This is a genomic window from Myxococcus dinghuensis (genome assembly GCF_024198235.1).
GTDB lineage: Bacteria > Myxococcota > Myxococcia > Myxococcales > Myxococcaceae > Myxococcus > Myxococcus dinghuensis.
The window spans coordinates 55,266-112,936 of record NZ_JAKCFB010000015.1 but is presented as its reverse complement, the minus strand read 5'-3'; the positions used below and the strand labels follow the sequence as shown (position 1 = coordinate 112,936).

Sequence of the window (57,671 nt, the reverse complement as noted above, 5' to 3'; positions counted from 1 at the left end):
GTCTTCTCGGCGTCGAGCACCTTGAAGACCTGCTGCTTGTACGTCTCCGCGTTGGCCTTCACCTCGTCGCGGGTGAGGGCGGGGCGCGTGGCGTTGCGGCCGGTGGGGTCGCCGATGAGCGCGGTGAAGTCGCCGATGAGGAACACCACCGTGTGGCCGAAGTCCTGGAAGCGCCGCATGCGGGTGAGCAGCAGCGAGTGCCCCAGGTGCAGGTCCGGACGGCTCGGGTCGAACCCCGCCTTGATGACCAGGGGCTTGCCCGAGTCATACGAGTACTGGAGCTTCTTCTTCAGGTCCTCGGGGGAGTGGAGGTCCACCGTTCCCCGGGAGACTTCCTCGAACTGCTCTTCAGGGGTCGCCTTGCGCAGCGCATCCGGATTCATGGCCGGCGGACCTTAGCCGAAAGCGACCCGGGACACCGGCACTTCGACACGGAGTTTCAGGTGCCCGGCAGGTGCACGCGCACCCGTTCGATTCCGCGCGCCCGGCCCGTGGTGTCGTCGATGTCCGCCACGATGCCCTGTAGGTAGACGAGCTTCTCCGCGACCTCGTAGGGGGCGTGCTTCTGGCCCAGGAAGCGGGCCAGGGACGTCTCCTTCTTCATCCCGATGACCGAGTCGAGCGGGCCGCACATGCCCACGTCGGTGATGAAGGCCGTCCCACCCGGGAGCACCCGCTCGTCCGCCGTCTGCACGTGCGTGTGCGTGCCCACCACCACGGACACGCGGCCGTCCAGGTGCACGCCCATGGCGTTCTTCTCGCTGGAGGCCTCGCAGTGCATGTCCACCAGGATGCACGGCGTGCGCGCCTTGAGCTCCGCGAGCAGCCCCTCCACGACCTCGAAGGGGTTCTCGTGGGTGCGCATGAAGACGCGGCCCTCCAGGTTGATGACCCCCAGCGCGCGGCCATCCGGCAGCGTGACGAGGCCGTGGCCCCGTCCGGGTGTCCCCTTGGGATAGTTCGCCGGACGCAGCAGCTTGTCCGGGTGCGCCGTTATCCAGGGGAGGATGGCCTTCTTGGACCAGAAGTGGTTGCCGCTGGTGAGCAGGTCGACGCCGCTGGAGAGCAGGAAGTCGACTGTCTCCGGGACCATCCCCGCGCCCTGGTCGCTGTTCTCCGCGTTGGCGACCGTCACGTCGATGCCATGGGTGGCCTTCAGACGTGGCAGGAGGGCCCGGACAGCCTGCAGCCCCGGTCGACCCACCACGTCTCCCATGAAGAGCAGCTTCACGTATCCAGGAAGTCCGGCTCGCGGAACAGGCCGCGGCAGGACTCGGACTCCGTCACGATGAGGTCCATGTCCACGTCGTCGGCGTTGGTGGGCAGCACCTCCACGAGCTGGTCGCTGAAGGCCAGGCCCACCCGGCGGCTGCGCGGACTGGCCGCGCGCAGCGTGGCGTCGTAGTAGCCACCCCCACGCCCCAGCCGCTTGCCGTCCCGCGTGAAGCCCAGGCCCGGAACGACGAACAGGTCGATCTGGTCCACCGGGATGAGGTCCGAGGAGTTGGTCGGCTCGCGCACGCCCAACCGCCCCGGCTCCAGCTCCAACTCCGACTTGATGGCCCGGAAGGAGAGGATCCTCCCGTGCACGTGGGACAGCGGGTAGCAGACGATCTTCTCGTCCTGCAACGCCGCGATCAGGATGTCCCGCGTCGGTACCTCGCCCCGGATGGGGGCATAGAGGGCCACCGTCCTCGCCTTCTGATAGTACTGCGTCGCCAGGAACCGAGACTGCACCTTGAGACCCCGCGTGTCGATGAGGTCCGGCGTCATCGCCTTGCGGCGCGCCGTCAGCTCATCCCGCAGCGTCTGCTTCCTCGCCGCCGCCGCCTCTTCCACCACCGTCTCGCTCACCGCCGCCGCTCCGCAGAAAAAGTCCCCCGCCGCATGGCCGTGTGCCCAGCGTCCATTGAACCCTCAAAAGCCAGGTGGGGACCGAAGTCATGCCGCCGCAGGCTTCCCTCATCCCCCGTGAGAGGGGAGGGCTTGCACATGGCGACCGAAACGGACCCCGGAATGGACGTATCGGTTCGAATTTCTGCTGGGCATCACGCGCCCCGCAGGGGACAGCCCTTGAAACAAAGCTACAGTGCTACCAAGTCCTCGAATTGACTGCGAAAACTCGCGACCACCTTCTGAAATGATAAGGATGGGAGGCAGCGGGGTCAAGGCATCCTCGCGCGTTTACAAGGCAGCCTTGCCCCTTCTATGATGGGAGCCCCCACCCCGCACATGTCGCCCTCGCTTCCAAACAAGGGTCTCGTGACGGCTCTTTCCGTCATCTCCGGCCTCGCGTGGGCGGGACCGAAGCTGTCTGGTTCCTACGCGATGGATGCGTACGGCCAGGTCGAGTTCCGCATGGACGGAGAACGCCTGGTCGGCACCTCGTCGGGCAGCGGAGGCGAGTGCAAGTTCGCCCCGGGCACGGAGGTCATCACGGGTGAGTTCCAGGGCAACGTCCTGGTGGGCAAGGTCCGGCTGTGCCTGGAGGGCGGCGCCGAGTGCGCGGGGACGCAGGATGTCCCGGTGATGGCGTTCTACAACCCCCAGTCCACGACCCTCAGCGCGCTGTTCCGGCTGGGCGCGGGTTGCCGCTCCAAGGCGCTGATCAGACCGGAGCAGGGCAACACGCAGCAGAACGGAACGCAGCTGGTGCTGCGGCGCACGGGCGGCCCCGTGGAGTCGGAGGAGGAGCCGCCTTCGCCCAAGGGAGGCTCCGGGAGCGGGGGCCAGAGCGCGTCCGAGGCGGCGGCTGTTCCCTCCGCGACGGGGGCGTTGCAGGTCGCGGCGGCGCGGCCGCGCGCGCAGGATGGCCGCTCGCCCGTCGACGAGGGCCAGCACCTGCTGGCCAACAACAAGCACCAGTTGGCCAAGACGCAGTTCGAGGCCGCGCTCCGGCAGGACCCGCGCAACGTGGACGCGCTGCTGGGGCTGGTCGCGTGCGAGCTGAACCAGGGCAACGCGTCCAAGGCCGAGGAGCACCTGGAGCGCCTCAAGGGCGTGACGGCGCGCCCGGACGTGTTCTTGTGGCAGGCGCGCACGCAGGCCCAGTTGGGCAATTCGCAGCGCTCCGTCGAGCTGGTGCGCAAGGCCCTGGCGCTGGGCTGGAACCCGTCGGCCCCGCCGCGGCCCTGGGAGCAGCAGATGGTGAAGGAGCTGAGCGGCGAAATCGAGCTGGCGCGGTCGGCGAAAGGCCGGAAGCGGCCCCCCCAGGGGTCCGGAAGCACGAGCCCGTGACCCAGACGCCCCCGGTCGCCCGGCCCCAGCGGGTCTTCGGCCAGTACGAAGTCCTCTCCGTGCTCGGCAAGGGCGGCATGGCGGAGGTGTACCGGGCCCGCGTGCTGTCGGGGCCCCGGGAGGGGTGGACGGTCGCGCTCAAGCGCCTCTTGCCCGCGCTCACGGCGGACGCGGAGTCGGTGTCGCTCTTCGCGCGCGAGGCGCAGCTCTCCAAGCAGCTGCACCACCCCAACATCGTGACGGTGCTCGATGCCGGGGAGCTGGAGGGCATCTACTTCATCGTCATGGACCTGGTGGACGGGCGGGACCTGGGGCAGATCCTCCGGCGCTGCAAGGTCCGTGGCATCCCGCTCCCGCTCGACTTCGCGGTGTACCTGGGCAAGGTGCTGCTGGAGGCGCTGGCCTACGCGCACACCGCCACGGGGCCGCAGGGCGAGCCGCTGGGCATCGTCCACTGCGACGTGTCCCCCTCGAACCTCTTCATCTCCCGCGTGGGGGAGATCAAGCTGGGCGACTTCGGCGTCTCGCGCGTGCTGGTGGACGGCAAGCTCCAGGAGGGCGAGGTGCTGGGCAAGCCCTACTACCTGTCCCCCGAGTCGCTGCGCGGCGAGGTGACCCCGGAGGCGGACCTGTGGGCGGCGACGGTGGTGCTCTACGAGCTGTTGACGCTGGAGCGGCCCTTCACCGGTTCCACGCCGGACGAGGTGTTCCAGGCCATCCGCTCGCGCAGCTACCGCCCGTTGCGGGAGCTGCGTCCGGACGTGCCCGCCGCGCTGGAGGACGTCATCCGCCGCGCCTTCTCCGAACGGCCCGAGGACCGCTTCCCCTCGGCCGAGTCCTTCGCCCAGGCGCTCGCGCCCCACTATGACGAGCGGGTGGGCACGCCGCTGGCCATCGCCGCGGTGGTGCGTGGCCTGTTCGGCGCCAGTGACGACGCGCCGTCGACGCCCCAGGGCGGCGTGCCCCCGGGCTCTTCTCGCGCCAGCTAGGCCAGCGGCCCCCTGGTGGGCCGGTCGCCCTGGCACGACGATGCGCTGCCGACGCGCGCGACGATGGCGATCCTCTTCCGAGCGGATGTGTTCACGCGAGCGGAGGAGCGAGATGGCGACCGAGCCGAAGAAGCCGCCGACCCCACGGGAGCAGGCCCCGGAGCGGAAGACGCGCGAGGACCTGCCCGAGCGGCTCCCGCCCAAGCCGGACGAGGCGCGGGAGGATGGGATGCCTGGCTACGGCCAGCCGGACGAGGAGGTCCGCGAGAAGTCACTCCCCGACCAGGGCTGGTAGGGGCCCGGGAGTGCTCGGGGTGATCTTCACGGAGGACTGCTCCAGGCCATAGGGCGCCAGGCGGTTGCGCCACACGGTGAAGTCACCCTCCGCGAGGATGCCGAAGCAACTGAACTTGCCGTCGGGCCCCTCGTAGCGGTTGCGGTCCATCTGCAGTCCGGGGCGGTACTGGGGTCGTCCCAGCTTCACGAAGAAGTTGATGTTCCGCAGCGTATTGTCGAACACGGACAGGCCCGTGACGATGAGCGGCTCGTCCGCCGCCAGGCGCAGGCCCTCGCCCACCGTGCGCTCGATGGTGTTGCCCAGCACGCGCACCTTGTTGGCCTTGACGATCCGGATGCCCTGGCCGTTGCCCCGGTTGGCGAAGTTGAAGATGTCGGTGACGGTGTTGTTGCTCAGCGTCACGTTCACGGGGTTGTCCACCGCAGACGTCCCGCCGATGGAGATGCCGCGCCCGGCGACGGAGATGCGGTTGGCGACGATCTGGATGTTGGTGGCGTCCTCGTGGACGAGCACCGCCTCCGCCGCCGAGGAGTTCGCCTGCCAGGGGAAGCTCTCGAGGTTGGGGAAGCTGTAGATGGTGTTCGTGTTGACGCTGATGTTGTCGCACGCCTTGATGTCGATGCCGTTCTCGCCGCAGTCGTGGAGCTGGTTGCGCTCGACGTAGAGCCCCGAGGGCCGGTTGCCCGCGTCGGGCTGGCACTGCACGGCGTCTCCCGACGCGTCGTGGATGTCGTTCTCCAGCACGAAGACCTCCCGCGTGGTCCCCTTCACCGCGACGCCGTGGGAGTCCGTGCCCGTCTTGGAGAAGTCGTAGATGGCGTTGCCCTGGACGAGCACCGTCTCCGCGTTGCTGGCGATGACGCCGCCACCGGCACGCCCGCCGTGCAGCCGTGAGTCGAGGATCTGCGAGCAGAAGGTCGCGTTCTGGAAGAGCACGGCGAAGGAGGGGCGCTCCTGGACGTCCACCTCGAGGGACTGGACGATCCAGTAGGGCTGGCTCACCATCACCAGGCTGCCGACGTTGGTCGCCGTGGGGACGATGCGGGGTTTGTTCGTCGTGTCGCCGCGCAGGATGATGGGCGCGCTCAAGGTGCCGGAGCGGGCGCCCTTCTCCGGGGTGATGGCGATCTGCTCGGCGTACGTGCCCGAGCGGACCTGGATGAGGTCCCCGGGAAACGAGGCCCTCACCGCGGCGGAGATGGTGGGGTAGGGGTTGTCGCTCGAGCCCAGGGGCTTGCTGGGGTCCCGGGGGCCCGTGTTCGCCACGTACCGCGTGGCCCCCACCGGCGGCGTCTGGCTGGAGGGACAGGTCGCCTGGAACCGCAGCGCGGCCTCGTTCGCGGCGACCACGGGCGGCTCCACCTCGCCCGCGTCCCCACCATTCCCCGTGTCGCCCTCGTCTCGGTCTCCTGGCGCGTCCGCGGGGCCCTCGTCCTCCAGGCTCATGGCCCCGACGCCGCGCCGGATGGACTGCTCCTCGGGGATGCGCGGTGCCTCCGGCGCCGGCTCCATTCCAGGGCCACATGCGAGCGCGAGTCCCCATATCAGCGCCGCGAAGCGTCCACGCCGATGCCCCAGCCTCATCCCTTCGTTGCGCATGCCGTCCCCTCTTTGATTCCGACCGCGGCGGACATGGTTTCCACCGGACCAGCCATCATCAACCGCTATGCCACCGAAGGACGGCGAGGCATTCACCGGTAGATGCTCGCGCCGTGTCGCGCGCCACGGGCGTCAAGGGGGCCCCGTCGTACGTGGCGCGTTGCGAGCGCGCGACGCCGGGGCCGGTGGGGCGCACCTGTCCCGCACGTGCTTCGCGGACCGCGAAGGGCCACGTGAAGAATGGACGGCCCACGCCCGCCTGGCGTCGCGACGCGCTCAGCCCGCCAGCGCGCGGACGGTGGGCACGTGGCGGCGCAGGGCCTCGACGACGCGCTCCACGTCCGTGGCGGACGTCGAGGGCCCCAGGCTGAAGCGCAGGCTCGCGCGCGCCTGGGGCGCGGTGAGGCCCATGGCCCGCAGGACATGCGAGGGCGTCAGCGTCCCGGAGGCGCACGCGGCCCCGGTCGACACGCAGATGCCTTCCAGGTCGAGCGCCATGAGCAGCGCCTCGCCCTCGACGCCCTCGAAGCGCAGGTTGCTGGTGTTGGGGACCCGCGGGGCGCCCGCGCCGTTCACCCCCACGTCGGGCACGGCCGCGAGGACCTCGCGCTCGAAGGTGTCGCGCAGCGCGCCCACGCGCGCGGCCGTCGCCTCCTGTTCACGCGTCGCCAGCTCCAGGGCCAGGGCCAGCGCCTCCGCGTAGGGGACGTTCTGCGTCCCGCCCCGGCGGCCGCCCTCCTGGTGGCCCGGCGTCAGCGCGCGCACGTCCACGTCCTTGCGCACCATCAGCACGCCCACCCCCGCGGGGCCGCCGAACTTGTGCGCGGACAGGGAGAGCAGGTCCGCGTCCACCTCGCGCAGCGACAGGGGCACCTTGCCCGCGGCCTGCACCGCGTCCGTGTGGAACAGCACTCCGCGCTCGCGGCACGCCCACGCCACCTCGCGCGCTGGCTGCACCACGCCGGTCTCGTTGTTGGCCCACATCAGCGAGCACAGCGCCGTGTCGGGTGTCAGCGCGGAGAGCACGTCCTCCACGCGCACCCGCCCGTCCGGGCCCGGCGAGACGCGCGCCACCTCCGCGCCCGCGGCCTCCAACTGCGCCACCGCGCCGAGCAGGGCGGGGTGCTCCACCGTGGAGGTGACCACGCGACGGCGCTCCGGACGCGGGCGCGCGTGCCACGCGCCGATCAGCGCCAGCGCGTCCGCCTCGCTGCCGGACGCGGTGAAGGTGACCTCCTTGGGTTCGCAGCCCAGCACCCGGGCCACGCGCGCGCGCGCCTGGTCCAGGCGCATGCGGGCCTCGCGGCCCGCCTGATGGACGCTGGAGGCGTTGCCGTGGCCGCCCTGGGTGAAGGCGTGCGCGAGCAGCTCCGCCACCTCGGCGCGCACGGGCGCGGCGGCGTTGTGGTCCCAGTAGATCACGAGTCCTGCGCGGACAGCAGCGACACGGGGCGCTCGTCCGCCACGCCGAAGGCCTCGAGGAAGCGGCCCACCAGCTCGCGCTTGAGCGCCTTGCGCTGCGCGGCCTTGCCGGACAGCGGGAGCCGGGCGCCCGCCATGCTGCCGTGGCCGCCGGAGGAGCCGCCGTAGTCCTCGAAGATCTCCCGGATGAGGCGCCCGGCGTTCATCCGCCGGTCCTTCACGCGCAGGCTGAAGTAGAGCTGGTTGCGGTACGTGCCGAAGGCCAGCGACCACTTGGTGCCTTCCAGGAACATGAGCCGCTCGGCGACCTCCGCGACCATGTCCGGCGAGTACACCTCCTCCAGGTCCGTGACGATGGCGACGCCGTACACCTTCGCCCGCTCGTAGGCCGTGTGGTAGAGCTGGAAGTAGCGTGCCGGCAGCTCCGGGTGTTCGATCTGCGCGAGCATCGACTTGTCGATGCGCGGGAACAGCCACAGGTAGCTGTCGATGTCCGTCTGCGTCGTCTCTCGGCCCAGGTCCCGCGTGTCCGCCTTGATGCCGTAGAAGAGGCCGGTGGCCACCTCCACGGAGGGCTCCACGCGCGCGGCGCGCAGGTACTCCACCAGCATGGTGGACGTGGCGCCGAAGTCGCCGCCCACGTCCGCGAAGGGCGAGGCCAGGCTCTCCTCGCGCAGCGGGTGGTGGTCCACGACGATGTGGGCCTCCATCCGGGCCGGCAGCGAGTGGTTGCCCACCTTGGGCTGGGTGTCGACCAGACCGAACAGGTCGTACTCGTCGAAGTCGATCTGCGAGATGTGCGAGACAGGCAGCCGCAGCACCTTCACGAAGGCGATGTTCTCCGCCCGTCCGATGATGCCGCCGTACCCGACGTGCGCCTCCACGTCCGCCCGGCGCTCCAGCAGGTGGGCGAGCGCGACGGCGGCCGCCAGCGAGTCGGGGTCCGGGTTGTCGTGGGTGAGGATGAGCGCCTTCCGGTGGCCCTTGGCCACACGCAGGAGCCGCTCCAGCTTGTCACGGGCCGGCAGCAGGGCCAGGCGTGGTGGCGGGGGCTCCGTCAGCTCGCCACCGGTGCTTCCCGGGCCACGGCGGCTGTTGAAGGACTGTGTCGCGGGCATGGATGCTCAGTTCTACTTCCTCCGGCCGCCGGATTCGAGAAGCCGGATGTTCTCCCCCCAACATCGGGGGTGCGGTGTCACCCGCACGCCAATGTTGCGAACGCGCCTCGCGGCCTTCACGGCGCGCCGGAAGGCCGTGTGCCCGGACGCCTCCCTGCTCGCGAGGCACCGGGCCTAGTTGTTGATGGCCTTGTACTTGCGCCCCAGGTCCCTGAAGTACTTGACGCCGTTGTCCAGCGAGTTCTCCATGGCGTCCATCAGCACCGTGCGGAACTGCGCCACCGGGCCCCGGAAGGACTCGTAGTAGCGCTGCCGGTCGATGGAGTGGATGACGGCGGGCATGTAGCCGTTGCGCAGCAGGATGAGGTTGCTGCACATGCGCCCCACCTTCCCGCTGTGCTCCGTGAAGGGGAAGATCTGCAGGAAGCTGTGCTGGACGGTGGCGGCCTGCTTGATGGGGTGGAACTCGCGGAACTCGGCGCTGGCCGTGTAGTCCACCAGCTTCTCCAGCGCGGGCTGGATCTTCGCGGGCTGGTGGATGTCGTGGAAGTAGGTGCGGTGCAGGGGCATGTCCTTGCGCAGCCCCGAGCGCTCCCGCTCCTTCGCCAGCTCCTTCTCCGTGCGCTCCCGCCGCTCCATGCGCGCGCGCTCCGCCAGCGCCTCCGGCGTGTTCCCGAGGAACAGGTCGTGCATCCGCTTGATGGTGGTCAGCGTGATCTGCGCCTGCTTCTTGGCGCCGATGGCCTCCTCGCGGATGAAGTCGCAGACCGCCTTGTGGTTGCGGACCTCCAGCACCACCGGGATCATGGACGCCTCGGCGCTGGTGCGCCCCGGGTACAGCGCGGCCATCAGCTCCTGGTGGGTGTAGACCACGCCCTCCAACGCGGCGTCGTGGTAGATCCACGACATCTCGAACCGCTCGAGGAACTCACGCGCCGGCTGCTTGTCCTTGTAGATGTCGAGGTACTCGCGCAGCGCCTCGTTCTTCTCGTCGATGTCCTGGTAGCGTTCCTTCACGGACTGCGGCTCCTTCTTGCGCCGGGCCACCCCAAGGGGTCGCCGAGGCGTGCGGCCGAGCGATTCAACGGCGTGCGGATTCTAGAAATTCCGCACGGTTGTAACAACGAAATCCATTACAGATTGACGAGGAATACCTCGCACGCCTGGTCCAGCAGGTCCTTGGAGAGGGCCGGCGGGATTTGACGGTAGCGAGCCGCGTCCCTGATGAGTCCCACCAAGTCTCGGGGATGGCAGGCCCGAAGTTGCATGCTCCGCGGCTTGTAATAGTGCTCGAACAGGTACGTGACGGCCTGGTCCACGTAGGGGATGCCCGCCGCCTCGCACACCCGACGGAAGATCTCCCGGTAGGACTCGTCGTCCGGGTTGCCGACCTCGATCTTGTACTTGATGCGGCGCAGGAACGCCTCGTCCACCAATTCCTTGGGATCCAGGTTGGTCGAGAAGACCAGGAGCTGATCGAAGGGAATCTCGAACTTCTTGCCGGTGTGGAGGGTGAGGAAGTCGACGCGCTTCTCGAGGGGGACGATCCACCGGTTGAGCAGGTCGGTGGGGTGGACCTTCTGGCGGCCGAAGTCGTCGATGAGGAGCATGCCGCCGTTGGCCTTCACCTGGAACGGGGCCTCGTAGAAGCGGGTGCTCTCCGAATAGATGAGGTCGAGCGTCTCCAGCGTGAGCTCGCCGCCGACGACGACGGCGGGGCGGCGGCAGAGCATCCACCGGTTGTCCATCTCGAACGTCTGGCGGCGGCCGTTGGCGTCGCGGCCCATCTCCAGGGGGACGGGGGTGTGGATGAGGTGGTCGTGGACCTGGATGATCTGGTTGCCGATCTCCAGGCAGTGGGGGACGTACACCTCGCCGCCGAACATGTGCGAGACGGCCTCGGCGAGGCTCGTCTTGCCGTTGCCCGGGGGGCCGTAGAGGAACAGGGAGCGGCCGGAGTTCACGGCCGGGCCCAGCTTGTCCATCAGCTCCGCGGGGACGGTGAGGTGGCTGAGCGCCATCACCAGCTCCTCCTGGCTGACGACGGGCGTCTCCTCCGTCTGGCTGGAGATGAGGGCGTTGTACTGCTCGATGGGCACCGGCGCCGGGCCCACGTAGGTCGTGCGGGTGAGGGCGTCACGCGCGTACTCGCGGCCCTTCTCCGTGAGGATGAACTCCACGGAGGCGCGGCCGAAGCCCTTGCCGCCGCGCAGGTCCACCAGCTTCTCCGTGGTGAGGAAGTCCACCACGCGCTCGATGACCCCGGGCCAGGGCAGCCGCATCTCGTCCGCGATGCCCATGCCCGTGCCGGTCCCCGCGTAGTACAGGTACTTCAGCGCGATGTCCGCGAGGAGGCCCATCTTGAGCCCCGTCTCCTCCACCGACTTCGGCTCCGCGGGAGCGATGTCGAGGATGGACGGGTTCTCGAGCTTGAACGGGTTGTCGTCGTACGCGTAACCGGCGGGAGCCATCGGGGCCTCGTTCTAGCCCAATCCCGTGATTCGCGGGCAGGCGACGCGCAGCACGGGGCCGGGGCGGGTCGCGAGGACACCTCCCCGGCCTGGCTGCCGGACGGACGGGCGGGGGACGGGGACGACCCCTTCCCCCGGGAGGGTGGGCTTCGGGTCAGACGTAGGTGAGCCACTCCGCGTAGCGGGGCTCCTGGCCCCGGACGACGCGGAAGTAGGTCTCCTGCACGAACTGGCCGATGGGGCCGGGCTTGCCGGTGCCGACGGTGCGGTTGTCGACCTCGCGCACGGGGGTGATCTCCGCCGCGGTGCCGGTGAAGAAGACCTCGTTGCAGATGTAGAGCGCGTCGCGGGTGAAGGTGACCTCGTCCACGGCGCGGCCGCTGTCGCGCAGCAGCTTGAGCACGGTGTCGCGGGTGATGCCGTCGAGGATGGGCGAGGACAGCGGGGGCGTCTTGATGATGCCCTTCTTGTTCACCATGAAGATGTTCTCGCCGGACGCCTCCGCCACGAAGCCGCTGATGTCCAGGAGGATGGCCTCGTCGTAGCCGGCCATCACCGCCTCGCGCTTGGCGAGGATGGAGTTGACGTACTGGCCGGAGATCTTCCCGCGCACCATGTTCACGTTGACGTGCATGCGGGTGAAGGAGCTCACCTTGGCGCGGATGCCCTCGCGGATGCCCTTGTCGCCCAGGTACGCGCCCCAGTCCCAGGCGGTGACGGCCACGCGCGTGGGGTTCACCGCGCCCAGGCCCATGGCGCCGTCACCCATGAAGGCCACCGGGCGCAGGTAGGCCCCGTTGGCGAACAGGTCCTTCTGCTTGCGCAGCAGCTCCAGGCACGCCTCCACCAGCTCGTCCTCGGAGAACGGCATGTGCAGCAGGCAGATGTGCGCCGAGTCCAGGAGCCGTCGGATGTGCTCCCGCAGTCGGAAGACGGCGAGCCTCCCGTCGTGCGTGCGATAGGCGCGGATGCCCTCGAAGACGCCCAGGCCATAGTGCAGCGCGTGCGTCATCACGTGCACGTGGCCCTCGTCCCATTTCACCAGTTTGCCGTCGAGCCAGATCTGATCCGCACGCAACACGTTTGACGAGGTCGAGCTCATTCGAGGTCCTTCGAGGGGAAATGGGGTGGGACTGCCTCGGGACTTCTAGCCAGATGAAGCTATGAGGTCAAAGCGTGAACGCGGGTTCGCGTTCGTTCTTCACAGCACGTGTGGCAGGGGAGTGAGCATGCGGCACACGAGCGGCATGTCCTCGGCCATGGCCTTGCGCCCGAAGTGGAGGGCCTTGGAGGCGAGCTCGACGGAGGGGACGACCTCGAGGGGCGAGAGGGTGCGGGAGAAGCGTTTGACGAGGTGCGCGTAGGGGAGGTTGGGGGCCACGGTCATCGCGGCGAGCCGCTGGAGGGGGAGCCAGAAGGGCGTGGCCAGGCGCGGCGCGAAGCCGTCGAGCGCGAGGATGAAGGTGTTGCGCGTGCCGATGCGGCCCTTGGCCACGGCCTTCCACGCGGCCTTGGCGGGGAGGTTGTCGACGAGGCCCCCGTCGATGAAGCGCGAGACGCCGTGGTGGGCCATCAGCCCGTCGAGCAGCGCGTGCATGCGGGGGTCCTCGCGCAGCACGTCGTAGTGGATGACGCCGGGCAGGGCGGAGGAGAAGCCCGCGGCGTCGAGCGCGTCGAACTCCGAGGTGGCGTCGTCGGCGCCCAGGTGGAGGCGCACGGTGATTTCGGGGCGGGTGAACAGCTCCGCGATGCTGGCCATCGCGCCCTGGATGCGGCTGGCGACGCCCACGGGGTTGAGCAGCGCCAGGGGGCTGCCGCCGAGCAGCCGCTCGTAGTACTCCAGCGGGCGGGGGAGCATGCCCCGGCGGATGGCGCCCACGGAGATGAGGGTGGGCACGGGCAGGTCCTTGAGGCGCATGCCGCTGCCCTCGGGCCCCGCGTCGAAGAAGCGCCCCAGGCCCGCGCGCAGGAACAGGCGCAGCGCGGCGGGCAGCCCGTAGCGGCTCTCCGTGGAGATGAACCGGAAGAGCTTCCGGAACGACAGGCCCCGGACGATGTTGATCATCTCCGTGGCGTCGAAGCGCGCCATGCGCGAGCGCAGCAGGCCGAGGATGGCGCCCATGGACGCCCCCGCGAGCAGCTTCGGCTGGAGGCCGTGCTCGGCCAGCAGGTTCATCACGCCCAGGTAGACGAACGCGGTGCCGCCCCCGCCGCCGGCGACCACCACCAGCTCCTTGTGGCGCAGCTCCCGGTCCAACGCCTCCGGAGGGATGCGGCCCCGCAGGCGCGCGAGGACGCCGTCGCGGGCGCGCGCGGCGTGCTCGCGCAGGTCGCGCACGTGGGGGACGAGCCGGTCCCGGGTGGGGACGCGGGGGCCGCGCAGCACGGGGGACAGCCTGCGCTCGACCTCCTCGCGGAAGGGCGTCAAGAGCGCGCCCACGCCGACATCTCGCTCGCCGTGAGGGACCTTGTAGAGGCGGGCGAGCGACAACGCCGTGCGCAGCGTGGCCTCCTCGCGCGCGTCGAGCAGCCCCGGCTCCGCCAGGACCGCGCGCACGAGCGCCAGCTCCATCTCCTCGAGCGGGCGGGTGATCTGGAAACGTTCCTTCAGGAGCACGCGGCCGCCGAGTATAGCGCGGCCGGCCCCCCGGCGACGGCGGGGAGGCCTCCGGTGGGGCGCGGCCTCACGCCTGGGCGATCTGCGGCAGGTTGGCCCGGGCCTTCTCGATGTCGCCCTCGTACTTCAGGACGAGGTTGAGCGTGGAGGCGACCACGTCGGAGGTGAGCTGCTCGGCGTTGAGCAGCACCAGGCTCTGCGCCCAGTCTAGCGTCTCGCTGATGGAGGGGGCCTTCTTGAGGTCGAGGGCGCGGATGGCGGCCACCGCCTCCACCACCTGCTCGGCCAGCACCTGCGGCACCTGGGGCAGGCGGGAGCGGACGATGCGCAGCTCGCGCTCGCGGTCCGGGAAGTCGATGTGCAGGTGCAGGCAGCGGCGCTTGAGCGCGTCCGACAGCTCGCGGGCGTTGTTGGACGTCAGCAGCACGCGCGGGATGTGCCTGGCCCGGAAGGTGCCCAGCTCCGGAATCGTGACGGCGTTGTCGCTGAGGACCTCCAGCAGGAAGGCCTCGAACTCCGGGTCCGCCTTGTCGATTTCATCCACCAGCAGCAGGGCGGGGCGCTCGGACAACTGCGCGCGCAGGATGGGGCGCGGCAACAGGAAGCGCTCGGAGAAGAACACCGCGTCGCCCGAGGCCAGCCGGTCCGCCGCGTCCGAAAGCGACGTCGTGCCCTGCACCATCTCGCCGATCTTGTCCTTGAGCAGTTGGGTGTAGAGCAGTTGCTTGGCGTACTCCCACTCGTACAGGGCCTTGGCCTCGTCCAGGCCCTCGTAGCACTGCAGCCGGATGAGCTCGCGCCCCAGCGCCGAGGCCATGGCCCGCGCCAGCTCCGTCTTGCCCACGCCCGCCGGCCCCTCCACCAGGATGGGCTTGTCCATCCGGTCCGCCAGGTAGGCCGCCGTGGCGATCTCCGGAGAAGGCAGGTATCCCACCTGCTCCAGGTGCTGCTCCGCGTCCGCCACGCTGCGGAAGGCGCGAACCTCTGCTGTCGAAGGGGTGCTCACGGGGCGGAACTTAACCGAGGGCCTCCCCTCGGACTGCGGCAAAAATGCCAGGGTTCACCTGTCAGGCGGGCCGCACGCCTGCGTCGCTGGCCCGCAACCCCTCGGAACTTGAGGCGGAATTTATTTCCGAATCCCGGGCATACGTCGTGCATCTCAATGCCCGTCACTCACGAAGGAAAGCAGCGAGGTTCGCGGTCATGATGTGGGCGTGGTTGAGGATGGTGTTGGTGGTGGCGGTGGTCCTCCTCCCGGGAGGCTTTCCCCTGCTCCTGGGCTACGTCGCCGTGCGGACGCTGGTGAACCGCTGGCGGACGGCCCAGGAGGCGGCGCACCTGGCGGGGCAGGAGGCCTCGCTGCGGGACGTGCTCTCCACGCTGCACTTCAAGGAGCTGGTGCGCGACGCGCGCGCCGCCCTCTGAGTTCCACCCCGGTAGGGCATGAATGTCGCGGTCGAGCCCACGGGCTCCCGTGACGTCGCCCCACCCACCCCGACGGAGTTCCGACACACCCGCCGGCTTCCCGACCCGGCCCACCGGCTGGAGCGCGGACACGCTCGGAGGGTGGGCACGGGGTCAGGCGCCGCGGGGGCTACTTGTCGAGCTCGTCCACCAGGGCCGTCCAGTCGTCGTCCTCCTTCGCAGCGGCGGCGGGGAGCTGGACGACCATGGTCCGGTCGGTGGGCTCGGACTCCTCGCCCAGGCCCACGGGGGCGGGAGCGGGGGCGGCCTTTGCGGCCTTGGCGGCGGGAGCCGGCCTGGCGGCCTTGGGGGCGGCCTTGGCGGCGGGGGCCGGCGCGGCCACGGCGGCCGGGGGGATGGTCTGGTTGAGCTGGGTGCGGATGGCCAGGTCGTCGTCGTCCGCGGGCGCGGCCTTGGCGGCCTTCGCGGCGACGGGGGCGGGCGTGGCGGGGGCCTTGCTCTTGAAGCGCGCCAGCTCCAGCTCGGCGACCTTGAGTGCCTTGCTCTTCTCCTGCACGGACTGCTGCAGGCGGGCGACCTCCTGGGCCTTGATGGCGTCGCGGCGCTCCAGCTCCGCCTTCTGCTTGGCGGAGAGGTCCTCAAGCTCCTTGCTCTGGCGGGCCTCCAGGTCCTTGCGCTCCTTCTGGGCCGTGGCGAGCCGGGCGGCGGCCTCGTTGGCCTTGCCCTCGGCGGCGGCGACCTTCGCGTTCAGCTCCTTCTCCGCGCGGGCCTTGGCGCCCTGGGCGTTCTCCAGCGCGAGCTCCAGGTCCTGCGCCTTCTTCGCCCGGGCGGCGACCTGTCCCTGCAGGTCCTTGGCCTTGGCGTCGGCGTCGGCGGCGTTCTTCTGGGCCTCCTGGGTGAGCTGGGCGATGCGCTGCTCGGCCTTGGCGAGCTTCGCGGCCAGTTCGTCCGCCGCGCGCTTGGCGTCCGCGCGCTCCTGGGCCGCCGCCTGGGTCTGCTGCTGGAGGCGGGCCTCGGACTGCTGGAGCTGGCTGGCCACGCCGTCGCGCTCCTGGCCGAGCTTCTGGTGGGCGGCGTTCGCGGCGCGCAACTGCTCGTCGCGCTCGCCCAGGGCCTTCTTCGCCAGCTCGAACTGGTTGTTGAGGCCGGCCATCTGCTGGCCCAGGCCGTCCGCGTGGCGCTTGGCGTCGGCGGCCTGCGTCTGGAGCTTCGTCTCCAGGGCCTTGAGCTGCTCGGTGCGGGTGGCGACCTCGCGGTTGAGCACCTCGGCCTGACGCATCTTCTCCTGCGTCACCTGGGTGAGCTTGCGCAGCGTGTCCGACAGCTCCTTGCCCTTGGTGGCCAGGTCGTTCGAGAGCAGCTCCTCGCGGCGCTGGGACTCCTCGGTGAGGGTGTCCAGGCGCTCCTTGAGGGTGGCGCGCGCGTCCTCCACCTGCGCGAGCTGCGAGGTCAGGTGGGTGACCTCGGCGACCTTCGCGCCCAGCTCGTGCTTGGTGATGGTGAGCTGTTCGCCCAGGTCCTCGACCTGGTTGCGCGTGTCGTTGAGCGCGGCCTCGAGGCTCGCCTGGTTCGCGGCGGCCTGCTGCCGGGTGGCGGCGTGGCCCTGCTGTTCGCGGGCCAGGTGGTCGCGGGTCGCGGCCAGCGCCTCCTGGGTCTGCATCAGCGTCTGGCTGGTGGCCTCCAGCTCCGAGCGCAGCCCGTCGCGCTCACCCGTGAGCGATTCGATCTGCGCGCTCGTCTCGGCCGCCAGCTTCTCGTGCGCGGCCCGCTCGGCCTCGTAGTTGCCCAGCGTCTCCGACAGCTCGCCGCGCAACTGGCCGATCTGCCCGGTGAGGTCCTGCTCCAGGGCGTCCTTCGCCTGGGACAGGGCGTGCAGCTCGGCGGTGCGCTGGTCGCGCTCGTCCGTGGTGCGCGCGAGCGCGTCGCTCGTGTCCTGGAGTCGGGCGCGGGTGTCGTCCAGGTCCGCCTGGAGCGCGTCGCGCTGGGCGGTGGTGGTGCCGAGCTGGTCGCGCGTCTCCTCGAGGGTGTCCTGGGTCTGCGCGAGCGTCTGGCTGGTGGCCTCCAGCTCCCCGCGCGTCTCCGCCAGCGAGCCCTCGGTCTGCGCCAGGCGCGCCTGGGTGTCGGCGAGGGTGGCCTCGGTGCGGCCCAGCGTGTCCTGCGTCTGGGCGAGGGTCTGGCTGGTGGCCTCCAGCTCGCCGCGCGTGGTGGACAGCGCCTCTTCCGTCTGCGCGAGCCGCGCCTGGGTGTCGGCGAGGGTGGCCTCGGTGCGGCCCAGCGTGTCCTGGGTCTGCGCGAGGGTCTGGCTGGTGGCCTCCAGCTCGCCGCGCGTGGTGGACAGCGCCTCTTCCGTCTGGGCCAGGCGCGCCTGCGTGTCGGTCAGCGTCTGGCTGGTGGCCTCGAGCTCGCCGCGCGTCTCGGAGAGCGACTCCTCCGTCCTGGCGAGCAGGCCCTGCGTCTCCGAGAGCTGCTGCTCGGTGCGCGACAGGGTGTCCTGGGTCTGCGCGAGCGTCTGGCTGGTGGCCTCCAGGTCTCCGCTGAGCTCGGAGATGCGCTGGTCTCGCGTCGCGACGTCGCCCTGGAGTCCCTCGATGGTGGCGTCGCGCTGGGCGACGGTGTCCTCGAGGTCCGTCACCCGGCCCTGGAGCTGCTCGCCGAGCCGCTGCGCCTCCTCCAACTGCTGCGTGAGGGCCTGGATCTGCCCGGTGAGGTCCGCCTCCTGCTCGGCCTTGGCCGCGCGGAGCTCCTCCAACTGCTGCGTGAGCTCCTGCTCCAGCGCGTCCTTGGCGATCTGCAGCGCCTGGAGCCGGCCGGTGAGGTCCTCCTCGAGGTCATTCTTGGCCTCGGTGAGGGCCTGGAGTTCGCCGGTCAGCTCGGCCTCGCGGTCCGCCAGATGCGTCTTGACGGCCTCGACCTCACCCTCCAGCTCGCCGATGCGCTCGAGCTGCTGCTGGATGGTGGAGTTGAGCTCGGCCTCGGAGTGCTCGTTCCGGGCGATGGTCTCCGACAGCTCGCGGTCGAGCGTGGAGATCTTCGCGTCGCGGTCCTCGACGCGCTGGTTGAGCTCCGCCTCCTGGGCGTCCTTGTCCAGCCGGAGCTGATCCCGCTCGCTGGTGGTGCGCGCGAGGTCGGATTCCAGGTCCGCCACCTGCTGGCCGAGGCGGGCCTCCATCGCGTCGCGTTCGGCGCTCAGCCGGGTGATCTCCGCGTCCGCGCGCGTGCCGTGCTCCTCGGCGGCGGCGGCCCGGGTCTCCAGGCCGCGCACGGTGGTGTCGCGCTCCTGCTCGGTCTGCTGCAGCCGCTCCTGGAGGGCCTGGATCTCCCCGTCCAGTTCGGCGTAGCGCTGGTCGCGCTCGCTGACGGTGCGGCCCAGCTCCGCCTCGAAGTCGTCGCCGCGCTTGCCCAGCCGCGCGCTCTCCGTCTCCTGGGCGCGCAGGGCGTCCTGGAGCTTCTGCTCCTTGACCTCGAACTCGAGCGTCACGACGCCGAGGTGCTTCTCCAGCTTGTCGTGCTCGTTGCGCAGGGTGTCCAGGTCCGCGCCGCGGCGGGCCAGCTCGTCCTCGCGGTTGTGGACCTCCTTGCGCAGGAGGTTGATGTCCTTCTCCTTGGAGGCGACGACCTCGATGAGGTCCTTCTCCGCCGAGAACTTCTGGAGGAGGAGGTCGTCCACGGTGGCGCCGTGCTCGCGCTCCTTCTGGAGCATGGCCTGCTGGGCCTCGTTGAAGCGGCGCAGCAGGTCATCCACCTGCATCTTCAGGCCCTGCAGCTCCACGTCCTTCTCGTGGAGGCGGTCCTCTCCGGACAGCAGCTCGCGCTCGCGGACGCTCCAGATCTCCGACAGGCGGGCGAGCTGTGCCTCGCGCGTCTTCAGCTCGTCGCGGAGGATCTGGATCTTCCCCTCCGGCGTGCCCATCAGCTCGCGGCGCGGGGGCGGGCGCTTGAGCTGGCGCGATTCGGCGAGCAGCTCCGCCTTGCGGTCGGCGATGGACTGGAAGGCGCGGTCGAGGAAGGCGCGGTCCTCTTCCGTCATCGCGCTGCGGCGCTCGCGCTTGGGGAGCTTGGGCGGCCCTCCGGCGGTGGTGCGCACGGCGGGCATGGGCGGCGGGGCCTCGCGCGGGGCGTTGCCGGCGAGCGCCGCGTCGAGCGACGCGTCCGACTCGTCGCTCCCCGGGGGGACGATGCCCGTGCTGAGCGACGCCAGCTCACCCATCTCGAACGGGATGACCAGGTAGCCGTCCGCGGCGCCCGGCGTCTGGCGGTGCTGCGTCAGCCCCTCGACGCCGGTGTCGGAGGAGAGCAGCAGGACCTTGAGGTTCTGGCCCCACTTGCCCTTCTTGATCTGCCCGCACAGCGTGAACCCGGATTGATCCGGCAGCTCGGCTCGGAGGACGACGAGATCCGGTCGGCGCTTCTCCAGCTCGCGCTGCGCATCCGTGGCCGTCGCCGCCATGGCTGTCTGATAGCCCGCGCTCTTGAGCACGGTCGCCATGCTGAGGGCGAAGTCGTTCTGGCTTTCAACGATGAGGACGCGGCGCTCCATGAAGCCCTTTCACCCGGAAAAAGTGCAGTGAAAACCGCGACATCCTACTGGGCGGGCTGGAGGCTTGGAAAGTTTCCGGTGGGGGCTCGGTTGGCTGCTTCACGACCCCTTGCCGCGAACGGCGCCTTGTTTACCGGGCGACGGCGGGAGGCGGGGTGGATCCGTGTCCTCGTCCCGCCCCGGGAAGGTGGTGGGGGGCGTGTGCCGGGCGAACCGGGTTCCCTCGGGGGGGCAATACCCGTGGGCGAGGTGGGCGAACCACGGGTTGAGCGTCGAGGAGAGCGGCTCCGGGGCGGGGCCCTCGTCCTCGCCGGGGGCTTCGTCGATGGCCGCGTCGGGCTCCGCCTCCTGGAGCTCGTCGTCGTCGATCAGCCGCGCGGCCCCGCTGACGGAGAGCTCGGCGTCCTCCACCTCGTCGCTGCTGATCTCATCCGGCTCGTCCAGACGTGGGCGGGAGTGGGGTGGGGTAGGGGCTCCCTCCTCGGCCTCGTCGATGGCGTGGGCCTCGTCCTCGGAGATCTCCTCGGGCTCGTCCTCGGGCTCGTGCGGCGTGGCGCCGGTGGCCTTGTGGACGGGGAGGCCCGAGCGGGGCGTGGCGTCGTTCACCGGCTCGAGCTTCGGAGGTCCGTCGATGGACATGAGGCGCGGAGGGCGCTGACGGGGGACGGGCGGGGGCGTCGAGGCACGCGGCGGCAGGGTGGGCGGGCGCTCCGTCTCGTTGGGCGTGTGGCGCGGACGGAGGACCGGCGGCGCCCGCTCCGAGTCGGCGTGGCCGCTGTTCGGCGTGAGGACGGGCGGCGGGCGCTCCACCTCGCTGGTGGTCGAGCGTGTCGAGGCCACCCGGACGTGTTCGGGGGGCGTGACCTGGCGCACGATGGGCGGGAGTCGGTCGCCGTCGAGGGCGGAGCGTGAGCCGGAGCGTTCCGAGCCGAGGGCGGAGCGCGGGCCGGAGCGCTCGGCGTCGGCCCCCGTGCTGGCATCGCGACCCGCGTGGCGTTCCGGGTCGGGCGCGTATGTGGGAATGCGGACAGAGGCCCGTTCGGAGTCGGTGCCGACGGTGCTCGTGCGTCCCGAGGGGCGCTCGACGTCCGTACCGCTGGCGCCCGCGCGGGCCGACGGTCGTTCGGAGTCGGTGCCCACCGTGTGGGTGCGCCCCGAGGGACGATCCGGATCCACGGAGGATGCGCCCTTGGTCGGGGTAGTCAGCGGCGACATGCGCCGCGAGGGCGTCTCCACTCGCGAGGACGTGCTGCGGCTCGAGAGGATCGACCGCGTCGGCACGATGGGCGTCGGCGACGGCGCCTCGTCGTGATCCGGCGTCCCGTGCGTCCGCGCACCTGGCGTCTGTGCCGTGGTCAGGTCGCGGGAGGGCGGTGCCGGCACCTTGACGCTGGACGGGGAGGTCGCGCTCTCGTCCCGCATCAGCGAGGCCGGGACCTTGATGATGGGCGTGGGTGAAGGGGGCTCGTCGAGCGGGAGGGGGGCCGGGGCCTTGACGATGGGCGTCGGAGCCGGGGGCTCGTCCCGCATCAGCGAGGCTGGGCCCTTGATGATGGGCGTGGGAGAGGGTGGCTCGTCGAGCGGGAGCGGCGCCGGGGCCTTGACGATGGGCGTCGGAGCCGGGGGCTCGTCCCGCATCAGCGAGGCCGGGCTCTTGACGATGGGCCTGGGTGAAGGGGGCTCGTCGAGCGGGAGCGGCGCCGGAGCCTTCACGATCGGCGTGGGGGACGGGGGCTCGTCGAGCGGGAGGGGGGCCGGGGCCTTGACGATGGGCGTGGGCGACGGCGGTTCTTCGCGCTCCGAGCGAGGCTCGTCGAGCGGAAGGGGCGCGGGCGCCTTGACGACCGGCGTGGGGGCCGGGGGCTCGTCGAGCGGGAGCGGCGCGGGCGCCTTGACGACCGGCGTGGGAGAGGGTGGCTCGTCGAGCGGGAGGGGCGCGGGCGCCTTGACGACCGGCGTGGGCGAGGGCGGCTCTTCGCGGGTAATCGCCCAGTCGCCCCTGCCGGGCGTGGGCGGCTCTTCACGGGTAATCGCCCAGTCGCCCCTGCCCGGCGTGGGCGGCTCTTCGCGGGTAATCGCCCAGTCGCCCCTGCCCGGCGTGGGCGGCTCTTCGCGGGTAATCGCCCAGTCGCCCCTGCCGTGCGTGGACGAAAGCGCGTCATCGCGCGTCAGGGCACCGTTGCCCCTGCCATGCGTGGACGAAAGCGCGTCATCGCGCGTCAGCGCACCGTTGCTCCTGCCATGCGTGGACGAAAGCGCGTCATCGCGCGTCAGCGCACCGTTGCCCCTGCCGAGCGTGGACGGAGGCGCGTCCTCATGCTCCTGCGAGTCACTCCCTCGGATTGTGTTCGGAGACGGGTCCTCGTGAGTCGGCGCGGTCGTCCCCTTGGCCTCATGCGCGGAAGACTCCTCTCGCATCTGCGCGGGGGCACTCCGGCCGTTGCGGTGCGTCTCTTCGCGCGTGTGCGATGCCGCGTTCCTGGCGCTGTACGGTGCGCTCTCGTCGTGTGCTCGCGAGCCCGCCGCCGAGGCGCCCGCTCCGGGAGACTCCGGCTCCTCGAGTGGAGGCGGCGCGGGGGCCTTCACGACAGGCGTCGGAGACGAGGGCGCTTCCGATGAAGTCGACGCCAGCTCCCCCTCATCCGCGAGGCCTTCGCGCTCATCCGGGGGAGGGGCTTTCACCACGGGGGTCGGTGACGACGGCGTCTCCGAGGCGCGAACGTCGCCTTCATCCTCCATGGAATCCCGCGGGTGGCCGCGTCGGGGCTCGATGGGGGTGGGGGCGGGAGGCTCGTCTCCGAGGGCGGGCCCCTCGGCGCTCGTCGAAGCGGCCTGTGCTTCCTCCGACCTGCGCTGGTGGGCTTCGCCGTCGCCGGGCTGCGCTTCGTCCCGTCCCTCCGCGGTGGCCGCACGCATGGGCGTGAGCGGCGTCGGGTCCGCGCCGAGCGCGATCGGCGTGCCCACCACGACATCCTGGACGCCATCCTCCTCCGCGCTCTCGGCCTCCGAACGGGCCTTCGTGGAGGTCGCGGCGGGGGCCTGAGCGGCGCGCTCGCGCAGCGGCAGTCCCATCACCACCGGCATCTCGACGGGCCGTCCATCCGGCTCCGTCTTCACCAGCCGCGTGTCGAGCCCGTCCTCCAGCGCCAACCCCATCACCACCGGGGCGTCATCGGTCGGGGGCTCGTCCTTCGCGGGCGCGGGCGCCTTCTCCACGGGCACGTCGCGCTTGTCGGGCTGGGGAATGCGAACGCGCCCGCTGTCCGGTGGCGCGAGCGTGGCCAGCCGGCTCGTGGGCGTGCCCGTCACCATGGTGGGGGCGGGGAGATCGTCCTCGCTCGTGGTGGGCACCGGGCCGACCCGCTTCTCCAGGAGCGAGTCGTAGAGGTCCAGCAGTTGTCCGCGGATGATGCCCGCGTCGAGCGCCGCCTCGGCGTGGGCCCTCGCGCGGCGGCCCAGCTCCACGCGGCGGGGGATGTCTCGCGCCAGCTCGATGATCCGCTCGGACATCGCCCGGCTGTCGCCCGGGGGGAAGAACACGGCCGTGTCCTCGGGGATGAGTTCGCGCGTGACGGGCAGCTCCGCCGCGATGACCGGCCGGCCCGCGGCGAAGTACTCGGACACCTTCGCCAGGGGGCCGCCCTGCAACCGGTTGCGCTCCACGTCGTCGAGCGGCAACACGCCCGCGTCCGCCAGCGCGAGCACCTTGGCCACGTCGTCGTGGTGCACGGGGGCCTGGAACTCCACCCGGTCCTTGAGCCCCAGGTCCTTCACCAGGTCATCGAGGTGGGGTTGCCAGTCGGGGTGCTGCGCGCCCACGAGCGTGAGGCGCACGTCGACCTGCTCGCCCGCGAGCGCCACCGCACGCAGCAGCGTGGGCAGGCCCTGCCACCCGACGTGACTGCCCAGGTACATCAACCGGAAGGGGTCGCCATCCGGCGCGCCCAGCACGTCCGGCTCGAAGGGCTTGAGGTCCACCGGGGCGCGCACCACGCGCACGGATTCCTCGCTGGCCCCCAGGGACTGGATGTATGCGCGCGTCGTCTGCGAACCGGTGATGACGAGGTCCGCGTTCATCAGGCAGAACAACTCCTGCCTGCGCACCTTCGAGAGGAAGCGGCGGTCGCCCTCGGTCTGCGGGTGCGTGTAGCGCAGCTCCTGGGAGGGGAAGGTCTGCGCCTCGTAGACGAGGCGGTAGCCGTAGTCCCCCTTCAACTCGCACAACGCGTAGCCCCCGAACGGGTCGGTGAAGTGGGCCAGCGCGTAGTCCTCGCTCTCCAACTGCCTGCGCACCGCGCGCTCGAAGGCCTGGATTCGCGACGCCAGGTCCCCCGAGCCCACTGGCACGCGCAGCAGCCGGGCGCCTTGATACTTCTCGATGTGGGAGTGGTCAGGCGTCTTCGCCGACAGCACCACCACGGAGAAGCGGTCCGGCAGCGCCTTGAGGTACTCGGTCACACGGCGTGACGATCCCGACGGACCGGGGATGACGTCGAAGCTGCACAGGAGCAGTCTGGGCAGGTCGCTCAAAGCGGGGGCAGAATACCGGGCTGTTTCCTGGGTGTCATCGGGTGAGGTGGAGGAGTGGGGTCGGGCGACGAACACATCGGAATGCCGGCACGTTGACCCTCCTCGTCCGGCGACCTAAAGGCGACCGTGTCTATGGACGACCTCAAGAGCGTGACCGTCGGTTCCCTGAGGGAACTGGCTCGGAAGCACCTGGGGAGCGACTACCGCAAGCTCAAGAAGAGGGAGTTGATCGCCGCGCTCGTGGCCTCCGTGCCCCAACTCGCGCGGCTCGCCCGGTTCCTGGTCGTCTCGGAGCTGCGCAAGCGCTTCGAGGACGGGCGGTCGCATTCCCCGTCCGACTCCCAGCCTGGCATGTCTCAGCCGCCCGGGGCTCACCCGAACGGGGGGGCGCCCCACGACGAGGCCACGTCCGCGCCCATCCCTCCCGCGCCATCCCCCGGCGAGCACTCCGGGAGTGGGCGCGTCTCCGCGCCCAGTCAGACGGCGGCCAGTCAGGCACCGGAGCCCACGAGAGAGACCCATTCCGCACGCCCCGCGCACGTGGTGACGTTTCCAGCCAAGCCTCGTGCCAGCCGAGAGTCCCTCATGCCGTCGCAGTCCGAACCCCCTTCCGCCTCCGTGGAGAAATCCTCCGAGGTTGAAGTGCCTCCCATCCAGCATGTCGCCGAGCCCGTGGTGGAGGGGTTCTTCGTGGCGCGCGTGCGTGGGGAGGCCGAGGTCCGCCGGCATCACCTCCAGGAGTCGACGGCGCAGGCGAACGTCTCCGAGCGGCTCGATCTGGATGGCGGGGGGGCTGGCGACCTGCCGGGTGAGTACCTCGACGACTCGGTGCTGTTGTTCGTTCGGGATCCCCAAACGCTGTTCGCGCTCTGGGACTTCAAGGTGGCCACGCGCGTCCAGGCGCAGCGGGAGTTGGCGTCGCCCAGGGCGGTGCTGCGGCTCTTCGATGGTGCATCGCTCGTGCGCGAGGTGGACTGTTCGCTCGACTCGCGCGGCTACTACCTCCATGACCTGCCCCCCGGACGCACGTACCGCCTGGAGGTGCATTTCGTCGCGGCGGATGGGCGGACCCGGCGAATCGGGCCGTCCAGCAACCAGGCGTCCCTTCCTCCCACGGGCGTGTCCACGGACACGACCCTCCGCTTCATGACCTTGCCCGGCCCACCGCTGGAGGCCGAGCTGTCGGGCCCCGGTGCGTCCGTGTCTCGGGTCGAGGAGCGTGAGTACGTCACCTGGCGCCGCGTTCCCCTGCCGGGAAGCGAGGGCTCGCGGCTGGTGCCGGAGGTCCACCTTGAGCGCGTCGTCCTCGAACTCGAGGGCGCGCGAGCGGTCGAGGAGGTCGGAGGCGAAGCGGCCGCCCTGCACTTCGGTGGCGTCACGCGTCCACCGGGGGCCTCGGACCAACGCTACGAGGTGACGCAGCGGTACCTCGAGGCCCGGGAACGTGCCCCCGGAGCCTCCGAGCAACACCTGGTCGTCGGAGACCGTGTGCGCGCCGGGGTGTCCCAGCCCTCCGCCCCGCGCGCTCGGGAGTACCTGTCCGTGGCGCGCGGGCCGGGTGGGGCGTCGGACCTGCGCTACGAGACGGTCGCGTCACCACCTCCGACCGCGGTGGGGCCGTGGTCCCTGCATCGCTATCTGGACCTGGGCACCCTGCGGCCTCGTGGCGCCTCCGACATGCGCTACGCGGTGGCCACCGAGGTGGGCGGACGGGACGCCAATGCCCGAGGTCCATCCCCCCTGGGGTCGGCGGCCCCACGAACGCACGACGTGCCTCCACGCTCCTCGGGGGGGACGGAGCTCCGGTACCTGGAGATGCCCGTGCGCGTCCCCGGCGCCTCCGAGGCACATCCGGGCCGCGGTGGCTCCCTGGCACCGGACACGTCGAAGGACGGCGCGGCCACGCCGCGCGACGCCGCGACGGACCGGGGGGACCTGACTCGGCCCGGTGTCTCCACGTCCATGCCTTCGTCCTCGGCGGAATCGACGCACCGCGAAGCACCGCCTCCGGTGGACCACATCCTGGAGGCCGGCTACTTCGAGTCACCGCCCCCCGCGTCCCGGCTCCTCGTGGCCGAGGTCTCCGTCCCGGTGGCCGTGGCTCCCGAGGCGGCTCGGGTCACGCCGGCGAGTCCTCGAGAGCCCGTCACGGAAGCGACCGCCGTGGCGCCGCTCTCCGGGGCCTCGGCCCTGAGGCTGTTCGAGTCCGCGGCGCGCGTCCCGGGCATGTCGGACCTGCGTTACTTCGAGGCGCCTCCCCGTGCCATTGGCGCGGAGGATACGCGTCCCGTGGCGCCGCCCGCTCCCTCGACGAAGCCCTCGCAGTCGTCCTCCCCCAAGCGCAAGCCACCCTCGGGCCGTCGCCGCCGGTAGCAAACCCGACGCATCCCTCGACCGCCTATGAGCCTGGGCTCCCTGTCTCTCGTCCTCCATGCACACCTGCCGTTCGTGCGGCACCCCGAGCACGAGGACTTCCTCGAGGAGGATTGGCTCTACGAGGCCATCTCGGAGACGTATCTGCCACTGCTGGGCGTCTTCGACCGGCTCGCGGAGGAGGGCGTTCGCTTCCGGTTGGCGATGACGCTCTCGCCCACGCTCATCACCATGCTGCGCGACGAGCTGTTGATGTCGCGCTACGCCCGCAAGCTGGACCAGCTCTGCGAATTGGGGGAGCGCGAGGTCCACCGGACCCGTGACGACGCCACCTTCGGTCGGCTGGCGCGCTTCTATCGGGACCACTTCCGAGCGCTGCGTGTCGCCTTCCACGACCGCTATCGCGGGGACCTCGTCGCCGCGTTCCGGAGACTCCAGGACGCGGGCTACCTGGACATCCTCACCTGCAACGCGACCCACGGCTTCCTGCCGCTCATGCAGCAGGTCCCCGAGGCGGTGCGAGCGCAGGTGATGGTGGCCACGGCCCACTACCGGGGCGCCTTCGGCAGGGACCCCGCGGGTATCTGGCTGGCCGAGTGCGGCTACTTCCCCGGGTTGGAGCGCGTGCTGGCCGCCGAACGCATCCGCTACTTCTTCGTCGACACGCACGGCCTCACGGACGCGGTGCCCCGCCCGCTGCACGGCCCCTACGCGCCCATCTTCACCGAGGCCGGCGTCGCGGCCTACGCGCGCGACCCGGACAGCAGCCAGCAGGTCTGGAGCGCCGAGCACGGCTACCCGGGCGACCCGATGTACCGCGAGTTCTACCGGGACATCGGCTGGGACCTGGACCTGGACTACATCCGCCCGTTCATCCAGCCGACCGGAGACCGCAAGAACACCGGCTTCAAGTACTTCCGCATCACCGGCAAGACGCAGGACAAGCAGCCCTATGCGCCGGAGGCCGCGCGGGAGCGGGCCGTCCTCCACGCCGGAGACTTCCTCGTCCATCGCCAGCGGCAGATCGAATACCTCGCGTCGCGGCTGTCGGGGCGCAGGCCCGTCGTGGTCGCGCCGTACGACGCGGAGCTGTTCGGACACTGGTGGTTCGAGGGGCCCTGGTTCCTGGAGGCGCTCCTGCGCAAGGCCGCGCGGGAGCAGCAGACGTTCGACCTGGTGACGCCGGCGGACGACCTGCGCGACAACCCCGAGAACCAGGTGGCCACGCCGCCCATGTCGTCGTGGGGCGCGGGGGGCTACGCGCGGATGTGGCTCGACGAGAGCAACGACTGGCTCTACCGCCACCTGCACCACTGCGCGCGGAGGATGGTGGAGCTGGCGAGGGACTTCCGGGAGCCGGACGCGCGCCAGCGCCGGGCCCTCAATCAGGCGGCGCGAGAACTGTTGCTCGCCCAGGGGTCCGACTGGGCCTTCATCATGAAGACCGGCACCATGGTGGAGTACGCCCGGCGACGCAGCCGGGAACACGTCCAGCGGTTCCTCCGGTTGCACGACCAGCTCCGCGCGGGTTCGGTGGACGAAGCCTGGCTCTCCCAGCTCGAGTCCCGGGACAACGTCTTTCCAGAGCTGGACTATCGCGTCTACCAACCCGCGTGACGGCGTCTTCCACCGTGTTTCCGCCCGGTCCCGGAGTGGGTTTGGCTTGCGGGGCCGCGATTCGGCTTTAGCTTGGAGTGCATATGAACCGTTCGCTCGTTCCGTTCCGGAGGACCCTGGTCGCCGCGTTGCTCCTCGCCTTGCCGCAGGCGACGCTCGCGCAGGCGCCCGCCGCGGCCCCGTCGGCGCAGGCCGGCAACCTCCAGCCCGCCACCCGCGAGGCCCAGGCGCTTCCGTCGTTGGCTCCGCTGGTGGAGTCGGTGAAGACGGCGGTGGTCAACGTGGACGTCCAGGCGAGGGGCGGGGGCGGCATGCGGGGTTCGGAGGACAACCCGCTGTTCGACCGCTTCTTCGGCGGAGGCCGGGGGCAGCGGGAGCCGCTGCGCCAGGGCGCGGGTTCGGGGTTCATCATCGAACCGTCCGGTATCGTGCTCACGAACAACCACGTCGTGGAGGACGCGGTGTCCATCACGGTGCGGCTGGACGACGGCCGCTCGTTCGCGGCCTCGGTGGTGGGGCGTGATCCGCTCACCGACGTGGCGCTGGTGAAGATCAAGGACAAGGTGGACGGGCTGCCCACGGTGAAGCTGGGTGACTCCGACGCGCTGCGGGTGGGGGACTGGGTGGTGGCCATCGGCAATCCGTTCGGTCTGGCCTCCAGCGTGAGCCTGGGCATCGTCTCCGCGCGGGCGCGCGACATCGGCGCGGGGCCCTACGACGAGTTCCTCCAGACGGACGCGGCCATCAACCCGGGCAACTCCGGCGGTCCGCTGTTCAACATGCGCGGCGAGGTGGTGGGCATCAACACGGCCATCGTCGGCGGCGGCACGGGCATCGGCTTCGCGGTGCCGAGCAACCTGGTCAAGGCGCTGGTGCCCCAGTTGGAGAAGGAGGGCTCCGTCACGCGCGCGTGGTTGGGCGTGGGCATCCAGGACCTGACGCGCGACCTGGCCGGCGCGCTGAAGCTCCCCGTCACGGAGGGCGCCATCCTCACACAGATCAACCCGAACTCTCCCGCGTCGAAGGCGGGGCTCAAGGCGGACGACGTCGTCACCGCCATCGACGGACAGCCGGTGACGTCCGGCGGCCAGTTCACCCGCACCGTGGCGCTCAAGCGGCCGGGCAGCGTCTCCACGCTGACCGTGTTTCGCGAGGGCAAGAAGCAGGACGTGAAGGTGACGCTCGGCACGCGCCCGGACCTGGAGGGGGTCACCAACAAGAAGCCGCAAGGGGAGGAGGAGCAGCAGGAGAGCTCTCGGCGCGTGGGCGTCAGCCTGAAGACCCTGGACGCGCGCACCGCCCAGCAGGCCGGCTTCAACGACCGGCAGGGCGCGCTCGTCACCGACGTGATGCCCGGCTCGCCCGCGGACCGCGCGCAGCTCGAGGCGGGCATGGTGGTGGTGGAGGCCAACCGCAAGCCCGTGAAGAGCGCCCAGGACCTGGCGGAGGCGATCCGCTCCGCGTCCTCCGGCAGCACGCTGCTGTTGCGCGTGGCGACCCCCGGCGGCGCCCGCTACCTGCGCGCGCTGCGCGTTCCGTAGCGGGGGAGGGGAGACGGAAGGTGAGCGTCGACTACGTCGCGCTGGGGGACAGCACGGCCGTGGGGGTGGGGGCCCGTCGGGGCGGGGGCTATCCGGAGCGGCTCGCCTCCCGCCTGCGGAAGGACGGCCTCTCCGTGGGACTCACCAACCTGGGGCAGAGCGGTGCGCGCATCCGCGACGTCTTCACCGGACAGGTCAAGCCCACCATCGCGGCGCGCCCCACGCTGGTGACGCTCGGCGTGGGGACCAACGACATCTGGCGGGGCACGTCCCTGGAGGACTTCCGGGACGACCTGGACCGCATCGCCCGGCGGCTGAAGCAGACGGGCGCCCCACTGGTGGTGGTGAACATCGCGGACATGGCGCTCGCGCCCGTGGCCCGGCTGGTCCCCAGCGCCTTGTTCGAGGGCCGCATCGAGCCGTTCAACGCCGCCATCGCGGAGCTGGCGCGCGCGCACGGCATGCACCTGGTGGACCTCTATTCGGCCAGCCGGGAGACGTTCCCCGCCAATCCAGGCTTCTTCTCGCAGGACGGCTTCCACCCGTCGGACGAGGGCTACGACGCGTGGGCGGACCTGATGCTGCCCACGGTGCGCACGCTCGTGTCGCGCTGAGCGCTCCGCCGTGGAGGGGCTCAGGCCTTGGCGACGCCGCCCGGAGGCTTGGGCGCGGCGGGCTCGGTGGGGGGCGCGTGGGGCCCGCGCTCGCGGCCCGGGTGGATCTCCATGCCGGGCTCGAAGGCCGTGGTGCGGTTGCGGCCGGTGCGCTTGCTGCAATAGAGCGCCGCGTCCGCGCTGTCCACGAGCGCCTCCTGCGTGGTGGCGTCGGACGGGAAGTGCGCCACGCCGACGGAGACGGTGACATGGCCGCCGGGGAGGGCGGACTGGGGCAGCACCAGCGTCTCCGCGATGGCGCGGCGCAGCTTCTCCGCCACCTCCAGCGCCTCCGCCTTGTGCGTCTGGGGCAGGAGCAGGACGAACTCCTCGCCGCCATAGCGCGCCAGCGTGTCCACCTTGCGCACGCGCGTGCGGAGGATGTCGCAGACCTTCCGGAGCGTCTCGTCGCCCACGCGGTGGCCCGCCAGGTCGTTGAGCCGCTTGAAGTGGTCCACGTCCACCATCAGCAGGGCCAGCGACGTGCCGTAGCGCTGGGCCCGCGCCATCTCCAGCTCCATGCGCTGGAAGAGGTGCCGGCGGTTGGGGACGCCGGTCAGCGGGTCCGTCATCGTGAGCTTCACCGTCTCCGCGTGGAGCCGGGCGTTCTTCACCGCCGTCGCCGCCAGGTCCGCCACCGCGGTGAGCAGTTCGATCTCCTCCGCGGAGAAGCTGGCCACCTGCGGACGCTGGAAGTTCATCACCCCGAGCAGCGCGTCCATGTGGACCATGGGCACCGCGAGCAGGGCCCCGGTGTCCATGGCGCCCTCGATGAGCCCCCGCCGCGCGAACACGCTGGACGGGTCCGTCACGTCCGGCAGGTACACGGCCTTGTGCGTCTGCGCGGCGCGGCCACACGCGCCCTCGCCCACGGAGAAGGTGAGCCCCTCCGTGGTGCGCTCCTCCGGCCAGGCGTGGCGGATCTCCAGCGCGCCGTCGGCGTTGACCAGCATGATGGAGAACTCCGGAATCTGGAGCCGCTCCACCACCTGCCGTGTCACCGTCTCGAGCAGCTCGTCCAGCTCCAGCGTGGCGTTGAGCGAGCGGGCCACGTCGAACAGGAGCGACAGCTCCCGCAGGCGCTCCTCCAGTTCGTCCTTGAGGGCCAGCTTCTCCTTCACCAGCTCCAGGTCGCGGTGGGTGTCGATCTCCTCCACCTTCATGGTGGTGAGCCGCGCGAGCATCTGGTTGAAGGCCGCGCCCAGGCGGGCGATCTCATCCGTGCCCCGCGTCTCCGCGCGCACCAGCAGGTCCCCGGCCTCCGCCCGCCCCATGGCCGCGCTCAGCTTGCGCAGCGGCCGGGAGAGGTTGAAGTGCAGCGACAGCGTGGTGACGAGCGACAGCAGCACGACGAAGAACACCATCGAGCCCAGCGCCCCGCCGAACACGCGCGTCAACTGCTGGTGCAGCGGCGGCTCCACCATGCGCATCTGGAGGATGCTCGCGCCGGGGATGTCGCCTCGCGTGTGGCAGCCGCCGCACTCGGGGCCGCCCAACGGACGCACCACCTCCGTCACTCCGTCGTCCGAGCGCGCCGTCTCCGGGCGCGGGGTCGTCAGCCGCGCCGCTTCCGGATGTCGCGTGCCCACCTCCGAGGGGTTGCGCGACCAGCGCACGTCGCCCTCCAGCGACAGCACGCGCACGTCTGCGACGGAGCGGAACAGCCGCGTGTCCGAGCGCAGCACCTCCGCCACCGCGTCGTGCGGCGGCGCGCCCGGGCCCTGCGGGAGCAGGAACGTGGAGGCGACGAACTCCGCGAGTGCGAGCGACTCCACCTGCGTCGCGTCCTGCACGGACACCTGCGCCTCGCGCCAGAAGTGCCCCACGCCCAACAGCGCGACCACGAGCCCGGGCAGGGCGATGCTCCACAGGAGCTTCCTGCCTACGGTGTCCGGTCCTAGGGGCATGCGTGCGTTCGTTGACCCTGGCGTCGAGGAATGAAACCTGTTTCACGAAGAGTCTGCGGAATTGTCAATGGCCTGACGCGGACTGTCAAACGTACTTGCATCGGAATTTTTCGGCTTCGCTAGCGCAATCCGTCGGCGCGACGGGCCGTCCGGGTGCGTCGTGGCGGTGGGGCGGATACAAGGGCGGACCATGTCGACCGTGCTGCTGACGTCCTCGCTGCTTCCCGTCCCCCATGGCTTCGCGACGCGCGCGGGCGGCGTGTCCGAAGGGCCGTTCGCTTCGCTCAACCTGGGGTTCTCCACGGGCGACGAGCGGGCGCGGGTGGAGGAGAACCTGCGGCGGCTCGCGACGGCGGCGGGGGCGTCACTGGGCGCCTTGTGTCGTGTGTCACAGGTTCATGGCGACCGCGTGCTGGAGGCGCGCGCGGAGGAGGGGAGCGAGGCGCTGCGGCCCACGGAGGGCGAGGCGGACGGGCTCTGGACGCAGACGCCGGGGACCTGGGTGGCGGTGGGCACCGCGGACTGCGTGCCGGTGCTGCTGGTGGACCCCGACAAGCGGCGCGTGGCCGCGGTGCACTCCGGGTGGCGGGGCACGGACGCGGAGATCAGCACCCGCGCGGTGGAGATCCTCGTGGCCCGGGGCACCAGGCCGGAGCGGCTCCTGGCGGCGGTGGGGCCCGCCATCCAGCGGTGCTGCTACGAGGTCTCGGATGACTTGGGACAGCGCTTCGTGACGCGCTTCGGCGACGAGGTCGTGGAGCGACGGGCCGGCCGTCCCCACCTGGACCTGTCACGGGCGGTGCGACTGTCGCTGCTGCGGGCGGGGCTCAAGCCCGCCCACGTGGACGTGCTACAGGCCTGTACGGCATGTGAGCCCGAGCGGTTCTTCTCCCACCGGCGCGACGCGGGGAAGACGGGGCGCCACCTGAGCCACGTGCTGCACCGCTTCTAGCCTGCCGGGCCACACCGGCCGTTTTCTTGACGCTCTTGGACGTGCCTTCCTATCCTCGGAGACGACTTCCATCCGTCCGTCGAGGCCCGTGCGCTCGCGCTCCATCATCCTCCGCCTGCTCGCCGTCGCGCCCCTGTGCGCGCTGGGCGCGTGTGCCAGCAATGCCGCCTCCCAGGCGGAGCTCGGCGCGCTCCAGGCGGAGCTGCGCGCGCTGCGTGACTCGCAGACCCGGCTGACCGAGCGGCTGGAGCGCCTGGAGGCGCACGCCGCCGTGGAGCGGGTGCGCGGGTCGGGCGCGAAGGGCGCCTCGGTGGTGAAGGAGGCGAGCGTCCCGACGCAGGAGACGGCGTCGCTGTCCTCGACGCCGGAGCTGGCGGTGGTGAAGCTCAAGCCGCGCTACGAGCCGGCGCCCCGGCTGCCCACGGCGGTCGCGGTGGTGGAGCCGGACTCCGAGCAGATGGAGATGTTCATCAGCCCCGTCTCCGAGGGGGCCGCGGACTCCGGCGGGGCGACGATGGTCTCCAGCCCCCGGGACGCGGACCCGGCGGACGCGCCGGACCCGGACGTGCTGGAGGCCGAGTTCGAGAAGTCCGTGGCGCTCCTGCGCACCGGCAACGTGGAGGGGGGCGTGCAGCGCCTGCGCCGCTTCTCCGAGGAGAACCCCCGCCACCCGCGCGCGGACAACGCGCTGTACTTCAGCGGGCTGGGCCAGATGGGGCTCGACGAGTTCAAGGACGCCGCGAAGACGTTCGAGCGGCTGATCGCCACCTATCCCGCCGGGGACGCCATGCTGGACGGCATGCTCCGGCTCGCCGAGTGTCGGATGCGGCTCAACCAGGCCGCGGATGCCCGTGCACTCTACACGCGTGTCGTCACCCAGTTCCCGGGGACGGCCGCCGCCACGCAGGCGGAGCAGCGGCTCGCCGCGCTCCCGCAGTGAGTTTTCTTTCGAAAGGACGTCGTGCGATGCGCTCCCGGATCCTCACCTCGCTGATGTTGAGCCTCGCCGTCGCGCCCGCCACGAGCGCGTTCGCCCAGCAGGAGGGCGGTGACGAAGACACGGAGACCGGCGGCGAGACCCAAGGCGCCGACGTGATGGACGAGGCGCCCGAGCGCCCCTCCGGCACCACCGTGCAACTGCCCCCTGGCGCGCCCAAGGGTCGCGACAGCGCCCCCGGCGAGGTCCACACCGTGCAGGACGGCGACACGCTGTGGGACCTGTCCTCGCGCTACCTGGGCAGCCCCTGGTACTGGCCGAAGGTCTGGTCCTACAACCCGGAGATCGCCAACCCGCACTGGATCTACCCCGGCAACCAGGTGCGCTTCTTCGCCAACGGCGAGGAGGTCCCGCAGCGCGTGGACACGGGCGAGGAGACGCCGGACGTCGCCGCCCCCACGGAGCTGTCCGGCGGGGACATGGTGTCGGTGTCCGGGAAGATCGGCTACGACGTGTCCTCCTCCCGGCCGGTGACGACGCAGGGCTTCGTCACCACGCGTGAGCTGGACGAGGCGGGCCGCATCGACGGCTCCACCAGCGGCGCGTTCCTGCTGTCCTTCCCCGACAACGTCTACGTCCGCTTCAAGCGCAAGGGCGACGCCAAGGTGGGGGACCGCTACGTCATCTTCCACACCACGCAGGAAGTGAAGCACCCGAAGTCGGGCGCCAAGCTGGGCTACCTCACGGACTTCGTGGGCACGCTGCGCGTCATCCGCGTGGACCAGAACGTCGTCACCGCGCAGATCGTCGACACCTGGGACGGCATCGAGCGCGGCGACCTGGTGGGCCCCTACGGCGAGAAGCTCAGCGAGCGCGTGGCGCCGCGGCCCAACGCGAAGGAGGTCCGGGGCAGCATCGTCACGGCCCTGGTGCCGTACCTGTCCCAGTTCGGCGAGCACCACACCCTGGTCGTCGACCGCGGCAGCTCGGACGGCGTGGCGCTGGGCAACACCTTCACCATCCTGCGCCAGGGTGACCCGTCCAACGAGGTGCTGGGCAAGCCCGTGAAGGAGCCCAACCAGAAGGAGAAGAGCTACCCCTGGGAGTCCATCGGCACCTGCATGGTCACCGAAGTGAAGGAGCGCACCAGCAACTGCCTGGTGATCCGCTCCCTCCAGGAGATCATCAACGGGGACCGGGCGGTGATGCAGGTGGGGAACGCTCCCACCGCCAGCCGCTGAAGTCGGCAGGAAAAGTGCATCCCCTCCAGCCGTGGAGGGGTTGAGTGCTTGACCGGTGGCGGTCCGGTGTTTATGTGTCGCGCCCCTCCCAGGGGACCCATCTTCTATATAGGTGGGAACCGCGTGGGGGTCGGGTATGGCGGACGCTGAGACGGACAGCCTCACGATGGAGCAGCAGGCCTGCCTCGCGCTCTGGGCCGTTCCCGGCCTGGGGCCGAGGACGTTGGCCGCTCTGCGTCAATTCGCCGACGGCCGCCTGGCGCCGCTGGCGTCCACGCGCGTGGCGGACTGGCTGTCCGACGCGCCGGTCTCCCCCCCGGTGCGCCGCCGGCTGGCATCGGTGGAGCACCTCTCGTTGCTGGCGGAGCGGCTGCTGGAGGCCTGCCACGCCGGGCGGATGGGGGTGGCCTTCGCGGGCGGGCGGACCTACCCGGAGCTGCTGAGGGAGGTGGACGACGCGCCGCCGCTGCTCTTCTACCGGGGCCAGCCGGGTCATCCGCGCAGGCGGGTGGCCATGGTGGGCAGCCGACATCCGGACCAGGGCTTCCTGCCGTTCGCCCGGGCGTTCGCCCGGCGGGTGGCCGAGGGTGGGGTGGGGGTGGTGTCGGGGGCGGCGGCGGGGGTGGACCGGGCGTGCCACTGGGGCGCGCTGGACGTGGCGGGGGAGACGTGGGCGTTCCTCGGGTCGGCGCTGGACGCGCTGGACCCGGCGCAGGCGCGGCTGCTGCCGCACTTCCTGGAGCGGGGCGGCGTGTTCTTCAGCGAACTGCCGCCCGGGGTCCGGGCGAGCACCTCCACGTTCCCCCGGCGCAACCGGCTCATCTCCGGCGCATCCGACGCGGTCCTGGTGATGAGGGCGGGGGAGAAGTCGGGGAGCCTGCTGACGGCGCAGGCGGGGCGGGCACAGGGCCGGCCGATCCTGGCGTTGCCAGGGGATGTCCGGCAGGAGGCGGCGGCGGGTTGCAACGTCCTCATCCGGGACGGGCATGCCCGGGCCTGCCTGGGGGCGGAAGATGTGTGGAGGGTGGTGGGCGCGCGGCCTGGGCAGGTGGTGGCGCCGGGAGCGGGGGGCTCGTGGGACGAACTCTCCGCGGAAGCACGGGGGGCCTACGCGCTGTTGGACCGGATTCCCCGGACATTCGACGAGGTGCTGACCGGGAGCACCCTCTCCGCCGCCGCGCTCGCCAGCGCGCTGGTGGAGCTGGAGTTGACGGGGCTGGTCGTCCAGCACCCGGGCAGGCTGTACGAGAAGATCTAGGTAGGAGAGTCATGGCCACGCGGACGAAGAAGAAGGCGGAAGAGACCGAGGCGACCGAGGAGAAGGCGCCCCGCAAGGCGACGACCGGGCGCGCGGCGGCCAAGAAGAAGCCCGCCGCGAAGAAGACGGCCGCCAAGGCGAAGAAGACCGCGGCCCGCCGCCGCGCCTCCAAGGGCGACGATGACGGGCTGCCCACGGTGGAGGCGGACGCGGAGGAGGAGGTCGCGCCGCGCGGCAAGGGGCCGCACTACCTGGTCGTCGTCGAGTCGCCCGCCAAGGCGAAGACCATCAAGAAGTACCTGGGCTCCGGCTACACGGTGAAGGCGTCCGTGGGGCACGTGAAGGACCTGCCCAAGAGCAAGATGGGCGTCGACGTGGAGCACGACTTCCAGCCCGAATACGAGGTCATCAAGGGCAAGGAGAAGGTGCTCAACGAGCTGAAGAAGATGGCGAAGTCCGCGGACAAGGTCTTCCTGGCCACGGACCCCGACCGCGAGGGCGAGGCCATCGCCTGGCACATCAAGGAGGAGCTCGCGCACCCGGACGCCCTGCGCGTCACCTTCAACGAAATCACGAAGAAGGCCATCCAGGAGGCCATCGCCCAGCCGCGCGAGCTGAACCAGGACAACTACGACTCGCAGCAGACGCGCCGCATCCTCGACCGGCTCGTGGGCTACCAGATCTCCCCGCTGCTCTGGCAGAAGATCCGCCGGGGCCTGTCCGCCGGCCGCGTGCAGTCCGTCGCGGTGCGCCTCATCGTGGAGCGCGAGGCGGAGATCAAGGCCTTCGTCCCCGAGGAGTACTGGACGCTCGACGCGCTCCTGGAGGGCCCGTCCGGCCCGCCGCCGTTCAAGGCCAAGCTGTCCAAGGTGGACGGCAAGAAGGTGGAACTCAAGGACCGCGCCATCACCGAGGGCCTGGTCGCCGAGCTCCAGAAGGCCGACTTCGCGGTGTCCAAGGTGGACCGTCGCGAGCGCCGCCGCAACGCGCCCGCGCCGTTCATCACCTCCAAGCTGCAGCAGGAGGCGGCCAACCGGCTGTCCTTCACCGCGAAGAAGACGATGACGCTGGCCCAGAAGCTCTACGAGGGCGTGCCCCTCGGCGAGGAGGGCCAGACGGCGCTCATCACGTACATGCGTACGGACTCCACCCGTCTGTCCGACGACGCCGTGAAGCAGGTGCGCGAGATGATCGGCACGAAGTACGGCGCGGAGTACCTGCCGGAAGAGCCGGTGGTCTACAAGTCCCGCAAGAGCGCGCAGGACGCGCACGAGGCCATCCGCCCCACGTCCCTGGAGTACCCGCCGGAGCGGGTGCGGCCCTTCTTCGAGGCCATGGACGAGCAGGACATGTTCCGGCTCTACGAGCTCATCTGGAACCGCTTCGTGGCGTGCCAGATGAAGCCCGCCGTCTATGACCAGACGAGCGCGGACATCGCCGCCGGTCGCGCCACCTTCCGCGCCTCCGGCAGCACGCTGAAGTTCCCCGGCTACCTCGCGGTGTACGGCGCGGGCCTGACGCCGGAAGAGGAGGCGGAGAAGGAGAAGGCCAAGGCCGCCGGCGACGAGAACGCGGACGGCGCGGACGCCGTGGGCGACCTGCCGGTGCTCAACGACGGCGACACGCTGGGCCTGCAGAAGCTCCTGCACGAGCAGCACTTCACCCAGCCGCCCCCGCGCTTCAGCGAGGCCACGCTGGTGAAGGAGCTGGAGGAGAAGGGCATCGGCCGTCCGTCGACGTACGCCGCCATCCTCTCCACCATCCAGGACAAGAAGTACGTGGAGAAGCTGGAGGGGCGCTTCCGGCCCACGGACCTGGGGCAGATGACCAACGAGATGCTGGTCAAGCACTTCCCCCACGAGCTGGACGTCACCTTCACCGCGACGATGGAGGAGAAGCTGGACCAGATCTCCGACGGCGGCGCGAGCTGGAAGGCCGTGCTGCACGACTTCTACGGGCCCTTCAAGGAGACGCTCGAGAAGGCGAAGGCGGAGATGCGCGACGTCAAGCGCGAGGAGATCAAGACCGACATCGCCTGCGAGAAGTGCGGCAACCACTTCGTCATCAAGTTCGGGAAGATGGGGCACTTCCTCGCCTGCTCGAACTACCCCGACTGCAAGAACACCAAGGACTTCAAGCGGGACGCGGAGGGGAAGATCGTCATCGTCGAGGAGGAGACGACGGACGAGAAGTGTGAGAAGTGCGGCAAGCCCATGGTCATCAAGCGCGGCCGGTTCGGGCGCTTCATGGCGTGTTCGGGCTACCCGGACTGCAAGACGTCCAAGCCCATCTCCATCGGCGTCGACTGCCCGGAGTGCAAGCAGGGCTACCTCACCGAGCGGCGCAGCGGCCGGGGGAAGATCTTCTTCGGCTGCAACCGCTACCCGGACTGCCGCTTCGCGGCGTGGGACCGGCCGCTCGCGGAGAGCTGCCCCCAGTGCGCCTCGCCGTACCTGCTCCAGAAGTTCTCCAAGCGGGACGGGGCGTACGTCGCCTGTCCCAACAAGGAGTGCGGCTACCGGCGGGAGGTGGCCGAGCAGGGCGGCGTGCCCACCGACCCCAGCGCCTCCTCGGCGGCCTGAAAACCCAAGTGTTTACAGGGGGCTGGCCCGCCCACGGCTTGACAGCTTCGGCGGGCCCGCCCTACAAGTCGCGCAATGATTTCCTCGGTGGTCAGCGAGCTGCTGGTCAACGCGAGCCTCGCGGCCGCGGACGCCGGAAAGCTGGGTCTCACGGATTCCGTCATCAAGTTCTTCAAGGATGGCGGTCCGTTCATGTTCGTGAACCTGTTCTGGCTGGCGTGCTCGCTGGCGGTGGCGCTCGAGCGCATCGTCACGCTGGTGTTCCGGTACAACCTGAACCCGGCGCCGTTCATGGAGCAGATCACCAAGCTGGTGCGTGGTGGCAACCTGGACCGGGCCGTGAAGGTGTGCGGGATGGCGCCCACGGCGCCGCTGGCCAAGGTCATCCGCGCGGGGCTGGTGAACGCGAACCGGGGTGAAATCGAGGTGGCCAAGGCCGTGGAGGAGGCCATCGTCGAGAACAGCCCCCACGTCTCCAAGCGCATCCCGTGGCTGTGGTCGCTGGCGAACATCGCCACGCTGGTGGGGCTGGTGGGCACCATCTTCGGCCTCATCGGCACGTTCCAGGCGCTGGGCAACGTGCCCGCGGAGCAGAAGCAGTCGCTGCTGTCGGACGGCATCTCCAAGGCGATGAACAACACCGCGTTCGCGCTCTCCATCGCGGTGCTCTGCATCATCTTCCACCTGTTCCTCACGTCGTACGCCAAGGCCATGGTGGAGAGCCTGGAGCTCAACGCCCTGAAGCTGGAGAACCTGCTGTCGCGGCGCGGCGGCGTGGATCCGGGGGCCACGGAGCTCGAGGCCCGGGCGTCGTAAGCCGCGGGGGCGCGCGTCCATGGCGTTCCACTACTCCCGGCGCAAGCTGAAGGTCCGAGAGGAGGAGGAGACGGGCGAGCTGAACATCGTCCCGTACCTCGACATCCTCATGAACCTCATCATCTTCATGTTGCTGTCGATCACGGGCCTGGCCTCGTTCGGCATCCTCAACGTGAGCGCGCCGGGCTACGGCGGGCCGGCGGCGGCGGTGACGCAGGAGCAGCCGGGGGACGAGCCCAAGCTGACCCTGTCGGTGCTCATCTCCCGCAAGGGCCACTTCGTCAGCAGCGAGAACGCCATCCTCGGCGAGGAGGGCGCCCCCACCGTGCCCGTGAAGGCGGATGGCGAGTACGACTACGCCGCCCTCAACGCGTGGATGGTGCGGATCAAGTCCGAGTTCCCCAAGGAGACGAAGGTCATCGTCGGCGCGGACCCGGACATCCCGTACGACGCGCTCATCCAGACGATGGACGCCATCCGCGAGGAGCAGGGCGCCCAGCGCCGCCTGCTGTTCCCCGACGTCACCCTGGCGGGGACCTGAGCCATGGCCGAGCCCACGCCGACCGCCTCCGAAGTGCCCGTCCCCGACGAGGAGGCCCTGGCCCGGCTGCGCTTCCGCCGGGCGCTCGCGCGCAAGAAGCGCAAGGAGCGCGAGGCCGCGGGGGAGATCAAGGAGCTGAACATCACCGCGATGATGGACATGATGACCATCCTCCTGGTGTTCCTCCTCAAGTCCTTCGCGTCGTCCTCCGCGGCGGTGACGGCCTCCGAGGACGTGCGCCCCCCGGTGTCCACCACGCGCGCGACGCCGCGCGACACCGTGGCCGTCACCATCACCCCCAAGGGCATCCTCGTGGGCGACAAGGAGGTGCTGCGGCTGGAGAACGGCCAGCTCCCCGCCCAGGCGCTCCAGGGGCGGTTGGTGCTGCCGCTCGACGCGCGGCTCAAGCGCGAGGTGGAGAAGCTGAAGTACATCGCCGAGCGCAACCCGCAGGCGCCCTTCAGCAAGGAACTCTCCGTCATCGCGGACCGCAAGGTCCCCTACGACATGCTGCTGTCGGTGCTCTACACGGCGGGGCAGAACGAGCTGGAGAACTACCGCTTCGTCGTCCTCCAGAAGGAAGGCGACTGAGGCGCTCCCACCCTCGCGGATGGAAGCGCCCCGGTGGTGCTCGGCGCGGACCCTCGGGTCGCCGGGTCAGATGGAAGGCGAGGCGTAGGGGCCGCCCCGGATGTCCTGCTCGTGGGAGGTGGCGTCCTCCTCGCAGCGGATGGCGAAGGGCAGGGCCTCCAGCCGCTCCAGCGAAATCTCCTGGCCACAGTCCACGCACTCGCCGAAGACGCCCTGGTCCATGCGCTGGAGCGCCGCGTCGATGAGCATGACCTCGCGCCGCTGCGCCTCCATGAGGCTGGACAGGGTGTAGTCGGCCAGCTCCGACTGGGCGTTCTCCTCGTACTCGGGATCCCGCTCCTGGTCCTTGAGGGCGGTCAGCTCGCGGTGGGTGCCCGCGCTCGTGGCGAGGATCTCGCGCCGGCGGCGCTGGAGAATCTCGCGGATCTTCGACAGGTCATTGGCTCGGCTCATGGCCTCGTCTCCAGATGTTCCAATTTCAGGTGGGTCCTGCGCCCGCTCGGATGACAGGCCGCCCCCGAGCGACGAACGCGAGAAACGTAGGGGTGCAACCCAGGTGGGGAAACCGCGCCTTCCAGCCAGCGGGCGCGGTGGCTCGGGGGGCGGGCGGGCGGACGGGGGCGGGGGGACCGGACGCCGGGTTGACGCCCGGGGTTTCGCGACCGGGACAGGGCGGGGAAGTCCTGGTAACAGTCCACGGACGGGCACGCGCGAGGCGCTCCCGGGAGGCTCAGGATGGCGGACGTGAAACAGCAGCGGGTGACGGTGATCGGGGGCGGGCTGGCGGGGACGGAGTGCGCATACCAGCTCGCCCGCCGGGGCGTGCCGGTGGTGCTGCGCGAGATGAAGCCGCACAAGCGCTCCCCCGCCCACAAGTCGGATCAGCTCGCGGAGCTGGTGTGCAGCAACTCCCTTCGCTCCGACAACCCGGAGAGCGCCATCGGTCTGTTGCACGCGGAGCTGCGGGCGCTCGGCTCGCTCGTGCTGGGCAGCGCGGACGCGAACCGTGTGCCGGCCGGGGACGCGCTGGCCGTGGAGCGCGAGCGCTTCTCCGCCGCCATCACCCAGTCCCTGCTGGGCCTGCCCGGCGTGGAGCTGGTGGCCGGCGAGGTGGAGAAGCTGCCGGAGGACGGGCCCGTGGTCATCGCCACCGGGCCGCTGACGTCCGACGCGCTCACCGCGGAGCTGGAGCGCTACGTGGGGACGAAGCTGTACTTCTACGACTCCATCGCCCCCATCCTGTCCGGCGACTCCATCGACCTGGACATCGCCTTCCGCCAGAGCCGCTACGGCAAGGGGGGCGGGGACGACTACCTCAACCTGCCCATGAACCGGGACGAGTACTACCGGTTCATCGCCGAGGTGAAGGCGGGCCAGAAGGTGGTGCCGCACAGTTTCGAGGAACCGAAATACTTCGAAGGCTGTCTGCCCATCGAGGTCATGGCGGAGCGAGGCGACGACACCCTGGCCTACGGGCCGATGAAGCCCGTGGGGCTGCGCGACCCGCGCACGGGGAAGGAGCCCCATGCCGTGGTGCAGTTGCGCATGGAGGACACCGCGGGCACGGCGTGGAACATGGTGGGCTTCCAGACGCGCCTGACGTGGGGCGACCAGAAGCGCATCTTCACCAACTGCATCCCCGGGCTCCAGAACGCGGAGTTCCTGCGGATGGGGCAGATCCACCGCAACACCTTCATCGACTCGCCCCGGCTGTTGTCGAAGGACCTGTCGCTCAAGGGCGAGTCCCGGCTGTACTTCGCGGGGCAGGTCTCCGGCGTGGAAGGCTACGTGGAGAGCGCGGCGTGTGGCTACCTGGTGGCGCTGGCGCTGCACGCGCGGCTCGAGGGGCGGGAGTGGGTGCCGCCTCCGGCGACGACGGCGATGGGGGCGCTGTACCGGCACGTCACGGGCGAGGCGCACCCCCCGGACTACCCGCACCAGCCCTCCAACATCATCTTCGGCCTCTTCCCGCCGCTGACGGGGCGGATGAAGAAGGCGGACAAGCGCGCGGCCTACTCGGCGCGGGCGAAGCAGGACCTTGCGGCATGGCTGCCACACGCGGGCGTCCCGGGGACGGGCGCGCCGGGGCACGAGGAGCAGAGGAGCGCATGATGCGGCCGAGGCTGGGACGACGGATGGGCGTGGGCCTGGTGGCCGCGCTCATGGTGGCCGGAGCGGGATGCAAGAAGGGCGGGGACGAGGGCGCCTCGCGGGGTGGCTCCGCCCCTTCCGCGGGGGCCACGCCGCCGCCCGCAACGCGCCCGGCCCAGGAGCGCCCCGGACCCGCGGGCGCGGGCCAGGGCCTGCTCCTCGCCGCGGGCCGCGCGGCGGACCTGCGCGTGACGCACGACGGACGCTTCGCCTCCTACCTGCTCAACGGCCAGAAGCCCCGGCTCGACGGCGTGCCGCCGCAGATGCTGCTGGGCGAGCTCTTCGTGGTGCCGGTGGAGGGCGGCGAGCCGCGCAAGCTGGGTGACGGCGTGACCAACGTCCCCGGCGGGCTGTTGTTCTCCGCGGACTCGAAGCACGCGCTCTTCCTCACCGGCTACAACCCGGCCTCGCAGTCCGGCTCGCTGAACGTCGCGGTGCTGGACGGCGCGAAGGCGGACCCGACGGTGCTGGGCTCCGCGGTGAGCTACATGCTGCCGTCGCCGGACGGTGCGCGGCTGGCCTTCGTGGATGGTGGCAAGCTGAAGCTGGGGCCGCTGCCGGCGGGGCCCTTCGTCGACGTGGCGGCCGAGGTGAGCACCGCGCAGTTCACCTCGGACGGGAAGACGCTGCTCATCAAGCGCCGGGGCTCGGCGGCGGGCGGGCTGGCGGTCGTCTCCGTGGACTCGCCGGAGGATGCGCCGCGCAAGCTGGCGGACCAGGTGGGGGACTACGCCGTGTCCCCCGACGGCAAGCGCGTGGTCTTCCAGGTGCGCAGCGAGTCGGTGCGCGGCCTCTACGACCTGTACATCGCGGAGCTGCCCGCGCAGAAGCCCAAGCGGCTGGCCGTGGCGTCGCAGGCCTTCGCCTTCTCCCCGGACGGCAAGTGGCTGGCGCGCTCGGAGAACGGCAAGCCGGACGTGCCGGGCGACCTCTTCGTCGGCCCCGCCGAGGGGGGCCCGGGCCGCAAGGTGGGCGAGCGCGTGGAGGTGTTCACCTTCTCTCCGGACTCGCAGGCGGTGGGCTTCCTCGACCGCTACGACGTGACGGCCCGGGCGGGGTTGATGGCGGTCGTGTCGCTGCCGGACGGCGCGCCCCGGCGCGTGGGTGACCGCGTGCCCAACTTCGTCTGGGGCACGGATGCCCGCTACGTGGCGTTCCTGTCGCGCTTCCTCAAGCCGGAGTACTCGGTGGACCTGATGCTCTATCCGCTGGGCGCGGAGAAGGCGGAGAAGGTCCACCAGGGCGTCTTCGGCTACGGCTTCATGCCGGGCAACGGTCAGGTGGTCTTCCGCTCCAACTGCATCCGCAACGGCCGCGCGTGTGACTTCAAGGCGCTGGAGCTGCCGCGCAAGGAGGACCCGCAGACGTGGCTCCAGGGCATCTTCAGCTACAAGCTCTCCGAGGACGGCCAGCGCGTGCTCGCCACGTCGGCGCGGATGGACTCGGACACGTACGACCTGTCGCTCTACGACGTGAAGACGAAGGCCCGGAAGCCCTTGGACCAGGGCATCCAGGTGCCGGTCTACTTCGCGGGCAAGGACGACTCGCGCGCCGTCTACCTCATCGCCCAGGGCAACAAGGCCGGCGTCTACAGCGTGTCCACCTCGCCCTGAGCCTGGGGGGCCCTCGTGGGGCGAGCGAGGTCTGCTCGCGCCCGATGGGCGTGGGGCACCCGGGAGGGGTGGACGTCTGGATTCCCTCCACGCGAGAGCCGCGGTGTGTGGCGTGACCCGCCGCGCGAGGCATGCCGGCGGACTTGCTCCCGCCGGGCCCGCCTGCCGTGTCGGGACTTCGCGCGGCGACAAGTGCTTCCCGTGCGAGCCGGCCCCGGGATGTGCTTTCCTCCGCGCCCCGTATGACTGCTCCTTCGCTCGTGTATCGCCGCTACGGCGGCTCGCTCCAGGTCGACATCTCCACCTTCGACGTCCTCGTGGAGGCGGCGAAAATCCCCGAGACCCAGTGGATCGCCACCGCGTGTCCGCTGGAGGGGCTCAGTTGCGACCCCGCCTTCCTCACGTTCATGGACGGGGACGGCAACGGACGCATCCGGGTGGCGGAGGTGCGCACCGCGGTGGAGTGGGCGGCCCTGCGGCTGAAGGACCGCCGCGGCGCGGACGCGGGCAGCGACGTGTTGGAGCTGGCCTCGCTCTCCCCGGAGGGGGCGCCGCTCAAGGGCGCGGCGGAGATGATCCTCCGCACGCTGGGCGTGGCGGACATGGGGCGCATCTCGCTCGCGCAGGTGCGCGCCAGCGACGAGGAGCTGCGCAAGACAGGTCAGAATGGCGACGGCATCGTCTCGCCGGACCACCTCCCGGAGCGCCTGCGCCCGCTCGCGCGCGACATCATGGCGTCGTTCCCGGAGGTGAAGAACCGCTCGGGCGAGGCCGGCATCGACGGCGCGACGCTGAAGCGCTTCCGCGAGGAGCGTGACGCGCTGCTGGCGCACGTGGCGAAGCGCGGTGACGTCTTCGTCTGGGGCGAGGCGAGCGAGGCGCGTGCGCGGAGCGTCCGCGAGGTGGCGCCGTTGCTCGACGCGTACTTCCTGCAGTGCCGGCTCGTGGCCGCGCAGCCGGAGGCCGCGGCGAACCTGCGCCTGCGGGCGGAGCGGGTGGAGGGCGCGCTCGGGGACGTGGCCGCGTTGGGCAAGGCGGCGGGAGAGCTGCCCATCGCCCCGCCGGATGCGTCCGGCGTGCTGGCGTGGACCCGCCTGGTGCGCGGCCCCGCGTACGAGCGGCTCGAGGCCTTCCGCCGGGACGTGGCCACGCCGGTGACGGGGGACTCGGAGCGGCTGACCGACGCCGCGTGGCGCGAGCTGTCCGCGAAGGCGGACGCGGTGCTGGCGTGGTTCTCCACGCGCGACGCGAACCCCCTGCACAAGCACGTCGACGCGCTGCCGGCGGTGGACGCCGCGGACCTGTCCGCCATCGACGCCGCCTGCGCGGCGGACCTGTCGTTGGCTCCCACGCTGGGCGCCATCGTCGAACTGGAGCGCCTGGTGCTGTACCAGCGCTGGCTGCTGGTGTTCGCCAACAACTTCATCAGCATGCCCAACCTGTACCTGCCCAAGGCGCCGGCGCTGATGGAGAAGGGGACGCTCATCCTCGGCGGGCGCAAGTACACGCTGTCCGTGCTCGCGAAGAACCGCGCGGAGCACGCGGCGCTGGCGGGGCAGGGGACCACGTGCATCCTCTACGTCATGGTGGCGCCGAAGGACGGCTCGCCCGGCTACGAGGTGGCGGTGCCCGTCACGCGCGGGCGCAGCACGGACCTCAACGTGGGCAAGCGCGGCGTGTTCTACGACGTGAACGGCCAGGAGCACGACGCCATGGTGACGCACGTCATCCGCCAGCCCGTGTCGTTGTGGGAGTCGATGACCATGCCCTTCACGCGCATGGCCTCGTTCGTCACCGGCAAGGTGGAGGGGCTGGCGACGGCGGGTGAGAAGACCTTCGATTCGACGCTGGAGACGGGCTACACCCAGGCCGTGACGGCGCCTCCTCCCGCCGCGGCACCGGCCGCCCCCGCCGCGGCGGCGCCTCCGGCCGCGGGAGGTCTGGCGGGGCTCGTGGCCGCGGGCAGCATCGCGGCGGCGGCCCTGGGCTCCTCCTTCGCGTTCATCGTCTCCCAGGTGAAGTCCCTGACCATGGCGGACCTCATCACCGCCGCGTCGCTCATCGCCATCGTGGTGATGGCGCCCGCGGGGCTGCTCGGCTGGCTGAAGCTGCGACGGCGCAACCTGGCGCTGCTGCTGGAGGGCTCCGGCTGGGCCCTCAACGACCGGCTCATGCTGACGCGGGGGTTGGCCACGCTGGTGACGCGGCGCCCCAGGTTGCCCCAGGGCGCCCGCGTGGACCGCCGCGACATGGTCCGCCCCGCGCTCCTCGAGCAGCAGGAGGACGACGGCGACACGGAGGGCCTGTCCGGTTGGGCCCGGCTGGGACTCACCGTCGCCATCCTCTTCGTCCTGCTGTGGCAGGTGCGCCACCCGCTGCTCGCCTTCATGTGCGACGCGCAGTGGCTGTCGGAGACGTCCTGCTCCGTCCTGCTCCCCAAGCCCGCGGCGCCCACGCCGGCGGCGCCCGCGACCCCGGCGAAGTAGCGGGTGCCAGGGGCCCGGAATCTTGCGAGGATCTCCGGGCCCCCTACGCTGGCCTCGCCATGAAGACCCTGTCGCCCCTGCTGGAGCAGTTCCGTGTCCACCTCGAGGACGAGAAGGGCGCGTCGCCGCACACGGTGCGCAACTACCTCATCGACCTGACGGACTACGAGCGCTACCTCGTGGAGCGGATGAAGCTGTCGCTCCTGGCCGGCACCCACGCGGCCATCCGTGGCTACCTGGGGACGCTCAGCACGGACCACGCACCGGCCAGCCGCGCGCGCCGGCTCGCCTCCATCAAGTCCTTCTACAAGTACCTGGTGCGCCAGAAGCTCCTGCCCGCCAGCCCCGCCAAGCTGGTGAAGAGCCCGAAGCTGCCCAAGGCGCTGCCCAAGGTGCTGCCGGTGGAGGAGGTCTTCGCGCTGCTCGACGTGCACGACCTGAAAGCCGTGCTCGGCCTGCGAGACAAGGCCATCCTGGAGATGCTCTACGGCGGCGGGCTGCGCATCAGCGAGCTGTGCGACCTGGACCTGCTCGACGTCGACCGGAGCGGCCGCATCGTCCGCGTCATGGGCAAGGGCAGCAAGGAGCGCCTGGTGCCCGTCAACGCCCAGGCCATCCGCGCGCTGGAGGCCTACCTCGCCCGTCGCGGCGAGCTGCTCGCCGAGCCCCGGCCCGCGCAGGCGCCGGACGCCCTGTTCCTCAACGCGCGCGGCGGACGCCTGACGGACCGGAGCATCCGCAGACACCTGGACGCCCACGTCCTCAAGTGTGCCCTCGCGCGCAAGGTGAGCCCTCACGCGCTGCGACACTCCTTCGCGACCCACCTGCTGGGCGGTGGCGCGGACATCCGCAGCATCCAGGAGCTGCTGGGTCACGCCAGCCTCTCCACCACGCAACGGTATACCCACGTCACCTGGGAGCAGCTCCAGGCGGTCTACGACGCCGCCCATCCACGCGCCTGAGGGCGCGTTGCCGGGTGAGTTGTTTTTGCTAGGCTTCCGCGCACGCGAGGTGCGCATGGCTCGTATCGCCGACGGGGTGGGGGACATCGGGAGCGACTTCAAGTTCGCCCTGCGGATGCTGCGCAAGGACCCGCTCTTCACGGTGGTCGCCGTGCTGTGTCTGGCGTTCGGGATTGGGGCGAACGCGGCCATCTTCAGCGTGGTGGACGCGGTGTTGCTGCGCCCGCTGCCGTACGAGGAGCCCGAGCGCCTGGTGCGGCTCTTCGAGACGACGCCCGCGCAGGACCCGAAGTGGCTGGGCTCCGTGTCGTGGCCCAACTACCAGGACTGGGCCGCGCAGCTCCCGTCGCTGGACGGCGTGGCCGCGTACGAGCTCCAGGGCCGCAACCTGATGACGCCCGAGGGCGCGGAGCGGGTGGCGGTGGTGGCGACCACGGCCAACCTCTTCCAGGTCTTGGGCACCCCCCCGAAGCTGGGGCCCGGCTTCTCTCCCGGCGACGACCACCCCGGGGCGCAGCCGGTGGTGGTGGTGGGCGAGGGCCTGTGGCAGCGCCGCTTCGGCGCCGACCCGGGCCTGGTGGGACGGACGCTGACGCTCGACGGCCAGCCCCACACGGTGGTGGGCATCCTCCCGGCGACGGTGGGCTTCCCGGCCGGGGCGCGCATGGACGTCTTCGTGCCGTTCGTCCCCTCGGCGGACCGCGTGGACAACCGGGGCGCGCACTTCCTGAGCGTGCTCGGGCGGCTGCGGCCGGGGGCCTCGGCCCGCACCCTGGGCGCGGAGCTGGGGGAGGTCGCCCGGCGCATCGAGGAGGCACATCCGGCCCAGCAGGCGGGACGCAGCGCCACGGCCGTCTCCCTCGCGGAGACGGTGGTGGGGGACGCGAGGCCCACGCTGCTCCTGCTCCAGGGCGCGGTGCTGCTGGTGTTGCTCATCGCCTGCGCCAACGTCGCCAACCTGCTCCTGGCCCGCACGTCCACGCGGCAGCAGGAGATCGCCATCCGCTTCGCGCTGGGCGCCAGCCGGGGCCGCGTGGTGCGACAGCTCCTGGTGGAGAGCCTGCTGTTGTCCCTCCTCGGCGCCGTCATCGGCGTGCTGCTGGGCTCCTGGGGCGTCAACACGCTCGGCTCGTGGGTGCGCACGTCCTTCCCGCTGACGGGGGAGCTGCCCCTCAACGCGCGCGTGGTGGGCTTCCTGTTGGTGGTGTCGGTGGGCAGCGCGCTCGCCTTCGGGTTGGCGCCCGCGCTCCAGGCCACGCGCACGCCGCTGCGCGCGAGCCTCGCGGAGCCGGGCGCGAAGCTGTCGCCCTCCCGTTCGCACCACTTCTTCCGCGCGGCGCTGGTGGTCGTGGAGATCGCCCTGTCCCTCGTGTTGCTGGTGGGCGCGGGGCTCCTGCTGCGCGGCTTCCTGACGCTCCTGGGCACCGAGCCGGGCCTGGACGCGCGCAACGTCATCACCGCCCACCTGCCCATCACCGCCGCCCAGTATCCGCGCGAGGAGGTCGTCGAGCGCCTCTTCAAGCCCATCCTGGAGAAGGCGCGGGCGCTGCCCGGCGTGCAGTCCGCGGCGCTCATCTCGCTCCTGCCCATCCAGACGGCGTGGACGAGCGGTGACTACGCCGTGGAGGGCGAGCCCGCCGCAGACCCCGGCAAGGCGCTCTTCGCGGAGTTCCGCACCACCAGCCCGGACCTGTTCAAGACGTTGGGCATCCCCCTGCTCGCGGGCCGCGACTTCACGGAGGACGACGGGCGTCGCGAGGAGCGGGTGGTCATCGTCAACCAGGCGCTCGCGCGCCGACACTTCCAGGGGGGCGACGCGGTGGGGCGCCGGCTGCTCCTCGCCGGGCAGCCGGCGGAGATCATCGGCGTGGTGGGGGACGTGCGTCAGGCGGGGCTGGACCAGCAGCCGTTGCCGGAGGTCCACCTGCCGTACAACCACGCGCAGTCCACGCTCTGGTACTTCCAGGCGGTGACGCTGGTGCTCAAGACGTCCGCGTCCCCGACCCACGTGGCGCCCCTGCTGCGGGCCGCGGTGCGGAGCGTGGACTCCGAGCAGCCGCTCTACAACGTGTTCACGATGGAGGAGATCATCCAGCAGTCCGTGGCGGGGCGGCGGCTCAACCTGTCGCTGCTGGGGGCGTTCGCGCTCATCGCGCTCGTGCTGGCCACCGCGGGCCTCTACGGCGTCATCTCCTTTCTCGTCTCGCAGCGCACGCAGGAGATCGGCATCCGCATGGCGCTGGGCGCGCCTCCCGGCCAGGTGGTGCGGCTGGTGATGGACCAGGGGCTGAAGCTCGTGGGGCTGGGAATCTGCCTGGGCGTGGTCGCGGCCTTCGTCCTCAGCCGCTACATGGAGAGCCTGCTGTACGGCGTGAGCGGGAGGGATCCGCTCACCTTCGTGGGCTTCTCCGTGCTGCTGGGGAGCGTGGCGCTCATCGCCACCTGGCTGCCCGCGCGCCGCGCGTCGCGGGTGGACCCCCTCAGCGCCATCCAGAACCGCTGAGGCCCGCCGGTCCGGCCTCCCCCCACGGCTCATGGGGGGAGGGGACTCACGGCGGGCCCGCGGGCCTCAGGACGCTTCCTTCAACGCCGTCAGCTCCTCGATGTCCTCGGGCACCGGGTCGAGCGCGGCCGACAGTGCCGGATAGGCGTTGAGCAGGTCGTCGACCTTGGCGCCGAACTGCAGCCACCCGACGATGCGCACCGCGTCCTCGTTGGTGACGCACACGCGGCGCAGGCGCCGGTTCACCACGAAGTGACGCTTGCCCTCGGGCGTGTCGAACTCGTATCCGCGCAGGAGCTGCGCCGCGGTGTAGCCGCGCTCGCTCTCCTCGACGGTGGCGAACGCCTGCTTCAGCGCGTCGCGCCCGTAGCGGCTGAGCAGGAGGAGCAGGTGCTCACGGTCCACCCAGTGGCCGTGCTGGTACAGCTTGCGCTCGCGCTTGAGCTTGTTGAAGCGCTCGAGCACCGCCCGCGCGCCCTCCGCGTCGAGCCCCGTCTCCGGCTCGTATTCGTAGAACAGGTCCAGCACCGTGTCCGTGCGCGGCTTGAAGCCCTTCACGCCGAACTGCTTCGGATCCAGGTGGATGGGCGCGTTGTGCTCGAACACGAACGTGCCCGTGCCCTCCGAGTGCAGGATGTCCGAGTGGTTCAGCAGGAACTGGACGGTCTCCTCCGCCTCGTCCTCCGTCTCCGTGGGGAAGCCGAAGAAGTTGAAGGTGTGGCTCCAGATGCCCGCGTCGTGCGCGAACTGGAGGTTGTCCACCATCACCTTCTGCGTGTTGTTCTTGCGCATGTGTCGCTGCACGCGCTCGGACGCCGTCTCCAGCCCGATGTAGACCGAGCGGAAGCCGATGTCATACATGTTCTGGAAGTCTTCCCGCGTGTAGTACTTCTCGAACTTGTAGAGCGCGGTGAAGAAGTACTGCCCCTTGGGGACGGCGGGGGGGAGCATGCGGAAGAGCTTGGGCGGCAGCGCCTCGTCGTTGAAGGCGAAGTGGCGCACGCCGTGGCGCGCGTTGAGCACCTCCAGGTCCTTGGCGATCATCTCCGGCGCGCGCATGCGGTAGCGGTCGCCGTAGATCATCCCGTGGTAGCAGAAGGCGCACTTGCCCCAGTAGCAGCCGCGCGTCGTCAGCAGCGGCAGCACGATTTCGGGAGACAGGTACTCCTCCAGGGGCAGCCCGCCGAAGTCCGGCGTGGGGACCTCGCTCATGGGCAGCGAGTCACCCAGCGGCGTCAGCACCAGCTCCCCTCCGTCGATGAAGGCGAAGTTGGGCGTGCGGTCCTTGCGCGGGTCCTCCACGGAGAGGAACCGGTCCACGGGGCGCTCGCCCTCGTAGCGGCAGATGAAGTCGAAGCACTCGCCGAAGAGCTGGGTGACCCAGGTGCTCTCCTTCTCCACCAGGCGCGAGAACACGCTCCCGCCCACCAGCACCGGCACGTCCGGGAAGCGCTGCTTGAGCACCCGCCCGAGCGTCAGGCCCGCGACGATCTGCTCGGTGCCGATGATGGAGACGCCGAAGTAGCGGGGCCGCTGCTGGACGCCCGCGACCTGCTCCTCGAAGAAGGCGATGAAGGGGTTGGCGTAACGGTCCTCGATGAACTCGAGCAGCGCGGGGATGGAGGCGAGCACGTCTCCGTCCTGCAGCGACGTCGTGCCCACCTCGATGACGGGCTCCGCGGCGGAGAACGCGGCGAGCAGCGCCTTGAGCGCGTCCACGCTGTCCTTGAAGTTCTCCATCGTGTCGTAGGTGTCGCCGGTCCGCAGCCCCTCCACCCGGGGGAGGAGCGTGTCGTACTCGTCCAGCGTCGCCAGCGCGTGCAGGCAGCGGGCGCGGTACATGCGGTGCTCGTCCGTGAGCGCCTCGATGAAGTGCTTGAGCCGCGCGCGGGCCACCGGCAGCCGCTGGGGACCGATGAACCACCGGTAGAAGCTCACGTTCCAGTCATCCTGGTGGATGCTGTGTCCGCGCAGCTCGAGATAGGCCTTGAGCGAGGGCGTGCTCAGGAACGGCTGCAGCGGAGACCATTGCGGCGGGAAGATGAGGTGGAGATCCGGGCGAGACAGGTCGCGGGCCTCCTGCGGGGTGTCGGTTGCCATCAGCCAGAACCTCCATGGGGTGGACGTACGGACGAGGTCAGGGACTCGTCGGGAGGACGGGGGCACTGGTCGAGCCTCCCCCATCAAGAGGCGCCGCCCCACGACGGGCGGGCGGCGCCGACGTCGAACCTCGACGGAACTACGCGATGCTCATGCCCGCGACGAGCGCCTTGAGCAGCATGGGCTTGCCGCCGGCCAGGGTGCCCGGCTTGGCGACCTGCTGCTGCTGCTGTTGCTGCTGCTGCTGCTGCTGGACCTCGCTGGTCGGGAGGCTGACCTGGTTGACGCCGATGGCGTCATTGACCACGGGGTTCAGGGTCGCGGCGTGGCTGGCGAAGGCTCCGAAGAGCATCGTCAGCGCGGCCGGGGACGCGAGCGCGCGGATCGTACGGCGGGTGGCCTTCTTCGAGTCGTCCATGCTTACCTCCGAGGGTGTGTTGTCTTGCTACGACCCGGTCAGACACTCATGCCAGGCCTTACCGGGTGCCTTCAGGGTTCATGACGCGTGTGAGTCATATCGACGCGGGCAGTCACGAATCTCAAACGGGTTGTCATCACAGCCTCGCGACCGTGACGTGCGAGGGCGGGAGGTGAGGCCTCCCGTCTCCGGCTCATCTACTTCCATGGAGACGGGGCCCCGGGGCGGGTGGGGGTTCAGGGCGTGGGCGGCGTGGGCGGCTCCGGCGTGGGAGGCAGGCCCAGGGCCGGGAAGTCCGCGGCGGTGCCTGGATAGACGATGCGCGCGCCGTTGCGGACGACCTCGAATTCGAAGACGGAGGGCGCGCCCACGCGCCAGACGAAGAGGATGTCCGACGGGGTGGCGATCTGCCGGGTGTTGATGCGCAGGATGAGGTCGCCCTTCTGGAACGGCCAGTACCCCGAGGGAGAGGCCTCGGTGACGGAGGTGACGCTGGCTCCGCTGACCGTCTTGAGCTCCACGGTGAGGTTCGCGCCGTTGGCCTGGATGACGACCCGGTCCGTGTTGGCGCTGGCGCTGATGTCGACGGTGCTCACCCGGCTGGCCCTTTCATTCGCGGGGTTCGACCTGGCGGCGTGGCTCGGAGCGCCAGCGGCGACGAGCAAGCCCAGAATCAGGATGGGACTGGTCACGGGGTTCCTTCCTTGTCTGTCGTGGATGGGTCGTGAAACCAATCAGGCTGCCGACATGGGACGGACTCCATGCCTGCAGCACGAAGGGTCGCCAGAAAAATAATGTATGCAAGACAAACGGTCAAATCGGTTTAGGCATGGTGTGAATAGAGACATCCGGGTCATGTGAGACGGCCGTGGGGGCTCCAGCGCTAACGTCTGGATAATCCTTCGTGTATAGGGTTTGTCCGCGACACGGCGGGTCGGGCCGGATGGTTGGTGTTGCATCCCGTGTTACAGGCGGGGCGCCGCGACACCGGCGACTGCGTCAGGTGTCGGACCTCGACCCACCGGGGGCGTGGGTGGGACGCCCTGAACTGGACAGGCGGACCGTGTTCCTTGGAAACGGGGGGCGGGGCTTGTTAAACCCGGGGCCCATGTTCCACGGCACCACCATTCTCTGCGTACGGCGTGAAGGCAGGGTGGCCATCGCCAGCGACGGCCAGGTCTCCTTCGACAAGACGGTGATGAAGAACACGGCGAAGAAGGTCCGCAAGCTGGGGGAGGGGCAGGTCCTCGCCGGCTTCGCGGGCAGCACCGCCGACGCCTTCACGCTCTTCGAGCGGTTCGAGGCCAAGCTCAAGGAGCACCAGAAGAACATGGCCCGGGCCTGCGTGGAGCTGGGCAAGGACTGGCGCATGGACCGCTTCCTGCGGCGGCTGGAGGCGCTGCTGGTGGTGGCGGACCGCGACAAGACGTTCATCCTGTCCGGCGCCGGCGACGTCATCGAGCCGGACTACGGCATCGCGGCGGTGGGCAGCGGCGGCCCGTACGCGCTGGCCGCCGCGCGGGCGCTGATGGCCCACACGCAGCTGCCCGCGCGCGAGGTGGCCCAGCAGTCGCTGGCCATCGCCGGGGAAATCGACATCTACACCAACTCCAACATCTCCATCGAAGAGCTCTAGGAGCACCGCCCGTGGCCGATTCGCGCAAGACGTCCACCTTCACGCCCCGCGAGGTCGTTGGCGAGCTGGACCGTTACATCGTGGGGCAGAACGCCGCCAAGCGGGCGGTCGCCATCGCCCTGCGCAACCGCTGGCGTCGCCAGCAGGTCTCGGACGACCTGCGCGATGAAATCCACCCCAAGAACATCATCATGATCGGCCCGACGGGCGTGGGGAAGACGGAGATCGCCCGGAGGCTGGCGAAGCTGGCCCAGGCGCCGTTCGTCAAGGTGGAGGCGTCGAAGTTCACGGAGGTGGGCTACGTGGGCCGGGACGTGGAGTCGATGATCCGCGACCTGGTGGAGGCGGCCATCTCGCTGGTGCGCGAGGAGGAGACGGAGAAGGTGAAGCCCCGCGCGGAGGAGCTGGCCGAGGACCGGCTGGTGGAGCTGCTGCAGGGCGGGGGGCCGCGCACGCCGCCGTCGCCGCCGCCCTTCGGCTTCTCCCCGCCGCCGCCTCCGCCTCCCTCGCGGCTGGACGACGCGGAGCGCGACAAGCTGCGCGCCAAGCTGCGCGCGGGGACGCTCGACGACCAGCACGTGGAGGTGGAGACCAGCGACAGCGCGCCCACCTTCATGCGCGGCTTCTCCGGCCAGGGCATGGAGGAGATCGGCGTCAACCTCCAGGACCTCTTCAAGAACATGCCGGGCATGAGCAAGACGCGCCGGCGCCGCGTGCGCGTCCCGGAGGCGCTCCAGCTGCTGCGCCAGGAGGAGGCCCAGAAGCTGGTGGACCCGGACCGCGTCCAGCGCGAGGCCGTGGCGCGCGCGGAGTCCAGCGGCATCGTCTTCATCGACGAGATCGACAAGATCGCCAGCCGCGAGGGCGGCAAGGGGAGCGGCGGGCCGGACGTGTCGCGCGAGGGCGTGCAGCGCGACATCCTCCCCATCGTCGAGGGCTCCACCGTCAACACCAAGTACGGCATGGTGAAGACGGACCACATGCTCTTCATCGCCGCGGGCGCCTTCCACGTCTCCAAGCCCAGCGACCTCATCCCGGAGCTGCAGGGCCGCTTCCCCATCCGCGTGGAGCTCGAGCCCCTGTCCGGCGACGACCTCATCCGCATCCTCCGCGAGCCGAAAAACTCGCTCTTGCGGCAATACACGGCGCTGCTTTCCACCGAGGGCGTCCGGCTGACCTTCACCGACGACGCGGTGACGGAGCTGGCGCGCATCGCCCAGCAGGCGAACGAGCGCACGCAGAACATCGGCGCCCGCCGCCTCCACACCGTCCTGGAGCGCCTGCTCGACGAGGTGTCCTTCTCCGCCAGTGAGCTGGGGCCCCGGGACTTCCAGGTGGACGGCAATTATGTGCGCGAGCGGCTGGGCTCCATCATCCAGGACGAGGACCTGTCGCGCTACATCCTCTAGCGCGCTATATGGCGCGGGCAGTCCCCACTCACACAAAGGGAGGTAGCCCCCCTTGTCGCAGCCCGTGCCGTCCCCCGCCGCCCCGCTCGCCAACGCCCCCCTCATCCAGAAGGCCCGGAGCCACCTGCTGCAGAACTACAAGCAGCAGCCCATCGTCCTGGTCCGTGGCCGCGGAACCCGCGTGTGGGACGCGGACGGGCGCGAGTACCTGGACCTCATCGGCGGCGTGGCGACGTGTGCCCTGGGGCACTGCCACCCGGACGTGGTGGCCGCCGCCCACGCGCAGCTCGACACGCTCTGGCACGTGTCCAATGCCTTCTACTCGCAGCCGTCCATCGACCTGGCGGCGCAGTTGTGCGAGTGGAGCGGCCTGTCGCGCGCGTTCTTCTGCAACTCCGGCGCGGAGGCCAACGAGGCGCTGCTGAAGCTGGCGCGCAAGGCGATGAAGGACCGGGGCCACCCGGAGCGCTTCGAGGTCATCACCTTCGAGCGCAGCTTCCACGGCCGCACGCTGGCCACCGTCACCGCCACCGGGCAGCCGAAGTACCACGCGGGCTTCGAGCCGCTGCCGGCGGGCTTCAAGCACATTCCCTACGGGGACCTGGACGCCGCGCGCGCCGCCGTGGGCCCCACCACCGCCGCCATCCTGGTGGAGCCCATCCAGGGCGAGGGTGGGGTGCGGGTGGCGCCCGAGGGTTTCCTCAAGGGCCTGCGCGCCCTGTGCGACGAGAAGGGCATCCTGCTGCTGGTGGATGAGATCCAGACGGGCATGGGCCGCACGGGCATCCCGTTCGGCTTCATGCGCGACGGCATCCTCCCGGACGCCGTCAGCATGGCCAAGGCGCTGGGCAACGGGCTGCCCATCGGCGCCATGCTCTGCCGCGAGGACGTGGGCGCGAGCCTGTCGCCGGGCAGCCACGGCTCCACGTTCGGCGGCAACCTGGTCGCCGCGGCGGCGGCCAACGCGGTGCTGAAGGTCATCCGCCAGCCGGGCTTCCTCCAGGAGGTGGTGGCCAAGGGCGAGTACTTCCTGGCCGGCCTGAAGGCCCTCCAGGGGCGGCTGCCGGCCGGGCGTCTGGTGGAGGTGCGCGGCCGCGGCCTGCTGGTGGGCCTGGAGATGGACCGCGACGCGCCCCAGGTG

At 70.7% G+C, this 57,671-nt stretch carries 42 protein-coding genes and 1 other RNA gene (2 of these 43 cut by a window edge); 24 read left to right on the top strand and 19 right to left on the bottom strand.

What is annotated here, in order from left to right:
• From tyrS to ssrS, 4 genes are all read right to left on the bottom strand, one after another.
• Positions 1-383: the 5' end (the start) of a tyrosine--tRNA ligase gene (gene tyrS, locus LZ198_RS20795; protein WP_253973761.1), read on the bottom strand. The gene continues 880 nt to the left of window position 1, outside the view; 383 of the gene's 1,263 nt are visible here — the first part of the coding sequence; its start codon is at positions 381-383; the stop codon falls past the left edge of the window.
• A gap of 56 nt (positions 384-439) precedes the next feature.
• Positions 440-1,231 (bottom strand): TIGR00282 family metallophosphoesterase, encoded by a 792-nt coding sequence (locus LZ198_RS20790; RefSeq protein WP_253973760.1) that lies wholly within the window; start codon positions 1,229-1,231, stop codon positions 440-442.
• A complete protein-coding gene (locus tag LZ198_RS20785) occupies positions 1,228-1,854 on the bottom strand; it encodes a 5-formyltetrahydrofolate cyclo-ligase (RefSeq protein WP_253973759.1) in 627 nt (208 codons plus the stop codon). Before LZ198_RS20785 ends, LZ198_RS20790 begins: the two co-directional genes overlap by 4 nt.
• A gap of 19 nt (positions 1,855-1,873) precedes the next feature.
• Positions 1,874-2,069, bottom strand: a non-coding RNA gene (ssrS, locus tag LZ198_RS20780) — 6S RNA.
• A gap of 193 nt (positions 2,070-2,262) precedes the next feature.
• Between ssrS and LZ198_RS20775 the strand changes: the two genes are divergently transcribed.
• The 3 genes from LZ198_RS20775 to LZ198_RS20765 all read left to right on the top strand — a co-directional run bounded on the left by LZ198_RS20775 (position 2,263) and on the right by LZ198_RS20765 (position 4,521).
• A complete protein-coding gene (locus LZ198_RS20775; protein WP_253973758.1) occupies positions 2,263-3,237 on the top strand; it encodes a tetratricopeptide repeat protein in 975 nt (324 codons plus the stop codon).
• Positions 3,234-4,226: a serine/threonine-protein kinase gene (locus LZ198_RS20770; protein ID WP_323382845.1), complete on the top strand. Its 993-nt coding sequence runs from the start codon at positions 3,234-3,236 to the stop codon at positions 4,224-4,226. Before LZ198_RS20775 ends, LZ198_RS20770 begins: the two co-directional genes overlap by 4 nt.
• Before the next feature lie 112 nt (positions 4,227-4,338).
• On the top strand, positions 4,339-4,521 hold the full coding sequence (locus LZ198_RS20765) for a hypothetical protein (protein WP_253973757.1): 183 nt from the start codon (positions 4,339-4,341) through the stop codon (positions 4,519-4,521).
• Here the strand turns inward: LZ198_RS20765 and LZ198_RS20760 are convergent.
• The 8 genes from LZ198_RS20760 to LZ198_RS20725 all read right to left on the bottom strand — a co-directional run bounded on the left by LZ198_RS20760 (position 4,498) and on the right by LZ198_RS20725 (position 14,757).
• Positions 4,498-6,123 (bottom strand): right-handed parallel beta-helix repeat-containing protein, encoded by a 1,626-nt coding sequence (locus tag LZ198_RS20760; RefSeq protein ID WP_253973756.1) that lies wholly within the window; start codon positions 6,121-6,123, stop codon positions 4,498-4,500. The two genes, LZ198_RS20765 and LZ198_RS20760, sit on opposite strands and share 24 nt — an antisense overlap.
• Before the next feature lie 276 nt (positions 6,124-6,399).
• Positions 6,400-7,545: a cysteine desulfurase family protein gene (locus tag LZ198_RS20755; protein WP_253973755.1), complete on the bottom strand. Its 1,146-nt coding sequence runs from the start codon at positions 7,543-7,545 to the stop codon at positions 6,400-6,402.
• Entirely contained in the window at positions 7,542-8,663 is a 1,122-nt protein-coding gene (locus LZ198_RS20750; protein WP_253973754.1) for a DHH family phosphoesterase, read from the bottom strand. The genes LZ198_RS20755 and LZ198_RS20750 overlap by 4 nt, the downstream gene beginning before the upstream one ends.
• Positions 8,664-8,837: 174 nt before the next feature.
• On the bottom strand, positions 8,838-9,680 hold the full coding sequence (locus LZ198_RS20745; RefSeq protein ID WP_253973753.1) for a Fic family protein: 843 nt from the start codon (positions 9,678-9,680) through the stop codon (positions 8,838-8,840).
• A 116-nt stretch (positions 9,681-9,796) separates the two neighbouring features.
• The gene (locus LZ198_RS20740) at positions 9,797-11,134 is read right to left on the bottom strand and encodes an AAA family ATPase (protein ID WP_253973752.1); all 1,338 of its coding nucleotides are present in this window, start codon (positions 11,132-11,134) and stop codon (positions 9,797-9,799) included.
• A 154-nt stretch (positions 11,135-11,288) separates the two neighbouring features.
• Positions 11,289-12,236: a branched-chain amino acid transaminase gene (locus LZ198_RS20735; protein WP_253973751.1), complete on the bottom strand. Its 948-nt coding sequence runs from the start codon at positions 12,234-12,236 to the stop codon at positions 11,289-11,291.
• Between the two features lie 99 nt (positions 12,237-12,335).
• Positions 12,336-13,751 (bottom strand): patatin-like phospholipase family protein, encoded by a 1,416-nt coding sequence (locus LZ198_RS20730; protein WP_253973750.1) that lies wholly within the window; start codon positions 13,749-13,751, stop codon positions 12,336-12,338.
• 67 nt (positions 13,752-13,818) lie between these two features.
• Complete coding sequence (locus tag LZ198_RS20725; RefSeq protein WP_253973749.1) at positions 13,819-14,757, bottom strand: AAA family ATPase; 939 nt, start codon at positions 14,755-14,757, stop codon at positions 13,819-13,821.
• A 197-nt stretch (positions 14,758-14,954) separates the two neighbouring features.
• Here LZ198_RS20725 and LZ198_RS20720 point away from each other — a divergent pair, with 197 nt between their 5' ends.
• Positions 14,955-15,176: a hypothetical protein gene (locus tag LZ198_RS20720; RefSeq protein ID WP_253973748.1), complete on the top strand. Its 222-nt coding sequence runs from the start codon at positions 14,955-14,957 to the stop codon at positions 15,174-15,176.
• A gap of 169 nt (positions 15,177-15,345) precedes the next feature.
• Here the strand turns inward: LZ198_RS20720 and LZ198_RS20715 are convergent, their stop codons facing one another.
• Together LZ198_RS20715 and LZ198_RS43835 are read right to left on the bottom strand one after the other, a co-directional pair.
• Positions 15,346-19,713 carry a response regulator gene (locus tag LZ198_RS20715; protein ID WP_253973747.1) on the bottom strand — a complete coding sequence of 1,456 codons (4,368 nt, stop codon included), beginning with the start codon at positions 19,711-19,713 and terminating at the stop codon, positions 15,346-15,348.
• Between the two features lie 99 nt (positions 19,714-19,812).
• Positions 19,813-24,201: a glycosyltransferase gene (locus tag LZ198_RS43835; protein ID WP_456094076.1), complete on the bottom strand. Its 4,389-nt coding sequence runs from the start codon at positions 24,199-24,201 to the stop codon at positions 19,813-19,815.
• A 174-nt stretch (positions 24,202-24,375) separates the two neighbouring features.
• Here LZ198_RS43835 and LZ198_RS20705 point away from each other — a divergent pair, with 174 nt between their 5' ends.
• The 4 genes from LZ198_RS20705 (at position 24,376) to LZ198_RS20690 (ending at position 30,388) form a co-directional block, all read left to right on the top strand.
• Positions 24,376-26,616: a DUF4912 domain-containing protein gene (locus LZ198_RS20705; RefSeq protein ID WP_253973830.1), complete on the top strand. Its 2,241-nt coding sequence runs from the start codon at positions 24,376-24,378 to the stop codon at positions 26,614-26,616.
• A gap of 27 nt (positions 26,617-26,643) precedes the next feature.
• The gene (locus LZ198_RS20700; protein ID WP_253973745.1) at positions 26,644-28,233 is read left to right on the top strand and encodes a glycoside hydrolase family 57 protein; all 1,590 of its coding nucleotides are present in this window, start codon (positions 26,644-26,646) and stop codon (positions 28,231-28,233) included.
• Between the two features lie 83 nt (positions 28,234-28,316).
• Complete coding sequence (locus LZ198_RS20695) at positions 28,317-29,774, top strand: trypsin-like peptidase domain-containing protein (protein ID WP_253973744.1); 1,458 nt, start codon at positions 28,317-28,319, stop codon at positions 29,772-29,774.
• A gap of 20 nt (positions 29,775-29,794) precedes the next feature.
• The gene (locus LZ198_RS20690) at positions 29,795-30,388 is read left to right on the top strand and encodes an SGNH/GDSL hydrolase family protein (protein WP_253973743.1); all 594 of its coding nucleotides are present in this window, start codon (positions 29,795-29,797) and stop codon (positions 30,386-30,388) included.
• Positions 30,389-30,408: 20 nt separating this feature from the next.
• On the opposite strand, the gene LZ198_RS20685 is transcribed toward LZ198_RS20690, so the two are convergent.
• On the bottom strand, positions 30,409-32,334 hold the full coding sequence (locus LZ198_RS20685; RefSeq protein WP_253973742.1) for a GGDEF domain-containing protein: 1,926 nt from the start codon (positions 32,332-32,334) through the stop codon (positions 30,409-30,411).
• Between the two features lie 190 nt (positions 32,335-32,524).
• Between LZ198_RS20685 and pgeF the strand changes: the two genes are divergently transcribed.
• From pgeF to LZ198_RS20635, 8 genes are all read left to right on the top strand, one after another.
• The gene (gene pgeF, locus LZ198_RS20680) at positions 32,525-33,286 is read left to right on the top strand and encodes a peptidoglycan editing factor PgeF (RefSeq protein WP_253973741.1); all 762 of its coding nucleotides are present in this window, start codon (positions 32,525-32,527) and stop codon (positions 33,284-33,286) included.
• Between the two features lie 88 nt (positions 33,287-33,374).
• Complete coding sequence (locus LZ198_RS20675) at positions 33,375-34,226, top strand: tetratricopeptide repeat protein (protein ID WP_253973740.1); 852 nt, start codon at positions 33,375-33,377, stop codon at positions 34,224-34,226.
• Between the two features lie 26 nt (positions 34,227-34,252).
• On the top strand, positions 34,253-35,464 hold the full coding sequence (locus LZ198_RS20670; RefSeq protein WP_253973739.1) for a LysM peptidoglycan-binding domain-containing protein: 1,212 nt from the start codon (positions 34,253-34,255) through the stop codon (positions 35,462-35,464).
• Positions 35,465-35,600: 136 nt separating this feature from the next.
• A complete protein-coding gene (locus LZ198_RS20665; RefSeq protein WP_253973738.1) occupies positions 35,601-36,722 on the top strand; it encodes a DNA-processing protein DprA in 1,122 nt (373 codons plus the stop codon).
• Positions 36,723-36,733: 11 nt separating this feature from the next.
• Entirely contained in the window at positions 36,734-39,304 is a 2,571-nt protein-coding gene (gene topA / locus LZ198_RS20660) for a type I DNA topoisomerase (protein ID WP_407667449.1), read from the top strand.
• 75 nt (positions 39,305-39,379) lie between these two features.
• Positions 39,380-40,120, top strand: coding sequence for a MotA/TolQ/ExbB proton channel family protein (locus tag LZ198_RS20645; protein WP_253973737.1), 741 nt, complete (start codon positions 39,380-39,382; stop codon positions 40,118-40,120).
• Positions 40,121-40,139: 19 nt separating this feature from the next.
• Positions 40,140-40,661, top strand: a complete 522-nt coding sequence (locus LZ198_RS20640) for an ExbD/TolR family protein (RefSeq protein ID WP_253973736.1) — start codon at positions 40,140-40,142, stop codon at positions 40,659-40,661.
• A 3-nt stretch (positions 40,662-40,664) separates the two neighbouring features.
• Complete coding sequence (locus tag LZ198_RS20635) at positions 40,665-41,252, top strand: ExbD/TolR family protein (protein ID WP_253973735.1); 588 nt, start codon at positions 40,665-40,667, stop codon at positions 41,250-41,252.
• A gap of 66 nt (positions 41,253-41,318) precedes the next feature.
• Here LZ198_RS20635 and LZ198_RS20630 read toward each other — a convergent pair whose 3' ends face one another.
• The gene (locus tag LZ198_RS20630) at positions 41,319-41,705 is read right to left on the bottom strand and encodes a TraR/DksA family transcriptional regulator (protein ID WP_253973734.1); all 387 of its coding nucleotides are present in this window, start codon (positions 41,703-41,705) and stop codon (positions 41,319-41,321) included.
• A 282-nt stretch (positions 41,706-41,987) separates the two neighbouring features.
• On the opposite strand from LZ198_RS20630, the gene trmFO reads away from it, so the two are divergent.
• The 5 genes from trmFO (at position 41,988) to LZ198_RS20605 (ending at position 50,967) form a co-directional block, all read left to right on the top strand.
• A complete protein-coding gene (trmFO, locus tag LZ198_RS20625; protein WP_253973733.1) occupies positions 41,988-43,364 on the top strand; it encodes a methylenetetrahydrofolate--tRNA-(uracil(54)-C(5))-methyltransferase (FADH(2)-oxidizing) TrmFO in 1,377 nt (458 codons plus the stop codon).
• Positions 43,361-45,016 carry a gliding motility protein gene (locus LZ198_RS20620; protein WP_253973732.1) on the top strand — a complete coding sequence of 552 codons (1,656 nt, stop codon included), beginning with the start codon at positions 43,361-43,363 and terminating at the stop codon, positions 45,014-45,016. Before trmFO ends, LZ198_RS20620 begins: the two co-directional genes overlap by 4 nt.
• Positions 45,017-45,258: 242 nt before the next feature.
• A complete protein-coding gene (locus LZ198_RS20615) occupies positions 45,259-47,502 on the top strand; it encodes a serine/threonine-protein kinase (protein WP_253973731.1) in 2,244 nt (747 codons plus the stop codon).
• Between the two features lie 59 nt (positions 47,503-47,561).
• Complete coding sequence (locus LZ198_RS20610) at positions 47,562-48,464, top strand: tyrosine recombinase XerC (RefSeq protein WP_253973730.1); 903 nt, start codon at positions 47,562-47,564, stop codon at positions 48,462-48,464.
• A 55-nt stretch (positions 48,465-48,519) separates the two neighbouring features.
• Complete coding sequence (locus tag LZ198_RS20605) at positions 48,520-50,967, top strand: ABC transporter permease (protein ID WP_253973729.1); 2,448 nt, start codon at positions 48,520-48,522, stop codon at positions 50,965-50,967.
• 66 nt (positions 50,968-51,033) lie between these two features.
• Here the strand turns inward: LZ198_RS20605 and LZ198_RS20600 are convergent, their stop codons facing one another.
• The 3 genes from LZ198_RS20600 to LZ198_RS20590 all read right to left on the bottom strand — a co-directional run bounded on the left by LZ198_RS20600 (position 51,034) and on the right by LZ198_RS20590 (position 54,177).
• Positions 51,034-53,067, bottom strand: a complete 2,034-nt coding sequence (locus tag LZ198_RS20600) for a B12-binding domain-containing radical SAM protein (RefSeq protein WP_253973728.1) — start codon at positions 53,065-53,067, stop codon at positions 51,034-51,036.
• Between the two features lie 139 nt (positions 53,068-53,206).
• Entirely contained in the window at positions 53,207-53,485 is a 279-nt protein-coding gene (locus tag LZ198_RS20595) for a hypothetical protein (protein WP_253973727.1), read from the bottom strand.
• 236 nt (positions 53,486-53,721) lie between these two features.
• Positions 53,722-54,177: a hypothetical protein gene (locus LZ198_RS20590; RefSeq protein ID WP_253973726.1), complete on the bottom strand. Its 456-nt coding sequence runs from the start codon at positions 54,175-54,177 to the stop codon at positions 53,722-53,724.
• A 416-nt stretch (positions 54,178-54,593) separates the two neighbouring features.
• Here LZ198_RS20590 and hslV point away from each other — a divergent pair, with 416 nt between their 5' ends.
• The 3 genes in view from hslV to LZ198_RS20575 are tightly spaced (at most 52 nt apart) and all read left to right on the top strand, a layout consistent with a single transcriptional unit that may run on beyond the window.
• Positions 54,594-55,121, top strand: a complete 528-nt coding sequence (hslV, locus tag LZ198_RS20585) for an ATP-dependent protease subunit HslV (RefSeq protein ID WP_253973725.1) — start codon at positions 54,594-54,596, stop codon at positions 55,119-55,121.
• Between the two features lie 11 nt (positions 55,122-55,132).
• A complete protein-coding gene (gene hslU, locus LZ198_RS20580) occupies positions 55,133-56,530 on the top strand; it encodes an ATP-dependent protease ATPase subunit HslU (RefSeq protein ID WP_253973724.1) in 1,398 nt (465 codons plus the stop codon).
• A 52-nt stretch (positions 56,531-56,582) separates the two neighbouring features.
• A protein-coding gene (locus tag LZ198_RS20575; RefSeq protein WP_253973723.1) for an aspartate aminotransferase family protein crosses the window boundary here: on the top strand, positions 56,583-57,671 show its 5' portion. The gene runs 141 nt beyond the window's last position; 1,089 of the gene's 1,230 nt are visible here — the first part of the coding sequence; the start codon lies at positions 56,583-56,585; its stop codon lies off the right edge, out of view.

Bases quoted from the DNA above. Each gene is read 5' to 3' on its own strand.
- LZ198_RS20665 (WP_253973738.1), top strand. From the start codon at position 35,601: ATGGCGGACGCTGAGACGGACAGCCTCACGATGGAGCAGCAGGCCTGC.
- LZ198_RS20640 (WP_253973736.1), top strand. From the start codon at position 40,140: ATGGCGTTCCACTACTCCCGGCGCAAGCTGAAGGTCCGAGAGGAGGAG.
- topA (WP_407667449.1), top strand. From the start codon at position 36,734: ATGGCCACGCGGACGAAGAAGAAGGCGGAAGAGACCGAGGCGACCGAG.
- LZ198_RS20600 (WP_253973728.1), bottom strand. From the start codon at position 53,067: ATGGCAACCGACACCCCGCAGGAGGCCCGCGACCTGTCTCGCCCGGAT.
- LZ198_RS20705 (WP_253973830.1), top strand. From the start codon at position 24,376: ATGGACGACCTCAAGAGCGTGACCGTCGGTTCCCTGAGGGAACTGGCT.
- LZ198_RS20740 (WP_253973752.1), bottom strand. From the start codon at position 11,134: ATGGCTCCCGCCGGTTACGCGTACGACGACAACCCGTTCAAGCTCGAG.
- LZ198_RS20620 (WP_253973732.1), top strand. From the start codon at position 43,361: ATGATGCGGCCGAGGCTGGGACGACGGATGGGCGTGGGCCTGGTGGCC.
- LZ198_RS20700 (WP_253973745.1), top strand. From the start codon at position 26,644: ATGAGCCTGGGCTCCCTGTCTCTCGTCCTCCATGCACACCTGCCGTTC.
- LZ198_RS20750 (WP_253973754.1), bottom strand. From the start codon at position 8,663: ATGCCCGCGACACAGTCCTTCAACAGCCGCCGTGGCCCGGGAAGCACC.
- LZ198_RS20765 (WP_253973757.1), top strand. From the start codon at position 4,339: ATGGCGACCGAGCCGAAGAAGCCGCCGACCCCACGGGAGCAGGCCCCG.
- hslV (WP_253973725.1), top strand. From the start codon at position 54,594: ATGTTCCACGGCACCACCATTCTCTGCGTACGGCGTGAAGGCAGGGTG.
- LZ198_RS20595 (WP_253973727.1), bottom strand. From the start codon at position 53,485: ATGGACGACTCGAAGAAGGCCACCCGCCGTACGATCCGCGCGCTCGCG.
- LZ198_RS20695 (WP_253973744.1), top strand. From the start codon at position 28,317: ATGAACCGTTCGCTCGTTCCGTTCCGGAGGACCCTGGTCGCCGCGTTG.
- pgeF (WP_253973741.1), top strand. From the start codon at position 32,525: ATGTCGACCGTGCTGCTGACGTCCTCGCTGCTTCCCGTCCCCCATGGC.
- LZ198_RS20735 (WP_253973751.1), bottom strand. From the start codon at position 12,236: ATGAGCTCGACCTCGTCAAACGTGTTGCGTGCGGATCAGATCTGGCTC.
- LZ198_RS20645 (WP_253973737.1), top strand. From the start codon at position 39,380: ATGATTTCCTCGGTGGTCAGCGAGCTGCTGGTCAACGCGAGCCTCGCG.
- LZ198_RS20635 (WP_253973735.1), top strand. From the start codon at position 40,665: ATGGCCGAGCCCACGCCGACCGCCTCCGAAGTGCCCGTCCCCGACGAG.
- LZ198_RS20670 (WP_253973739.1), top strand. From the start codon at position 34,253: ATGCGCTCCCGGATCCTCACCTCGCTGATGTTGAGCCTCGCCGTCGCG.
- trmFO (WP_253973733.1), top strand. From the start codon at position 41,988: ATGGCGGACGTGAAACAGCAGCGGGTGACGGTGATCGGGGGCGGGCTG.
- LZ198_RS20605 (WP_253973729.1), top strand. From the start codon at position 48,520: ATGGCTCGTATCGCCGACGGGGTGGGGGACATCGGGAGCGACTTCAAG.
- LZ198_RS20715 (WP_253973747.1), bottom strand. From the start codon at position 19,713: ATGGAGCGCCGCGTCCTCATCGTTGAAAGCCAGAACGACTTCGCCCTC.
- LZ198_RS20610 (WP_253973730.1), top strand. From the start codon at position 47,562: ATGAAGACCCTGTCGCCCCTGCTGGAGCAGTTCCGTGTCCACCTCGAG.
- LZ198_RS20720 (WP_253973748.1), top strand. From the start codon at position 14,955: ATGATGTGGGCGTGGTTGAGGATGGTGTTGGTGGTGGCGGTGGTCCTC.
- LZ198_RS20615 (WP_253973731.1), top strand. From the start codon at position 45,259: ATGACTGCTCCTTCGCTCGTGTATCGCCGCTACGGCGGCTCGCTCCAG.
- LZ198_RS20760 (WP_253973756.1), bottom strand. From the start codon at position 6,123: ATGCGCAACGAAGGGATGAGGCTGGGGCATCGGCGTGGACGCTTCGCG.
- LZ198_RS20685 (WP_253973742.1), bottom strand. From the start codon at position 32,334: ATGCCCCTAGGACCGGACACCGTAGGCAGGAAGCTCCTGTGGAGCATC.
- LZ198_RS20630 (WP_253973734.1), bottom strand. From the start codon at position 41,705: ATGAGCCGAGCCAATGACCTGTCGAAGATCCGCGAGATTCTCCAGCGC.